The organism is Burkholderia sp. MS389 (genome assembly GCF_016899425.1).
GTDB classification, from domain to species: domain Bacteria; phylum Pseudomonadota; class Gammaproteobacteria; order Burkholderiales; family Burkholderiaceae; genus Burkholderia; species Burkholderia sola.
In genome coordinates this window covers 1,605,258-1,661,972 of record NZ_CP045995.1, presented here as the reverse complement: position 1 = coordinate 1,661,972, position 56,715 = coordinate 1,605,258, and the positions used below count along the sequence as shown (strand labels likewise).

47 protein-coding genes, 2 tRNA genes, 3 rRNA genes and 1 riboswitch (2 of these 53 running past the window's edge) are annotated in these 56,715 nt (G+C 66.4%); of the genes, 33 read left to right on the top strand and 19 right to left on the bottom strand.

Annotated features, from left to right (window positions below; all coding sequences use genetic code 11):
* The 3 genes from GJG85_RS23765 to GJG85_RS23755 form a co-directional block, all read right to left on the bottom strand.
* Positions 1-613 carry the 5' portion of a sigma-54 dependent transcriptional regulator gene (locus GJG85_RS23765; RefSeq protein WP_050017327.1) on the bottom strand. Its footprint begins 749 nt before the window's first position, so only the first 613 of its 1,362 coding nucleotides appear in the window; the start codon lies at positions 611-613; the stop codon falls past the left edge of the window.
* The gene (locus tag GJG85_RS23760; protein ID WP_050017326.1) at positions 603-2,489 is read right to left on the bottom strand and encodes an ATP-binding protein; all 1,887 of its coding nucleotides are present in this window, start codon (positions 2,487-2,489) and stop codon (positions 603-605) included. The genes GJG85_RS23765 and GJG85_RS23760 overlap by 11 nt, the downstream gene beginning before the upstream one ends.
* A gap of 215 nt (positions 2,490-2,704) precedes the next feature.
* The gene (locus GJG85_RS23755; RefSeq protein ID WP_204383904.1) at positions 2,705-4,069 is read right to left on the bottom strand and encodes a 2-hydroxycarboxylate transporter family protein; all 1,365 of its coding nucleotides are present in this window, start codon (positions 4,067-4,069) and stop codon (positions 2,705-2,707) included.
* Between the two features lie 434 nt (positions 4,070-4,503).
* On the opposite strand from GJG85_RS23755, the gene GJG85_RS23750 reads away from it, so the two are divergent.
* The 6 genes from GJG85_RS23750 to GJG85_RS23725 are packed head-to-tail and all read left to right on the top strand — an operon-like array spanning position 4,504 to position 10,726.
* Complete coding sequence (locus tag GJG85_RS23750; protein WP_204383903.1) at positions 4,504-5,343, top strand: MetQ/NlpA family ABC transporter substrate-binding protein; 840 nt, start codon at positions 4,504-4,506, stop codon at positions 5,341-5,343.
* Positions 5,344-5,353: 10 nt separating this feature from the next.
* The gene (locus tag GJG85_RS23745; RefSeq protein WP_050017323.1) at positions 5,354-6,772 is read left to right on the top strand and encodes an LLM class flavin-dependent oxidoreductase; all 1,419 of its coding nucleotides are present in this window, start codon (positions 5,354-5,356) and stop codon (positions 6,770-6,772) included.
* An 18-nt stretch (positions 6,773-6,790) separates the two neighbouring features.
* Positions 6,791-7,975 (top strand): ATP-binding cassette domain-containing protein, encoded by a 1,185-nt coding sequence (locus tag GJG85_RS23740; RefSeq protein ID WP_050017322.1) that lies wholly within the window; start codon positions 6,791-6,793, stop codon positions 7,973-7,975.
* Positions 7,968-8,624 (top strand): methionine ABC transporter permease, encoded by a 657-nt coding sequence (locus GJG85_RS23735; RefSeq protein WP_124654716.1) that lies wholly within the window; start codon positions 7,968-7,970, stop codon positions 8,622-8,624. Before GJG85_RS23740 ends, GJG85_RS23735 begins: the two co-directional genes overlap by 8 nt.
* 51 nt (positions 8,625-8,675) lie before the next feature.
* Entirely contained in the window at positions 8,676-9,518 is an 843-nt protein-coding gene (locus tag GJG85_RS23730) for a hypothetical protein (protein ID WP_124631293.1), read from the top strand.
* A complete protein-coding gene (locus tag GJG85_RS23725) occupies positions 9,515-10,726 on the top strand; it encodes an acyl-CoA dehydrogenase family protein (protein ID WP_204383901.1) in 1,212 nt (403 codons plus the stop codon). Before GJG85_RS23730 ends, GJG85_RS23725 begins: the two co-directional genes overlap by 4 nt.
* Positions 10,727-10,813: 87 nt before the next feature.
* Here GJG85_RS23725 and GJG85_RS23720 read toward each other — a convergent pair whose 3' ends face one another.
* Together GJG85_RS23720 and GJG85_RS23715 are read right to left on the bottom strand one after the other, a co-directional pair.
* Positions 10,814-12,541, bottom strand: a complete 1,728-nt coding sequence (locus GJG85_RS23720) for a YadA family autotransporter adhesin (protein WP_050017318.1) — start codon at positions 12,539-12,541, stop codon at positions 10,814-10,816.
* 534 nt (positions 12,542-13,075) lie between these two features.
* Positions 13,076-13,921, bottom strand: a complete 846-nt coding sequence (locus GJG85_RS23715) for a helix-turn-helix transcriptional regulator (protein ID WP_050017317.1) — start codon at positions 13,919-13,921, stop codon at positions 13,076-13,078.
* A gap of 256 nt (positions 13,922-14,177) precedes the next feature.
* On the opposite strand from GJG85_RS23715, the gene GJG85_RS23710 reads away from it, so the two are divergent.
* Positions 14,178-15,131 carry a DUF2167 domain-containing protein gene (locus GJG85_RS23710; RefSeq protein ID WP_050017316.1) on the top strand — a complete coding sequence of 318 codons (954 nt, stop codon included), beginning with the start codon at positions 14,178-14,180 and terminating at the stop codon, positions 15,129-15,131.
* Positions 15,128-15,853, top strand: a complete 726-nt coding sequence (locus tag GJG85_RS23705; RefSeq protein WP_050017315.1) for a site-2 protease family protein — start codon at positions 15,128-15,130, stop codon at positions 15,851-15,853. The genes GJG85_RS23710 and GJG85_RS23705 overlap by 4 nt, the downstream gene beginning before the upstream one ends.
* 66 nt (positions 15,854-15,919) lie before the next feature.
* Here GJG85_RS23705 and GJG85_RS23700 read toward each other — a convergent pair whose 3' ends face one another.
* Entirely contained in the window at positions 15,920-17,305 is a 1,386-nt protein-coding gene (locus tag GJG85_RS23700; RefSeq protein WP_050017314.1) for an MFS transporter, read from the bottom strand.
* A gap of 246 nt (positions 17,306-17,551) precedes the next feature.
* Between GJG85_RS23700 and GJG85_RS23695 the strand changes: the two genes are divergently transcribed.
* Positions 17,552-19,129: an aldehyde dehydrogenase (NADP(+)) gene (locus GJG85_RS23695; RefSeq protein WP_089489802.1), complete on the top strand. Its 1,578-nt coding sequence runs from the start codon at positions 17,552-17,554 to the stop codon at positions 19,127-19,129.
* Positions 19,130-19,256: 127 nt separating this feature from the next.
* Here the strand turns inward: GJG85_RS23695 and GJG85_RS23690 are convergent, their stop codons facing one another.
* Together GJG85_RS23690 and GJG85_RS23685 are read right to left on the bottom strand one after the other, a co-directional pair.
* Entirely contained in the window at positions 19,257-19,628 is a 372-nt protein-coding gene (locus GJG85_RS23690; protein WP_050017312.1) for a PIN domain-containing protein, read from the bottom strand.
* Positions 19,625-19,822, bottom strand: coding sequence for a type II toxin-antitoxin system VapB family antitoxin (locus GJG85_RS23685; protein ID WP_006752328.1), 198 nt, complete (start codon positions 19,820-19,822; stop codon positions 19,625-19,627). The genes GJG85_RS23690 and GJG85_RS23685 overlap by 4 nt, the downstream gene beginning before the upstream one ends.
* A 185-nt stretch (positions 19,823-20,007) precedes the next feature.
* Here GJG85_RS23685 and GJG85_RS23680 point away from each other — a divergent pair, with 185 nt between their 5' ends.
* A complete protein-coding gene (locus GJG85_RS23680; protein ID WP_050017310.1) occupies positions 20,008-20,562 on the top strand; it encodes a hypothetical protein in 555 nt (184 codons plus the stop codon).
* Positions 20,563-20,678: 116 nt separating this feature from the next.
* On the opposite strand, the gene kdgD is transcribed toward GJG85_RS23680, so the two are convergent.
* Entirely contained in the window at positions 20,679-21,593 is a 915-nt protein-coding gene (kdgD, locus tag GJG85_RS23675) for a 5-dehydro-4-deoxyglucarate dehydratase (protein ID WP_089489801.1), read from the bottom strand.
* A 229-nt stretch (positions 21,594-21,822) separates the two neighbouring features.
* Here kdgD and garD point away from each other — a divergent pair, with 229 nt between their 5' ends.
* The 4 genes from garD (at position 21,823) to GJG85_RS23655 (ending at position 25,159) form a co-directional block, all read left to right on the top strand.
* A complete protein-coding gene (gene garD, locus GJG85_RS23670; RefSeq protein WP_050017308.1) occupies positions 21,823-23,376 on the top strand; it encodes a galactarate dehydratase in 1,554 nt (517 codons plus the stop codon).
* A 225-nt stretch (positions 23,377-23,601) separates the two neighbouring features.
* Positions 23,602-23,994: a nuclear transport factor 2 family protein gene (locus GJG85_RS23665; RefSeq protein WP_089489800.1), complete on the top strand. Its 393-nt coding sequence runs from the start codon at positions 23,602-23,604 to the stop codon at positions 23,992-23,994.
* 79 nt (positions 23,995-24,073) lie between these two features.
* A complete protein-coding gene (locus tag GJG85_RS23660; protein WP_050017306.1) occupies positions 24,074-24,529 on the top strand; it encodes an RbsD/FucU family protein in 456 nt (151 codons plus the stop codon).
* A 192-nt stretch (positions 24,530-24,721) separates the two neighbouring features.
* Positions 24,722-25,159, top strand: coding sequence for a DoxX family protein (locus GJG85_RS23655; protein ID WP_050017305.1), 438 nt, complete (start codon positions 24,722-24,724; stop codon positions 25,157-25,159).
* Between the two features lie 113 nt (positions 25,160-25,272).
* Here GJG85_RS23655 and GJG85_RS23650 read toward each other — a convergent pair whose 3' ends face one another.
* From GJG85_RS23650 to GJG85_RS23640, 3 genes are all read right to left on the bottom strand, one after another.
* Positions 25,273-26,583 (bottom strand): MFS transporter, encoded by a 1,311-nt coding sequence (locus GJG85_RS23650; protein ID WP_050017304.1) that lies wholly within the window; start codon positions 26,581-26,583, stop codon positions 25,273-25,275.
* Positions 26,584-26,904: 321 nt separating this feature from the next.
* A complete protein-coding gene (locus GJG85_RS23645; RefSeq protein WP_050017345.1) occupies positions 26,905-28,041 on the bottom strand; it encodes a branched-chain amino acid ABC transporter substrate-binding protein in 1,137 nt (378 codons plus the stop codon).
* A 2-nt stretch (positions 28,042-28,043) separates the two neighbouring features.
* Positions 28,044-28,364 (bottom strand): hypothetical protein, encoded by a 321-nt coding sequence (locus tag GJG85_RS23640; protein WP_160300529.1) that lies wholly within the window; start codon positions 28,362-28,364, stop codon positions 28,044-28,046.
* Between the two features lie 300 nt (positions 28,365-28,664).
* On the opposite strand from GJG85_RS23640, the gene GJG85_RS23635 reads away from it, so the two are divergent.
* Positions 28,665-29,459 (top strand): AraC family transcriptional regulator, encoded by a 795-nt coding sequence (locus tag GJG85_RS23635; protein ID WP_050017303.1) that lies wholly within the window; start codon positions 28,665-28,667, stop codon positions 29,457-29,459.
* Between the two features lie 86 nt (positions 29,460-29,545).
* On the opposite strand, the gene GJG85_RS23630 is transcribed toward GJG85_RS23635, so the two are convergent.
* Both GJG85_RS23630 and GJG85_RS23625 read right to left on the bottom strand, forming a co-directional pair.
* Positions 29,546-29,809 (bottom strand): hypothetical protein, encoded by a 264-nt coding sequence (locus tag GJG85_RS23630; protein ID WP_050017302.1) that lies wholly within the window; start codon positions 29,807-29,809, stop codon positions 29,546-29,548.
* A gap of 280 nt (positions 29,810-30,089) precedes the next feature.
* Positions 30,090-31,988 (bottom strand): sugar phosphate isomerase/epimerase and 4-hydroxyphenylpyruvate domain-containing protein, encoded by a 1,899-nt coding sequence (locus GJG85_RS23625; protein ID WP_050017301.1) that lies wholly within the window; start codon positions 31,986-31,988, stop codon positions 30,090-30,092.
* 286 nt (positions 31,989-32,274) lie between these two features.
* On the opposite strand from GJG85_RS23625, the gene aroQ reads away from it, so the two are divergent.
* From aroQ to GJG85_RS23610, 3 genes are read left to right on the top strand one after another with little or no spacing between them, the layout of a single operon-like run.
* Complete coding sequence (aroQ, locus tag GJG85_RS23620) at positions 32,275-32,730, top strand: type II 3-dehydroquinate dehydratase (protein WP_050017300.1); 456 nt, start codon at positions 32,275-32,277, stop codon at positions 32,728-32,730.
* Positions 32,727-33,581 carry a shikimate dehydrogenase gene (locus GJG85_RS23615; RefSeq protein ID WP_050017299.1) on the top strand — a complete coding sequence of 285 codons (855 nt, stop codon included), beginning with the start codon at positions 32,727-32,729 and terminating at the stop codon, positions 33,579-33,581. The genes aroQ and GJG85_RS23615 overlap by 4 nt, the downstream gene beginning before the upstream one ends.
* A 37-nt stretch (positions 33,582-33,618) precedes the next feature.
* Entirely contained in the window at positions 33,619-34,962 is a 1,344-nt protein-coding gene (locus GJG85_RS23610) for an MFS transporter (protein ID WP_050017298.1), read from the top strand.
* 102 nt (positions 34,963-35,064) lie between these two features.
* On the opposite strand, the gene GJG85_RS23605 is transcribed toward GJG85_RS23610, so the two are convergent.
* On the bottom strand, positions 35,065-36,174 hold the full coding sequence (locus GJG85_RS23605; RefSeq protein WP_050017297.1) for a 2-aminoethylphosphonate--pyruvate transaminase: 1,110 nt from the start codon (positions 36,172-36,174) through the stop codon (positions 35,065-35,067).
* A gap of 260 nt (positions 36,175-36,434) precedes the next feature.
* Here GJG85_RS23605 and phnS point away from each other — a divergent pair, with 260 nt between their 5' ends.
* The 13 genes from phnS (at position 36,435) to GJG85_RS23540 (ending at position 51,570) form a co-directional block, all read left to right on the top strand.
* Positions 36,435-37,526, top strand: a complete 1,092-nt coding sequence (gene phnS, locus GJG85_RS23600) for a 2-aminoethylphosphonate ABC transporter substrate-binding protein (protein WP_050017296.1) — start codon at positions 36,435-36,437, stop codon at positions 37,524-37,526.
* A 34-nt stretch (positions 37,527-37,560) separates the two neighbouring features.
* Positions 37,561-38,664 carry a 2-aminoethylphosphonate ABC transport system ATP-binding subunit PhnT gene (gene phnT / locus GJG85_RS23595; RefSeq protein WP_050017295.1) on the top strand — a complete coding sequence of 368 codons (1,104 nt, stop codon included), beginning with the start codon at positions 37,561-37,563 and terminating at the stop codon, positions 38,662-38,664.
* Positions 38,642-39,562, top strand: coding sequence for a 2-aminoethylphosphonate ABC transporter permease subunit (gene phnU, locus GJG85_RS23590; RefSeq protein WP_027806028.1), 921 nt, complete (start codon positions 38,642-38,644; stop codon positions 39,560-39,562). The genes phnT and phnU overlap by 23 nt, the downstream gene beginning before the upstream one ends.
* Positions 39,552-40,412, top strand: coding sequence for a 2-aminoethylphosphonate ABC transport system, membrane component PhnV (gene phnV, locus GJG85_RS23585; protein WP_050017294.1), 861 nt, complete (start codon positions 39,552-39,554; stop codon positions 40,410-40,412). The genes phnU and phnV overlap by 11 nt, the downstream gene beginning before the upstream one ends.
* The gene (gene phnA / locus GJG85_RS23580; RefSeq protein WP_050017293.1) at positions 40,409-41,719 is read left to right on the top strand and encodes a phosphonoacetate hydrolase; all 1,311 of its coding nucleotides are present in this window, start codon (positions 40,409-40,411) and stop codon (positions 41,717-41,719) included. The genes phnV and phnA overlap by 4 nt, the downstream gene beginning before the upstream one ends.
* Positions 41,716-43,170 (top strand): phosphonoacetaldehyde dehydrogenase, encoded by a 1,455-nt coding sequence (gene phnY / locus GJG85_RS23575; protein WP_089489798.1) that lies wholly within the window; start codon positions 41,716-41,718, stop codon positions 43,168-43,170. Before phnA ends, phnY begins: the two co-directional genes overlap by 4 nt.
* 4 nt (positions 43,171-43,174) lie before the next feature.
* Entirely contained in the window at positions 43,175-43,729 is a 555-nt protein-coding gene (locus GJG85_RS23570; RefSeq protein ID WP_089489797.1) for a phosphonate degradation HD-domain oxygenase, read from the top strand.
* Between the two features lie 508 nt (positions 43,730-44,237).
* Positions 44,238-45,770, top strand: a 16S ribosomal RNA gene (locus tag GJG85_RS23565).
* Positions 45,771-45,833: 63 nt separating this feature from the next.
* Positions 45,834-45,910, top strand: a tRNA-Ile gene (locus tag GJG85_RS23560).
* Between the two features lie 91 nt (positions 45,911-46,001).
* Positions 46,002-46,077 (top strand) — tRNA-Ala (locus GJG85_RS23555).
* Between the two features lie 277 nt (positions 46,078-46,354).
* Positions 46,355-49,235, top strand: a 23S ribosomal RNA gene (locus GJG85_RS23550).
* Between the two features lie 226 nt (positions 49,236-49,461).
* A 5S ribosomal RNA gene (gene rrf / locus GJG85_RS23545) occupies positions 49,462-49,574 on the top strand.
* The 16S, 23S and 5S rRNA genes sit together here with 2 tRNA genes alongside, the layout of an rRNA operon.
* Positions 49,575-50,145: 571 nt before the next feature.
* Positions 50,146-51,570, top strand: coding sequence for a DHA2 family efflux MFS transporter permease subunit (locus GJG85_RS23540; protein ID WP_204383899.1), 1,425 nt, complete (start codon positions 50,146-50,148; stop codon positions 51,568-51,570).
* A 257-nt stretch (positions 51,571-51,827) separates the two neighbouring features.
* Here the strand turns inward: GJG85_RS23540 and GJG85_RS23535 are convergent, their stop codons facing one another.
* The 3 genes from GJG85_RS23535 to GJG85_RS23525 form a co-directional block, all read right to left on the bottom strand.
* Positions 51,828-52,589 carry a 2OG-Fe(II) oxygenase gene (locus tag GJG85_RS23535; protein WP_060733620.1) on the bottom strand — a complete coding sequence of 254 codons (762 nt, stop codon included), beginning with the start codon at positions 52,587-52,589 and terminating at the stop codon, positions 51,828-51,830.
* Positions 52,590-52,856: 267 nt separating this feature from the next.
* A complete protein-coding gene (locus GJG85_RS23530; protein ID WP_050016329.1) occupies positions 52,857-54,449 on the bottom strand; it encodes an inorganic phosphate transporter in 1,593 nt (530 codons plus the stop codon).
* 165 nt (positions 54,450-54,614) lie between these two features.
* Complete coding sequence (locus GJG85_RS23525) at positions 54,615-55,205, bottom strand: histidine phosphatase family protein (RefSeq protein WP_050016327.1); 591 nt, start codon at positions 55,203-55,205, stop codon at positions 54,615-54,617.
* 46 nt (positions 55,206-55,251) lie between these two features.
* A riboswitch (cobalamin riboswitch) is annotated at positions 55,252-55,395 on the top strand.
* Positions 55,396-55,427: 32 nt separating this feature from the next.
* Here GJG85_RS23525 and GJG85_RS23520 point away from each other — a divergent pair.
* Together GJG85_RS23520 and GJG85_RS23515 are read left to right on the top strand one after the other, a co-directional pair.
* Positions 55,428-55,637: a CbtB-domain containing protein gene (locus tag GJG85_RS23520; RefSeq protein WP_006488502.1), complete on the top strand. Its 210-nt coding sequence runs from the start codon at positions 55,428-55,430 to the stop codon at positions 55,635-55,637.
* Positions 55,638-55,650: 13 nt separating this feature from the next.
* Entirely contained in the window at positions 55,651-56,373 is a 723-nt protein-coding gene (locus GJG85_RS23515; RefSeq protein ID WP_050016325.1) for a CbtA family protein, read from the top strand.
* A 22-nt stretch (positions 56,374-56,395) separates the two neighbouring features.
* Here GJG85_RS23515 and GJG85_RS23510 read toward each other — a convergent pair whose 3' ends face one another.
* Positions 56,396-56,715 carry the final stretch of a LysR family transcriptional regulator gene (locus GJG85_RS23510; RefSeq protein ID WP_050016323.1) on the bottom strand. 589 nt of this gene lie beyond the right edge of the window, so only the last 320 of its 909 coding nucleotides appear in the window; its start codon lies off the right edge, out of view; it ends in the stop codon at positions 56,396-56,398.

Sequence of the window (56,715 nt, the reverse complement as noted above, 5' to 3'; positions counted from 1 at the left end):
CGCCGCAATTCAGCGCGACGAAGTGCGCGTCGCGCCGGCCGCCGAAGTCGTGCAGGCTGCGCGCGATCAGCTCCTTGCCGGTGCCCGTCTCGCCGGTGATCAGCACCGACACCGACGTATCGGCGAGGCGCAGGATCTTCTTGCGCACGTCGGCCATCGCGGGCGACTTGCCGAGCACGAACGCCTCGATGCCCTGCCAGTTGTTCAACGCGGCGCGCAAGCCTTGGACCTCGAGCGTCAGCCGGCGCTTCTCGATTGCGCGCGCGACGCGGCCGGCGATCACGTCCGACGAAAACGGTTTCTCGATGAAGTCGTACGCGCCGACCTGCATCGCGCCGACGGCCGTCGAGATGTCCGCATGGCCGCTGATCAGCACGACCGGAATCTGCGCATCGATGGCCATCACGCGGTCGAGCAGCTGCAGCCCGTCGATGCCCGGCATTCGCACGTCCGACACGATCACCACCGGCGCGCCGGGCGCGACGTGCGCGAGCGCGTCGGCGGCCGACGCGAACGCGTCGACCGGGAACCCGGCGAGCGCGACGGCCTGCTCGACGCCGATCCGGACGTTCTCGTCGTCCTCGACGACCAGCACGCGAATCTCATCTTCCATGCTCTGTCCTTTGTTGCGGCGTCGCCGCCGCGAATTCGATGGTGAACTGCGCGCCGCCTTCGTCGCGGTTCGTCGCGGCGATCTTCGCGCCGAACGCCTCGACGATGCGCGACGTGATCGCGAGGCCCAGCCCGAGGCCCTGGCCGCGCGGTTTGGTCGTGACGAATGGCTCGAACAGGTGCGGCAGCACGTCGGGCGCGATGCCGGCGCCGCTGTCGGCCACCGTGAAGCGCACGCGGCCATCCTCGTCCGGGCCGGCCGCGTCGATGACGATGCGGCGCACCGGCGCGTCGTGCACCGCGTCGAGCGCGTTGCCGAGCAGGTTCACGATCACCTGCTGCAACTGGCTCGATTCGGCCGAGACCGTCGTGCCGGGCGCGATGTTCACGTCGAGCCGCACGCCTTCGTCGCGAATCCGCGCATCGTAGATGAGCCGCGCATGCGCGACGGCCTCGTTCAGCGACACCGCGACGCGCTCGACGTCGGGCTTGCGCGCGAAGGTCTTCAGTTCGCCGGTGAGCACGGCCATGCCGTCGACCAGCTTGCCGACCCGTTCGAGATTCGCGAGCGCCGGCGCCGGCTGGCCGCGTTCGAAGAATGTGCGCGCGTTGTCGCACAGCGTGCGGATCGCGACGAGCGGCTGGTTCAGCTCGTGCGTGAGGCCGGCGGCCATCTGCCCGAGCACCGCGAGCTTGCCCGCGTGCACGACTTCCTGCTGCGAATCGCGCAGCCGCTGCTCGGTGCGCTCGCGTTCGTCGATCTCGCGCTGCATCCGCTCGTTGGCGGCCGTCAGCGCGGCCGTGCGCTGCGCGACGGTCAGTTCGAGCCGGTCGTTCGCGCGACGCAGCGCGTCCTGCGCGCTCAGCCGCGCGAGGATCGCCCGGCGGCGCTGGATCGCATAGCCGACCAGCAGCGCGACGATCAGGAACGCGCCGGTGACGAACACGAAAGCCGTCTGCTGCTGGCGCCGCGCGCCCGCGATGTCGAGCAGCACCATCAACGAATCGCCGCCCTGCGGCGCGGGGCGCGACATCACGAGATAGCGCGTGGTGCGGCCGGCGTGGCGCGGATCGGGGAAGGTGCCGAACCACGCGGCCGAGCTGCGGTCGCCGATGCGGCGATAGGGCAGCGCGTCGACGGTGCGGCCCGCGTACTGGCGCGACGCCTGGATGTCGCGCTGCTGCTGCGCGGTGATCGGGCGCAGCGCGGCGAATTTCCACGCGGGCTCGGTCGAGATCACGACCACGCCGTTGCTGTCGACGACCAGCGCGGCGACGCCCGGCGCACGCCACGCCGATTCGAGCGGGTCGACGCTGATCTTCACGGCGGCCACGCCGATCGGCGCGCCGTCGCTGCGCACCGCGCTCGCGAAGTAGACGCCCGGCACGCCGGTGTTGGTGCCGATGCCGAAGAAGCGGCCGCTGCCGCGCGCGAGCGCGTCCTTGAAGTACGGCCGGTACGACACGTTGGTGCCGACGAAGCTGATCGTCTCGTTCCAGTTGCTCGCGGCTATCACGTCGCCTTGCAGATCGATCACGTCGACCGCGCCGCTGCCCGCGTCGCGATTCACGGCTTCGAGGTAGGTGTTCACCGCATGCACGAGCGCGGGTGCGTCGTTCGGCGCGGCTTTCAGCATCGCGCGCACGCCGTCCTGCCGCGCGACCAGGCCGGGCAGGATCTCGAAGCGGCCGAGCTCGCTTTTCAGGCTCGACGCGTACAGGTCGAGCCGGTGCGCGCCGGCTTCCTCGAGCGCGTCGATCGCGCGTTCCCATGCGAAATCGACGGCCGCGCCGGCCACGCCGACGTACAGCACCGCGGCCGATGCCCAGCCCCACCACGGGATTCCCTTGAAGCTTTTCTGCACGTTCGCCCTCATCGAAGCCGCTACCGGCCGTCCGCCACCGGCCGTCCGCAACCGGCCGTCCGCCACCGGCCGTCCGCAACCGGCCGTCCGCTACCGGCCGTCCGCTACCGGCCGTCCGCTACCGGCCGTCCCAATCGCCCGCCCGGAACGACGCGCGCCGCGCGCCGGCTCAAGGCCGGCGGCGGCGCGTGCGAGGCAGCCGGCGCGACGGTGCGCGCGGCCGCGCGTTATCCGAAGTGCGCGACCAGGATCAGCGTCACCGTGACGACGATCGCGCCGCCGATGCGGGTGGCGATCTGCGCGAACGGCATCAACTGCATCCGGTTCGCGGCGGTCAGGATCGCGACGTCGCCGGTGCCGCCTTGCCCGCTGTGGCAGGCGTTCACGATTGCGGTGTCGATAGGGTACATCTTCAGCAGGCGGCCGACCACGAAACCGGTGCCCATCAGCGTCGCGACGGTCGACACGATCGTGACCACGTTGACGATCGTGAACGCGGCGGTCAGCTTGTCCCACGGCGTCATCGCGACGCCGATCGCGAACAGCAGCGGATACGTGACGGCGGTCGAGAAGAACTTGTAGACGACGAACGCGCCTTCCTGCAGCGGCGGCGACACCGCGCGCGCGAGCTTCACCAGCACCGCGAGGAACAGCATCGCGACCGGCGCGGGCAGGCCGAACAGCTTGTGCGCCATCAGGCCGACGAGGTACAGCGTGATCGCGGTGATGCCGGCGCCCGCGATGTGCGTGACGTCGACGTGGCCGCGGATCTCTTCGCTTTGCGGCGCCATGTCGCCGCTTTCGCCGACTTGCAGGCGGCCGTTGCCGGTCAGATGCGGCAGGCGCTTGCCGAGCATGTCGAGCGCACCCGACAGGATGATCGCGGTCAGGCTGCCGAGCATCACCGGCGGCAGCACCATCGCGAACATCTCGCCCTGCGGCAGGTGCATCAGTTCCGAATAGCCGATCGACAGCGGAATCGCGCCTTCGCCGACGCCGCCCGCCATGATCGGCACGACGATGTACAGCAGCGTGTGGCGCGCGCCGAGGCCGAGCGCGGTGCCGACCGCCGTGCCGACGATCGCGGCCGCGACCGAGCCGGCCGCGAGCGGAATGAAGATCTTCACGAAGCCCTGGATCAGCACGCGGCGATCCATGCTCAGGATGCTGCCGACGATGATCGACGCGATGAACAGGTACAGGAAGTTGGTCGATTTCGTGAATTCGACCGTCAGATTCAGCACCGGCTTCGGCAGCACGTGGTAGTACGTGAGCGCCGACGGCACGAAGGTCGCGAAGATCGCGGCCGCGCCGATGTTGCGCAAGAGCGGCAGGCGCTTGCCGAGTTCCGCGCAGGTGAAGCCGAAGAACGCGAGCACGGCGATCGCCATCGAGATTTCGCCGGGCACCTTGCCCGTCACCGCGAAGCCGACGATCAGCCCGAACAGGATCACGTAGACCGGCAGCGGAATGATGCCGATGCGAATCTCCATCAGCTTCCACCAGCCTTCCGGCCAGAAGCGTTCGCGCGTGGCGGGACCGGCTGCCGCAGTCGGCTCGGGATGGGACGGGGTATGGATAGAGGTCTGCAAGACGTGTCTCCTGATGTTTGGAATGCCTGCATTGCTTCGCGGCATCGTGTGCCGTCTATTACGCAACCCCCATGCCAGAATTCCGAAGCGCCGGAATATTTTTAGTCCATTGATTCATAAGGGATTTATTTCGTCTGCGGAAAGAGTTTTCCGTAAGGGCTGGCCGAGATTTCGGAATTCCCGCGGCGGCGAGGCCGAGATTTCGGCCTGACGGCGGCCCGGGCGCCCGGCCCTGCCAGCCGCCCGCCGTACCGCCCGCCATATCGCCGCGCGCGATTTTCTTCGCACAATCGCTTCGTAGACCGCCTTCCCGCCGCTCTCTATCATCGGCTGATCTTTTTCCGACGTGACGACGACTGTCCGGAGAACGCCCGCGCGTTCGCCGCGGCTTCGCTCATCCGTCGATACCGTCTTTGGACAGGAGAGTGGTTCCCATGCTGCATCCCGTGTTTTCCGCCCGCTTTTCCGCCGGCCGTGTGGCCCGCCTGGCCCGCCTGCTGACGGCCGCGCTGCTCGGCGTCGTGCTGCTGAACGGCGCGCGCGCCGACACCGCGCCGCTGAAGGTCGGCATCTCGACCAGCCCGCAGATCGAGGCGCTGAAGATCGCCGCGAAGGAGGCGAAGGAGCAGGGCCTCGACGTGAAGATCGTCGAATTCACCGACTGGAATACGCCGAACGCGGCGCTCGCGAACAAGGACATCGACGTCAACTACTTCCAGCACGTCCCGTTTCTCGAGAACGCGAAGAAGCAGGGCGGCTACAACTTCATCTCGATCGCGCCCGGCACGATCATGAAGATCGGCCTCTATTCGAAGAAGGTGAAAAGCTTTGCCGAGCTGAAGGATGGCGCGCGCGTCGCGATCGCGAACGATCCGGTCAACGGCGGGCGCGGGCTGTTGCTGCTGCAGCGCGCGGGGCTCATCACGCTGAAGCCGGGCGCCGACTACCGCGCGACGACGCACGACATCGTCGCCAATCCGAAGCACCTGAAGATCATCCCGCTCGAAGCGTCGCAACTCGCGCGTTCGCTCGACGACGTCGACCTCGCGCAGGGCTACCCGAGCTTCATCAAGCTCGCCGGCACGGCCGACCCGAACAGCGCGCTGCTGTTCGACGGCACCGAGAACAAGAACTTCGCGATCCAGTGGGTCGTGCGGCCCGAGAGCGCGAACGATCCGCGCATCCGCAAGTTCATCTCGATCTACCAGCACTCGCCGGCGGTGCGCAAAGCGCTCGACAACGCGTTCGGCTCGCTGTACGCGATCGCGTGGTGACGGAGGCGGCATGACGACGGCGAACCGCAAGAAGATCCTGCTCAACGCGTTCAACATGAACTGCGTCGGGCACATCAACCACGGGCTGTGGACGCATCCGCGCGACCGCTCCGCGCATTACACCGATCTCGACTACTGGGCCGATCTCGCGAAGACGCTCGAACGCGGCAAGTTCGACGGGATCTTTCTCGCGGACATCGTCGGCGTGTACGACGTGTTCGGCGGCGGCCCCGACGCCGCGCTGCGCGAATCGGTGCAGGTGCCCGTCAACGATCCGCTGCTGCTCGTGCCCGCGATGGCGCAGGTCACGCGGCATCTCGGCTTCGGCGTGACCGCGAACCTGACCTACGAGCCGCCGTACCTGTTCGCGCGCCGCATGTCGACGCTCGATCATCTGACGAAAGGGCGCGTGGGCTGGAACATCGTCACCGGCTACCTCGACAGCGCCGCGCGCGGGATGGGCCTCGCGCAGCAGATCGGCCACGACGATCGCTACGAGCGCGCCGACGACTACATGGACGTCGTCTACAAGCTGTGGGAACAGAGCTGGGACGACGACGCGGTGATCCGCGACGCACAGGCGCGCGTGTTCGCGCAGCCGGGCAAGGTGCGGCGCGTGAAGCACGACGGGCCGTTCTATTCGATCGATGCGATCCATCTGAGCGAACCGTCGCTGCAACGCACGCCGGTGCTGTACCAGGCCGGCTCGTCCGCGCGCGGCGTCGAGTTCGCGGGCCGTCACGCGGAATGCGTGTTCGTGAACGGGCAGAGCAAGGCCGCGGCGCGCGCGGCGGCCCTCGACATCCGCGCGGCGGCCGCGCGGCAGGGGCGCGACCCGGCGTCGATCAAGATCTTCGCCGGCGTGAGCGTCGTGACGGCCGAGACCGAATTGCTCGCCCGCGAGAAGTTCGACGAGTACCGGCGCTACGCAAGCCCTGAAGCCGGCCTCGCGCATTTCGCGAGCTCGACCGGCATCGATTTCGCGAAGTACGGCCTCGACGAGCCGATCTCGTACGTGAAGACCGATTCGATCCAGTCGGCCGTCGATGCGATCTCGCGCAAGAGCACGACCGGCACGTGGACCGTGCGCCGGATGCTCGAACAGATGTCGCTCGGCGGCCGCTATGCGCCGATCGTCGGTTCGCCGTCGCAGGTCGCGGACGAACTGCAGGCGTGGATCGACGAGACCGGTATCGACGGCTTCAACCTGACGCGCACCGTGATGCCCGAGTCGTTCGAGGATTTCGTCGACTGGGTCGTGCCCGAGCTGCAGAACCGCGGCGTCTACAAGGAAGACTACGATCCCGCGTCGACGCTGCGCGAGAAGCTGTTCGGCGCCGGCCCGCGCCTGCCCGCCTGGCACACCGGCGCGCAGCACCGGCCGGCGGCCGCAGCCGAACCCGAACCCGCGCATCCCGCGCATGCCTGAACGTGACGGAGCGAAGCGATGACGCAATTGTTCGATACGCTGGGTTTCATCGAGGCATCGGCCGTGCGCGCCGGCGCGGGCGTCGGTGCGACCGCGCATGACGAAACGGCCGTGCCGGCCGACGGCGCGGCCGTGTCGCTGGAGCAGGTCGGCAAGGTGTTCGCGACGCCGCGCGGCCAGGCCGCCGCGCTGCGCGACGTGACGCTCGACGTGCGGCGCGGCGAGGTGTTCGGCATCATCGGCCGCAGCGGCGCCGGCAAGTCGACGCTGCTGCGCCTCCTGAACGGCCTCGAACGGCCGAGCTCGGGCCGCGTGCGCGTGCAGGGCGTCGACGTCGGCGCGCTCGACGAGGATGGCCTCGTCGCGTTGCGGCGCCGCACCGGCATGGTGTTCCAGCATTTCAACCTGCTGTCCGCGAAGACGGTGTTCGAGAACGTCGCGCTGCCGCTGAAGATCGCCGGCGTGCCGAAGGCCGAGCGCGTGCGCAAGGTCGACGCGCTGCTCGACCTCGTCGGGCTCGCCGCGAAGCGCGACGCGTACCCGGCGAGCCTGTCGGGCGGGCAGAAGCAGCGCGTCGGCATCGCGCGGGCGCTCGTGCACGATCCGGAGGTGCTGCTGTGCGACGAAGCGACGTCGGCGCTCGATCCGGAAACCACGCAATCGATCCTCGCGCTGCTCGCGGACATCAACCGTCGTCTCGGGCTGACGATCGTGCTGATCACGCACGAGATGGAGGTGATCCGCGCGGTATGCGACACGGTCGCGGTGATCGAACAGGGCGAAGTCGTCGAAACGGGCCCGGTGTGGCGCGTGTTCGGCGATCCGCGCCATGGCGCGACGCGCGCGCTGCTGAGCACGCTGCAGCACGACCTGCCGGCCGAACTGGCCGCGCGCGTGCGGCCGCTGCCCGAGCAGGCCGCGCTGCCCGACGGCGCGCAGATCGTGCTCGACGTCCGCTATACGGGCGAAAGCGGCGGCGAGCCGGACGTCGGCGCGCTCGCGGCGGCGCTCGGCGGCTCCGTGCGGTTCCTGCACGGCGGCATCGAAAGCATCCAGGGACACGCGCAGGGGCGGCTCGTGATCGCCGCGACACCGCGTGCGGATGACGCCGGCCCGTCGGCCGCGCGCGGCGGCGCGGTCGCCGCGCTGCTCGAACGTGCGCGCCGTCATGCGAATCATGCGGAGGTGCTCGGCTATGTTTGAGCTCTGGTGGCCCGAACTGCTCGACGCGATCCGCGACACGCTGTCGATGGTCGCCGCGTCGGCCGCGATCGCCGCGCTGATCGGCATCCCGCTCGCGGTGATCCTCGTGACCACCGCGCCCGGCGGCATCTACGCGCGGCGCGGCGCGAACGCGGTGCTCGGCGCGCTCGTCAACGTGTTCCGCTCGACGCCGTTCATCATCCTGCTGGTCGCGCTGCTGCCGTTCACGCGCATCCTGATCGGCACGACGATCGGCGTGTGGGCGGCCGTCGTGCCGCTGTCGATCGCCGCGATCCCGTTCTTCGCGCGGATCGCCGAAGTGAGCCTGCGCGAAGTCGATCGCGGGCTGATCGAGGCCGCGCTCGCGATGGGCGCGAAGCGCCGCCACATCGTGTGGTACGTGCTGCTGCCCGAAGCGCTGCCCGGCATGCTCGGTGGCTTCACGATCACCGTCGTCGCGCTGATCGGTTCGACCGCGATGGCGGGCGCCGTCGGTGCGGGCGGCCTTGGCGATCTCGCGATCCGCTACGGCTATCAACGTTTCGACACCACCGTCATGGCGACCGTGATCGTGATCCTGATCGCGCTCGTCTCGGCCGTGCAAATCACGGGCGACCGCCTGGTCCGACGCGTGACCCGGCGAACCTGAGCGACGCCACAAGCGTCCGCTCGCTTTATTCCTGATCCTGAGAGAAAAACCATGACCTTGCCCATCGGCGCGCCGCGCGAATGGAACGGACAATTCGAGGAAGCGCTGTTTCTGCAGGTGGCGCGACGCCATCGCCCGGACTTCCCCGACAAGGTGGCGACGCCGCCGCGCGAGCCGCGCAACGGCGACGAGCTGGCTGCCGTCGCGGACTACTACACGAAGATGGCGTCGCACGACCTGTTCATCGTGCAGGTCGTCGCGAAGGCGATCGACACGCTGTTCCGCGACGATCCGCATTTCCAGTTGATCTTGTCGCGCCAATTGGGCGACGACGGCGCGCACGCGGTGATTGGCCGTGAGCGCGTGACCGAACTCACGGGGCGCGACCCGCTGCCGGAAGTCGACCGCCTCGTCGCCGCGCACTGGGCGCGCATCGGCGATATCGCGGTGCGCGACGCCGCGGGCTTTCTCGCGTTCGAATGGCATTACGAGCTGCACATCCTCGCGAAGCTGTGGATCCAGCGCAAGACCGGCCGCATCGGCGACAGCGCGATGCGCGAGCACGGCGAGAACCGGATTCGCCCGGACGAGGAATGGCATCGCGTGCAGATCGTCCAGTGGTGGTTCGACACGCTGCAGGCGCTGCCGGTGGCCGAGCGCGACGCGCTGATCGATCGCGTGATCGCGGCCGACGAGGAAACCCAGGCGCGGCTCGACGGCTATCTGCACGACGAATACGCGCATACCGCACTGGTGTTCGGCGCGGATATCGCCGACTATCGTGCGATCTACGACGACTGGCGGCGCGAGATCCTGTCGCGGCTGACCGGCCGCCGGCTTGGCGCCCTCGTCCCGCTGTCGGGCGAAACCGTTGAACAGGAAGCTGTCGCATGAACGATCCACGCGGCCCGGCGACGCTGGCGCCGGATACCGATACACCGGCCGTCGACCGCGCCGCGCTGGCACGCGCGATCGATGCGCTGCGCGTGAGCGCCGCCGAGCGCGACCGCGCCGGCGGTCATGCGGCGCAGGAGAAGCAGTGGCTCGCCGACGCGGGCCTGCTGACGCTCGCGGTGCCGCGTGCGTTCGGCGGGCAGGAAGCGGCGTGGCCCGCGATCTACGACGTGATCCGGCAGGTCGCGCGGGTCGACAGCGCGATCGCGCATCTGGTCGGCTTCCAGTGCCTGCAGGTAGTGAGCGTCGACGTGTGGGGCAGCGCCGCGCAGCGCGAGCGCTACCTGCGCGGCACGGTCGACGGGCGCTGGTGGTGGGGCAACGCGGTCAATCCGCTCGATACGCGGCTCGTCGCCACGGCGACGCCCGACGGCGGCTACCGGCTCGACGGCGTGAAGGGCTTCTGTTCCGGCACGCGCGGCTCGCAGCGGATGACGGTGTCCGCGCACGATCCGGCGATCGGCCGCACCGTGTTCGGCGTGGTGCCGACCGATCGGGCCGGCATCACGGTCAACGAAGACTGGGATCCGGTCGGCCAGCGTCAGACCGATAGCGGCAGCGTGCGCTTCGACGGCGTGACGCTCGCGCCGGACGACGTGCTGCACCGCTCCGAGACTGCGCCGACGCCGCGCGCGACGCTGCGCACGCTCGTGTCGCAGCTCGTGCTGACGAACCTGTTCGTCGGCCTCGCGGAAGGCGCGCTGGCCGAGGCGCGCGACTACGTGCGGCAGCATGGCCGCCCCTGGATTCACTCGGGCGTCGAGCGGGCCGAGGACGATCCGTACACGCTGCAGCGCTTCGGCGACATGCGCGTGCGCGCGGTTGCGGCGGCGGCGCTGGCCGATCGCGCGGCCCACGCGTTGCAGCACGCGTGGGCGCGGCAGGATGCGCTGACGGCGGACGAACGCGCCGAAGTCGCGCTCGCGGTATCGGAAGCGAAGATCGTCGCGCAGCGCGCGGCGCTCGACAACGGCGAGGCGCTGTTCGACGCATGCGGCGCGCGCGCGACGGCTGCGTCGCTCGGCCTCGACCGCTTCTGGCGGAATGCGCGCACGCATACGCTGCACGATCCGCTCGACTATCGGCTGCGGGACGTGGGCCGGTTCGCGCTGACCGCGGCGTTGCCGCAGGCGTCGCTCTATACGTGAAGGCGGCCCGCCCCCTGCGCCGTGGCGCCGATGGCGGGCCGCCCGACGTCAGGAGCAGCGCCCTGACGCGTCGCTGTCGCAAGCCGATTACCAGCGGTAGCCGACGCCCGCCCCCGCGCCGAACGAGCCGTGCCCCGACACCGCTGTCGTGACCGAGCCCTTGACGAGCCATTTCGCCGTCGCGACGGACAAGCCGACCGCCATCGCGCTTTGACCGCCGTACGTGCCGCCGCCGAGCGCGACGACCTTCTCGCCCGGCAGCACGGCTTGCGGCAGGTTCGCCATGGCGATCGCGCTCGCCGTGCCCGCATTCGCGTCCTTGCGGTACTTCGACATTTCCTCGCGCACGGAGTTGATCGCACCGTTCAACTGGCGCACGTTCACGCCGTCCGTCGGTGCGGTGCCGTCCGCCACGTTGGTCAACTGGCGCTCGGCCCCGGGCGAGCCGATCGACACCGTGTTGTCCCGATCGGCAACCGAATTCGCGCCCAGCGCCACAGCATTGTTCGCGGTGGCCCGGCTGTTCGTGCCGATCGCGGTCGAATCCGTGCCGGACACGTTCGAGCCCGTGCCGATCGCCGTTCCGTTCGCCGTCGTGACTTTCGAATTCGTGCCAATGGCCGTTCCGTTCGTTGCGGTGACCGTGGAGTTGACGCCGACAGCCGTACCGTTGTCGCCCGAGACGTTCGAGCCGTTGCCGACCGCGGTGCCGTTCGTCGCGGTGACCGACGTATTCGTGCCGATCGCGGTGTCGGTCGGGTTCGTCACCGTGCCGCCCGGGACGCTCGACGAGATCTTGCCGACGGTCGTCGTGAGATTGGCCAGGTCCGCCGTCAGCGTCGACACCTGATTGGCGATCGAGAAGAGCTGCGAGCCGTTCACCGCATCGGTGCTGGTCGCGCTGATGGCGCCAGCCGCGACGTTGACGATCTGACGCTCGGCACCCGCGCTGCCGACGCTGACCACACCGACCGGCGTGCCCGCGAAGCCGCTGTAGGTCACGCCGTTGAGCGCCACGCTGTTGACGGTCGTATAGGCGCGCGTGGTCGCGTTCGAGCCCAGCGCGACGGCGTTCGCGTCGGCGGCGTTCGCCCCCTCGCCGATGGCGACCGCGTTCACGGCGGAGGCCGTCGCACGGGCAATGGCGACGCTGCCGGTCGCGGATGCCGAGCTGTCGACACCGAGCGCGACCGCATCGGCCGCACCGGCATTGGCCTGGAAGCCGAGAGCCGTACCGCCTGCTGCAATGCTGCCCTTGCCGACGGCCGTCGAGAACGTCGCGGTGGCGCTCGCGTTTTGCCCGACGGCTATCGACTGATCGACTGCGAATGCACCCTGGCCGAAGGCGGACGCCGTGCCGCCGGTCGCGATCGCGCCGTTACCGACCGCCGTTGCCTGGCCGCCGACTGCGCTCGAAGCCGTTCCGATCGCCGTCGCCTGGTCGCCGGTCGCCACGGCGTTTCCACCGACGGCCGTCGCGAACGTACCGGTCGCGGCCGCCATGCGGCCGATCGCGACGGTCTCGCTATAGGCGCCGGTCGACGAGCCCGAATTCGCGACGGCCGCCGTGCCGATCGCGATGTTGTCGCAGCCGGTTGCCGCGGCCGGATACGTGCTGCTGCCCGAAATGGCGATGTTGCCGACGCAGCCCGCGGCCGTTTCGGTCGACGTGCCGTTCTGCACATAGTCGGCTCGCGCGGGCGCGGAAGCGGCGAAGGCTGCCACGGCTGCGCTGACCGTGACGGCAAGCGCGACCTTCGATTTGCGCGGTGCGCGTTGTACGGAATTTCCCAACCCTTGATGATGCGTGTTCATTTGTTTTCCTGAGCTCGATGTAAAAATCGTGTTGTGGCTTGCATGGCCCCCGCTCGCCGTCCCGGTTGCATCGATTCGTTCGTGTCTCTTTCGTGACAGGTATCGGTTTTTCGATCTGTAAAAATGAAAGGTCTACTAACGAAATTTAACGTTCGCCGGTCTCGACGCGACGGGAGCAGGGCGCGGATTACGGCGACTTGCTTGTTTCCGTTACGGCTGTGTCAAAACTTCGCGAATCCGAAGTCCGGATCGCGACGACGCATTTTGATGGGTTCGGGTCGTGCGCATGTTTGCCGCGGCGGCTGAACGCTATGCTTCGGCAGACATTCGTTGAGTGGGGGCGTGATGAGGCAGTGAGCGATCACCGGCGCCGGGCAGCCGGGTTGCCGACGATCACGCGCTCGCTGGCGAGGAAGAGGAGACGGCGACGCTGCCTGATTGCATGTGCTCACGCGAAGGCGGCACCGGCCTTCGCTTGCCGGTCGTCCACCTGAAGACGGGATTCGTGCGCCGCGCTGCGTTGTCGGCGTGTCACTACGCCGGCAACGCGTCCGCCAGCGCCCGCATCGCCTCCACCGTTTCCGGGTTCGCCGGAAAGAACGCCTCGATCGCGAGTTCCGACAGCGTCACGTCGACCGGCGTGCCGAACACCGTCGTCGTACTGAAGAACGTCAGCTCGCCGCTCGTTGTGCGTAGCCGCAGCGGCACGGCGATATCCGCGAAATCGGTGCGCGCGTGCGAATCGTCGGGCTGCCCGGCCGGCGCCGGATACGCGGAGAGCTCGTCGCGCAGCGCATGCAGCGTGCGGTCGCCGCTCGCATCGATTTGCCGTTGCAGCCGATGCAGGATATGCGCGCGCCATTCGTGCCAGTTGACGATCTGCGACGCGAGACCGTCCGGATGCAGGCTCAGCCGCAGCACGTTGACGGGCGGCTGCAGCAGCGCCGGATCGGCCTGCGCGACCAGCGCGCCGAGCATCCGGTTCGCCGCGAGCAGCGTCCAGTGGCGGTCCACCGCGAGCGCCGGATAAGGCTCGTGTCCGCGCAGCACGGCTTCGACCGCATGACGCGCGGCATCCAGTTGCGGGTCCGAAAACGGCCGTTCGCGAAACAGCGGCGCGAAGCCGGCCGCGACGAGCAGCGCATTGCGTTCGCGCAGCGGCACGTCGAGGCGTTCGGCGAGATGCAGCACCATCTCGCGGCTCGGCTGCGCGCGGCCCGATTCGACGAAGCTCAGGTGGCGCGCGGAGACTTCCGCATCGAGCGCGAGCGCCATCTGGCTCAGGCGCCGGCGTTGCCGCCACGTGCGCAGCAGCGGGCCGATGCCGGACGCGCGGCCGGCGGACGGAGGGGGCGATGGGAGGGCGGCGGTCGAGTTCATGGGGAGGATGATAGGCAATCCCGCGCACGCCGGGCATTACCTGCGAGGTAAGCATTCCGGATCGGCGCGCGTCGCCGGGTCCGCCAGCCGGCACGCGCGGCGCCGTCTCACAGCCGCATTCCGTTGCCGGAAGCCGCTGGAAGCTGCGTTACCATAGCGCCCGTGCCACCTGAGAGGCGGTGCCGGACCCGCGACCACAACGCATGGGCCGGTCGCCGCGCACATCGACAACAAGGCATTCCAGGGGAATCCAACAATGAAAAAACGTGCCGTCCGGCTCGCCTGCGTGGCGATGCTCGCACTCGCCGCGACCAGCGGCCACGCGCAGACCGAAGCTGCGCAGGTCGAAATGAGGGCCGCCGCCGCGGCCGCCAATGAAGCGGTCGTGAAGGGGCCGACCGACATCGACGTCAAACACGAAGCCGTGCTGAAGCTGAAGGCCGGCGAATCGTTCGTGCCGGCCGCCGAAGCCGGCCGCTATCTGCGCTCGATGGGCAACGCGATCGACGAATCGAAACTGGTCGGCCTCGTGCTGCCCGACGATCCGGACGCCGACTGGATCTCGGTCGTGTCGTTCGAGCCGAGCGGCTACATCCGCGACGACGACGCGAAGGACTGGAAACCCGACGAGCTGCTGAAAAGCCTGCAGGCCGGCACCGAGGAAAGCAACCCGGCGCGCAAGGAGCGCGGCCTGCCCGAAACCGAGGTGGTCGGCTGGGCGAAGGCGCCCGCCTACGACGCGGCCACGCACCGGCTCGTGTGGTCGGCGATCATTCGCGACAAGGGCGCGGCGCCGAATGCCGCGAACGACGGCGTGAACTACCGGACGCTCGTGCTCGGCCGCGACGGCTACCTGTCGCTGACGATGGCGTCGACGCTCGCCGACCTGCCGAAGTACAAGGCGTCGGCCGACGAGTTGCTGTCGAACATTCGTTTCAACGATGGCAAGCGCTATGCCGACTTCAACCAATCGACCGACCACGTCGCCGAGTACGGGCTCGCGGCGCTGATCGTCGGCGTCGGCGCGAAAAAGCTCGGCCTGCTCGCGCTGATCGGCGCGTTCGCGGTGAAGTTCTTCAAGATCGGCGCGGTTGCGCTGCTGGCCGGCGGCGCGGCGCTCAAGCGCTTCTTCGGGCGCAAGCCGAAGGCGGCCGCGGTGCCGGCCGTCGCCGACGCATCCGCCACAGCCGCCACGGAGCGCAAGGAATGACGAAGCTGCTGCTGCTGATCTTCGGCGGCCTGAAGCTCGGCAAGGTGCTCGTATCGGCGGGCACGATGCTCGCGTCGATCGCGGTCTATGCGCTGTTCTACGGCTGGCGTTTCGCGGCCGGCTTCGTCGCGTTGCTGCTGGTGCACGAAGCCGGCCACTACGTCGCCGCGCAGCGGCGCGGGCTCGACGTCGGGCTGCCGACCTTCATCCCGTTCGTCGGCGCATGGATCCAGTTGAAGGAAATGCCGCACGACGCGGAAACGGAAGCGTACGTCGGGCTCGCCGGGCCGTTCGTCGGCACGCTCGGCGCGCTGGCCTGCTACGCGGCCGCGCGCCACACCGACAGCAACCTGCTGCTTGCGCTGTCGTACACGGGGTTCTTTCTCAACCTGTTCAACATGATTCCGCTGTCGCCGTTCGACGGCGGGCGGATCACCGCGGTGCTGTCGCCGCGCATCTGGTTCGCGGGCGTGCCGGTGCTGATCGCGCTGTTCGCGTATCGGCCGAGCCCGCTGCTGATCGTGATGGCGATCCTCGCGCTGCCGCAGTTGAAGCGCGCGTGGCGCTACGATCCCGACGCGCCGGAGAACCGCATGTATTACGCGACGTCGATCGAGACGAAAACGACCTACGCGCTCTGCTACGTCGGCCTGCTCGCGTTCCTCGCGCTGATGACGTCCGGCGTGCACGACATGCTGAGCGTCGTGCATGGGTCGACCTGACGCCGATCCGATGCAAAAAAGCGGCGGCCGCGTAAAAGGCGGCCGCCGTTTTTCAAAGGCCGAACCTCACGCGTCGCGATGACGCAGTTCGACGCGCTTGATGTCCTTCACGATCACGAGATAGCTGAACACGGTGACGAGCGCATTCAGCCCGACGAACACCAGTGCGCCGTTGAACGAGCCGCTCGCGCCGACGAGATAGCCGATCGCGATCGGCGCGACGATGCCCGCCGTGTTGCCGAACATGTTGAACAGGCTGCCCGACAGGCCGATCGCTTCCTTCGGCGCGGTATCCGCGACGACGGCCCAGCCGAGCGAGCCGATCCCCTTGCCGAAGAACGACACGGCCATCAGCATGATGACCAGCGCTTCGCTGTCGACGTAGTTGCAGCCGATGATCGTCATCGACAGCAGCATCCCGCCGACGATCGGAATCTTGCGCGCGAGCGTCAGCGATACGCCGCGGCGGATCAGCGCGTCCGACAGCATCCCGCCGAGCACGCCGCCGAGGAACCCGCAGATCGCCGGCAGCGACGTCATGAAGCCGGCCTTCAGCAGCGACATCCCGCGCGCCTGGACGAGGTAGATCGGGAACCACGTGAGGAAGAAGTACGTGAGCACGTTCACGCAGTACTGGCCGAGGTACACGCCAATCAGCATCCGGTTCGACAGCAACTGGCGCACGTAGTACCAGCCGGCCACGCGGCTGCCCTCGGAAGCGCCGCCGCCGCTGCCGCGCGCGCCGCCCGTCGACCGCACGAGGCCGCCACCCTGCTCGATATGATCGAGTTCCGCGCGGTTCACGGCCGGATGGTCGGCCGGGTCCTTCACGACGCGCAGCCACAGGAACGCGAGCGCGATGCCGGCCAGGCCCAGCCACAGGTACACATGGTGCCAGCCGTACGCATGCGTGAGCCAGGCCATCAGCGGCGAGAACACCACGGCCGCGAAGTACTGCGCGGCGTTGAAGATCGCCGACGCGGTGCCGCGCTCGGCGGTCGGAAACCAGCTCGCGACGACCTTCGCGTTCGCCGGGAACGCGGGCGCCTCCGCGATGCCGACCGCGAAGCGCATCGCGAACAGCGCGGCGACCGCGAACGCGGCGCTGCCGCCGAGGCCGATCGTGCTCTGCAGCAGCGTGAACGCCGACCACAGGAAGATGCTCGCCGCATACACGCGCCGCGCGCCGAAGCGGTCGAGCAGCCAGCCGCTTGGCAGTTGCGCGAGCACGTACGCCCAGCTGAACGCCGAGAAGATGTAGCCCATCGTCACCGGGTCGATGCCGAACGCCTTGCGGATCGGCGTGCCGGTGATCGACAGCGTCGCGCGGTCCGCATAGTTGAGCGTCGTGACGACGAACAGCATCGCCAGGATCCAGTAACGCACCGCGGTGCGGCGCGCGGTGCGCGCGAGGTCGAGTGGAAGATCGCGAGGGGAGGACGGATTGCGCATTTTAAACGTACGTCGTCGTATGACATAGCCGAAAGTGTATTGGCAATACACGAATTCAGAAACCTCGGGTTTTCCCTTTGAAGTCCGCGTCACAATATGGGAATTTCGCGATTTACTGGCCGGACAACGCGCACCGGTGTATCGTCCGCGCCCTCGCAGGCGGCGAGAATGACGCAATGCCGTCGGCAGACATCGTATCTGTTGCGTTACAATGAGCCATCCATTCCCGAACCACGGAGCACACCCATGCAACTGACAGGAGAGATGCTGATCGGCGCCGAAGCGGTGGCCGGCTCGGCAGGCACCTTGCACGCGTTCGACCCGACGAAGGGCGCGCCGATCGAGGCCCCGGCGTTCGGCGTCGCGACGCAGGCCGACGTCGACCGCGCGTGCGAACTCGCACGCGACGCGTTCGATGCGTACCGTACGCAGCCGCTCGCGGCCCGCGCGGCGTTTCTCGAAGCGATCGCCGATGAGATCGTCGCGCTCGGCGACGCGCTGATCGAGCGCGCGCACGCCGAAACGGGCCTGCCCGTCGCGCGGCTGCAGGGCGAGCGCGGCCGCACCGTCGGCCAGCTCCGGTTGTTCGCGCGCGTCGTGCGCGACGGGCGCTTCCTCGCCGCGTCGATCGATCCCGCGCAGCCGGCACGCACGCCGCTGCCGCGCTCGGACCTGCGGCTGCAGAAAGTCGCGCTCGGGCCCGTCGTCGTATTTGGCGCGAGCAATTTCCCGCTCGCGTTCTCGGTGGCCGGCGGCGATACCGCGTCGGCGCTCGCGGCCGGCTGCCCGGTGATCGTGAAGGCGCACGAAGCGCACCTCGGCACGTCCGAACTGGTTGGCCGCGCGATCCGCGCCGCGGTCGAGAAAACCGGCATGCCGGCCGGCGTGTTCTCGCTGCTGGTCGGCCCCGGCCGCGTGATCGGCGCGGCGCTGGTCAGCCATCCGGCGGTCCAGGCGGTCGGTTTCACCGGGTCGCGGCAGGGCGGGATGGCGCTCGTGCAGCACGCGAACGCGCGCCCGCAGCCGATTCCCGTCTATGCGGAAATGAGCAGCATCAACCCGGTCGTGCTGTTCCCGGCCGCGCTGGCCGCGCGCGGCGACGCGATCGCGACGGGCTTCGTCGATTCGCTGACGCTCGGCGTCGGTCAGTTCTGTACGAATCCGGGCCTCGTGCTCGCGATCGACGGCCCCGATCTCGACCGTTTCGAATCCGTCGCCGCGCAGGCGCTCGCGAAGAAGCCCGCCGGCGTAATGCTGACGCACGGCATCGCGGATGCGTACCGCAATGGCCGCGGCAAGCTGGCCGAATTGCCGGGCGTGCGCGAAATCGGCGCGGGCGAGGCCGCGCAGACCGACTGCCAGGCGGGCGGCGCGCTGTATGAAGTGGGCGCGCAGGCGTTCCTGGCCGAGCCGGCGTTCAGCCACGAGGTGTTCGGGCCGGCGTCGCTGATCGTGCGCTGCCGCGATCTCGACGAAGTCGCGCGTGTGCTCGACGCGCTCGAAGGCCAGTTGACGGCCACGCTGCAAATCGACGCCGACGACAAGCCGCTCGCGCGCCGGCTGCTGCCGATCCTCGAGCGCAAGGCCGGCCGCCTGCTCGTCAACGGTTACCCGACCGGCGTCGAGGTGTGCGATGCGATGGTGCACGGCGGGCCGTTCCCCGCGACGTCGAACCCGGCCGTCACGTCGGTCGGCGCGACCGCGATCGAGCGCTTCCTGCGGCCGGTGTGTTATCAGGACTTCCCGGACGACCTGCTGCCCGAAGGGCTGCGGGAAGGCAATCCGCTCGCGATTCCGCGGCTGCGGGACGGCAAGGCGGAGTGACGTGGCATAACCGGTGAACGCACTGTCCCGGGAGGGATGCGTCCCGGCACGTTGGAACACGGCGGCGGGGCCCACGGGCCCCGCCGCTTTTTTATTCCGCGCGGGCTTTGGTGCCGGTTTCGCTCGGTCAGTGAGCGGGGCGGGCGACGAGTTGCAAGCGTTCCGCTGCAGCCAGCAGGCGCCGGTCGCGCGTCCATAGCTTGCTGTCGCTGGTCAGTCTGGCCGACGCAAGCAGGTGGGCATCGACGTAACCGATGCCGAGCCCGTGAAGCGGGACGGCATCGATCATGCGCTGCACCTCGTCGTCGGTTGCAACGGTTGCGGCCGGAAGGTCGCGCAGCGCATCCAGCACGGTCTCGCGATTGCGCATGCTACGGAGGGCAAGCTCGCCGACGATGAACGGATGGATCAACACGCGCTCCGCTTCCAGCAATGCGGTGAGCGTCGCGTCGCCGGCCCGCAAGTGATCGATCCAGACCGAAGTGTCGACAAGGATCATGCGGGCTCCGACGGGCGGCGTGGAACCGATTCAAGGTCGGGCTCGGTGCCGCCGAGGCGGGCGAGTCGTCGCGCGCTTTCGCGGGCGATCAATGCGCGCAGCGCTTCTCTCACGAGCGCCGACTTTTCGGTGACGCCGGTCAATTGCTGCGCTTTTGCGAGCAGTGCGTCGTCGAGGGACAAGGTGGTGCGCATGGGCGGCTCCCGGGAAAAGTCGATGCATCAATTATGACATCAAGTGGTGATCATATTGATGCGCGGACGGGGCGGCGAGAGGTCGGCTTTCCTGTTGCCCGCGTTTCTCCTACAGTAGCGAAGCCTCGGGCCGTCCGGCCCGCAGGCGAGCCTGAGAGATCACAAGACCAACAAGGAACCATCCGATGACTATCAGCAAGCGTGGCGACCACCTGTTCGCGGCAGGGTTGTGGAAAACGATCGGCGACGTCGCGAAATCGGTCCGTACCCAGATCGGCGAAACCAGCGAAGGGCGCGTGCTGGCCGACGCGCTGTTCGCGCTGCAGCGCGAACTGGGCGGCAGCGAATTCGACGTGACGATCAACCAGGGGCGGCCCGTCGCGGGCTCCGATCCGCATTCGTTGATCTTCGGCAGGGCCGTCGAGCGCTTCAAGTACGACATGGAGGCCGTGGTGTTCGCGCTGAAGCATCGCCGCAGCATCGACGGGCCGAACGGCGCGGAGCGCGCCGACGCGCTCACGCAGGCCAACACGCATCTCGCGACCGCGAAGCAGTACGCGATGTTTACCGTCGGGCGCTTCTTCGATGCGGTCGTCGATCGCGACGTGCTGGAACAGATCGTGGGCGCCGAGTCGCCGGCGCGCGGCCGGCCGCTCGCGGCCCGCAAGGGGATCGACGAGACGCAGCGTACGCTCGCGAGCGTGCGGCAGCGGATCATCGGCGCGATCGCGCAGATGTAATGCAATGGCCGCGCCGGCTCGTCGAGCCACGCGGCCATTGCGCGATACGGATAGGGAGGACTGCGGGAGCCGGCGCGCCGTGCCGATGAAGGCCCTGCGCCGCCGGCGAACCCGGCTTACTGCGGGCCCATCTTCTTGATCAGCACGTCGAGTTCGGCTGCTTCTTCGTCGGTCAGGTCGACGAGCGGCGCGCGCACCGGGCCCGCGTCGTGGCCGACGAGCTTCGCGCCCGCCTTCACGATGCTGACCGCGTAGCCGGCGCGGCGATTGCGGATCTTCAGGTACGGCAGGAAGAACTCGTCGATCAGGCGGCCGACCGTCGCGTGGTCGTCGTTCGCGATCGCTTCGTAGAATGCCATCGCCGTCTTCGGGATGAAGTTGAACACGGCCGACGAGTACACCGGCACGCCGAGCGCCTTGTACGCGGCCGCATAGACTTCAGCCGTCGGCAGGCCGCCGAGGTACGCGAAACGATCGCCGAGGCGGCGGCGGATCGTGACCATGCTCTCGATTTCGCCGACGCCGTCCTTGAAGCCGATCAGGTTCGGGCAACGGTCGGCGAGGCGCTCGAGCATGTCCGCATTCAGCTTCGAATTCGCGCGGTTGTACACCACGACGCCGATCTTCAGCGCGCGGCACACCTGCTCGACGTGGTCGGCGATCCCTTCCTGGCTCGCTTCGGTCAGGTAGTGCGGCATCAGCAGCACGCCGCTCGCGCCGAGGCGCTCGGCTTCCTGCGCATATTCGATCGCGACGCGCGTCGCGCCGCCCGCGCCGGCCAGGATCGGCACCTTGCCCTTGCAGGTTTCCGTCGCGACGCGGATCACGTCCGAATACTCGCGCTGCGTGAGCGAGAAGAATTCGCCGGTGCCGCCGGCCGCGAACAATGCGCTCGCGCCATACGGCGCCAGCCATTCGAGGCGCTCGGCGTAGGTGGTCGGACGGAAGCTGCCGTCGGCGTCGAAATCCGTCAGCGGAAACGACAGCAGGCCGTGGGAGATGATTTGTTTGAGTTCTTGCGGTGAAGTCATGGTTGGGTCGTCCGTCTAGCGCGAGTGCTGGTTCGTCGGAAACGGCATACGAGCCGAATTGGCGATGTCGTTGTATGTCATCGTACAACGCATGAATGAGCGACGCAAGCGGTTTGCTGGCGGGTCAGGGGTAGGGTCTTTCCGGATAAGGGTTTACGCAGCATCATCAAGTGAGGTTGAATGTCGTATGATGACTAACGATATCGCAGATAGGCTTCCAGGAATTCCGATGACTGCTTCTCCTCTCTACATCCGCGTGCATCCGGACGACAACGTCGCGATCGTCGTCAACGACGGCGGTTTGTCCGAAGGCGCGACCTTCGCCGACGGGCTCACGCTGTGCGAAGGCGTGCCGCAGGGGCACAAGGTCGCGCTCGTCGACCTCGCGACCGGCGATCCGGTCATTCGCTACAACGTGGTGATCGGCTATGCGCTGACCGACCTGCGGCGCGGCAGCTGGGTCAACGAGCGCACGATGCGCATGCCCGAGCCGCCGGGGCTCGACGACCTGCCGCTCGCGACGCGTGCCGCGCCGCCGCTCGAGCCGCTCGAAGGCTATACGTTCGAGGGCTTTCGCAATGCGGACGGCTCGGTCGGCACGCGCAACATCCTCGCGATCACGACGACCGTGCAGTGCGTGTCGGGCGTCGTCGAGCACGCGGTGAAGCGGATCAAGGACGAGCTGCTGCCGCGCTACCCGAACGTCGACGACGTGGTCGGGCTCGAACATACGTACGGCTGCGGCGTCGCGATCGATGCGCCCGACGCCGACATCCCGATCCGCACGCTGCGCAACATCAGCCTGAACCCGAACTTCGGCGGCGAAGTGATGACCGTGAGCCTCGGCTGCGAGAAGCTGCAGCCCGAGCGCCTGCTGCCGCCGGGCGCGATTCCGGTGGCCGCCGACGGCGCGACCGACAACGGCGGCGTCGTGTGCCTGCAGGACGCCGCGCACGTCGGCTTCCATTCGATGATCGATTCGATCATGAAGATGGCCGAATCGCATCTCGAGCGGTTGAACCGTCGGCGCCGCGAAACTTGCCCGGCATCGGACCTCGTCGTCGGCGTGCAGTGCGGCGGCAGCGACGCGTTCTCGGGGCTCACCGCGAACCCGGCCGTCGGCTTCGCGGCCGACCTGCTCGTGCGCGCGGGCGCGACGATCATGTTCTCGGAAGTGACCGAAGTGCGCGACGGCGTCGCGCAGCTCACGTCGCGTGCGGCGAACGAAGCGGTGGCCCGCGAGATCATCCGCGAGATGGACTGGTACGACCGCTATCTGGAGCGTGGCCGCGTCGACCGCAGCGCGAACACGACGCCGGGCAACAAGAAGGGCGGCCTGTCGAACATCGTCGAGAAGGCGATGGGGTCGATCGTGAAGTCGGGCAGCGCGCCGATCGCCGGCGTCGTGCGCCCCGGCGATCGCGCGCGGCAGAAGGGGCTGCTGTACGCGGCGACGCCCGCGAGCGATTTCATCTGCGGCACGCTGCAGCTCGCGGCGGGGATGAACCTGCATATTTTCACGACCGGCCGCGGCACGCCGTACGGGCTCGCGCAGGTGCCGGTGATCAAGGTCGCGACGCGCAGCGATCTCGCGCGCCGCTGGCACGACCTGATGGATCTCGACGCGGGGCAGATCGCGACCGGCGCGGCAACGATCGAGGACATGGGCTGGGAACTGTTCCGGCTGATGCTCGACGTCGCCAGCGGCAAGCGCCGCACGTGGGCCGAGCAATGGAAGCTCGCGAATGCGCTGACGCTGTTCAATCCGGCGCCGGTGACCTGACGCCTGACGCGCGCGGTGGTGGCGGCAAGACGATGCGGGCGCCTTCGGGCGCCCGTTTTCTTTGCGGCGGCGTATTCCCGATTCGGCGGCGCAGGCGTGCCGCGCATGGTCGGCGCGATTTCCTTACCTCGCGCGTAATCGACCGCTTGCGCGGCCCCGGCGACGATAGCGGCACGCGGACCCGAAACGTCCGCGACATCGTCTACCGACACAAGGAGCCTCGCCATGAACACCGCTCAATCCGCTTCGTCCGTTCACGCCGACCTGATCGACCGCTACTTCGACGCGTGGAACGAATCCGACGCCGCGCGCCGCCGCGAACTGATCGACGCGACGTACGCAAGCGACGCGGCCTATCGCGATCCGCTGATGGCCGGCGACGGCCACGCGGGCATCGACACGATGATCGCCGCCGTGCAGCAACGCTTCCCCGCGTACCGCTTTCGCCGCACGACCGACGTGGACGCGTTCGGCCAGCATCTGCGGTTCTCCTGGGCGCTCGTGTCGCCCGACGGCGCGGCGATCGTGAAGGGCTCGGACTTCGGCATCGTCGACGCGTCGGGCCGCCTCGCGTCGGTCACGGGTTTCATCGACGAAATGCCGGCCGGGGCGTCGTGACGTGAACGATGCATGCACCACGGCCGCCGGGATCGGGTAACGTTATGCGATTCGTTCCCCACCCCGGAGACCCACCGACATGCTGAAGAATCTCGACCCGCTGCTGCACGCCGACATCCTGCACACGCTGCGCGCGATGGGCCACGGTGACGAAATCGCGATCTGTGACGCGAACTTCCCGGCGGAATCCGTCGCCGAGCACACGGTGGTCGGCCGCGCGCTGCGCGTCGACGGCGCCGATTCGGCGCGCGTCGTGCGCGCGGTGCTGTCGGTGCTGCCGCTCGACACGTTCGTCGACACGCCCGCGTGGCGGATGGAAGTCGTCGGCGACGCGGCCGCGGTGCCGCCCGTGCAGCGCGAAGTCCAGGCCGAAATCGACCGCGCGGAAGGGCGCTCGGTGCCGCTGACCGGCGTCGAGCGTTTCGCGTTCTACGAGCGCGCGCAGCAGACGTATGCGGTGATCGTCACCGGCGAAACGCGCGGCTACGGCTGCTTCATCTTCAAGAAAGGCGTGCTGTTGAGCGACGCGGGCTAAACGCGTTTTTCAGCGCGCCGGGCCGCCGGCGCGGCCGCCGCAGTGTAAAGATTTGCTACAACCTTTTTCTTGGACACCGCGGAAAGACCCTCTATGCTGGCCCATTTGCCGCGCGCCCTCCCGGGCCGCGCGGCGCCGAACCGCCCGGGCGCGCCCGGCGCGGGCGGCCGAATTGCATACGAGGAGAGAGGCATGACGCGTACCGTCGATTCCGGCGTCATTTTTTTCGCACGCCTGGCGCTGGCGGCGTTGTTCTTGTGGGGCGGCATCATGAAGCTGCTCGGCTACAGCGATTTCGTCGCGTATCTGCACGGGATGAACGTGCCCTATCAACAGGTCGTTGCGCCGATCGTCGTCGCGATCGAGGGGCTCGGCGGCCTGCTGCTGATCGTCGGCTACAAGGTCCGGCCGCTCGCGTTGCTGATGGCGGTCTACACGATCGCGACCGCGATGGTCGGGCACAATTTCTGGGACGCGACGAACGCCGCCGTCCAGCACGACATGGTGATTCACTTCTGGAAGAACGTCGCGATCGCCGGCGGGTTCCTGCTGCTGTTCGTCACCGGCGCCGGCGGCGCGAGCATCGACGCGCTGCGCCGGCCGAATTCGTCGTACGGCGTGCTGCGTTGAACTGAGCACACTTGGGTAGTCGTCGCGACGCCGACGCAACACAAAAGGGCCGAATCCCGCACGCCGCGGGATTCGGCCCTTCGTTCATCCGGCCGGCGCGTGCGCGCCGACGTTCAGCGTGCGTCCTTCACGTCCTTCGCATCCTTCGAGAACTGCACGGCGATCGCGCCGAGCACGCAGATCGCCGCGACGTACACGACCGGCGCGAGCGGATTCGACTTCATCATCAGCGACACGATCACCGGCGTGAGCCCGCCGAAGATCGCGTACGCGACGTTGTACGAGAACGAGATGCCCGAGAAGCGCACGACGGCCGGGAAGCTCCTGACCATCACGAACGGCACCGCGCCGATCGTGCCGACCATGAAGCCCGCGATCCCGTAGTAGAGCGGCAGCGTCGACGCATCGGCCGCGACCTGCACGAACAGCAGGTAGTAGCACGCGGCCAGCCCGATGCCGCCGATGCCCAGCACGCGCTTCGCACCGATCCGGCCCGCGAGCGAACCGGCGGTGATGCAGCCGGCCGTCAGGCACAGCGTCGCGATGCTGTTCGCGAACAGCGTGGTCGCGGGCGCCAGGTGGAACTGCTTCTGCAGCAGCGCGGGCGTCATCAGGATCACGACGACGATCGCGGCCGACAGCATCCACGTGAGCAGCATCGACACGATCACCGCGCGGCCGTGGTCGCGCAGCACCGCCTTCAGCGGAATCTCGGCCGCGAGCGCCTTTTTCGCCTTCATTTCGGCGAACACCGGCGTTTCATGCAGCCAGCGGCGCAGGTACACGGAGAACAGCCCGAACACGCCGCCGAGCAGGAACGGGATGCGCCATGCGAACGCGCCGACTTCGGCCGCGGAGTAACGGCTGTTGATGCCGGCCGCGACGAGCGAGCCGAGCAGGATGCCGGCCGTGAGGCCCGCGGTCAGCGTGCCGCACGCATAGCCGATGTGGCGCGACGGCACGTGCTCGGACACGAACACCCACGCGCCCGGCACTTCGCCGCCGACCGCCGCGCCTTGCAGCACGCGGAACAGCAGCAGCAACACCGGCGCGAGGATGCCGATCGTGTCGTAGGTCGGCAGCAGGCCCATCAGCAGCGTCGGCACCGACATCATCAGCACGCTCAGCGTGAACATCCGCTTGCGGCCGAACAGGTCGCCGAAGTGCGCCATGATCACGCCGCCGAGCGGGCGCGCGAGATAGCCGGCCGCGAAGATGCCGAACGTCTGCAGCTGGCGCAGCCAGTCCGGAATGTCGTGCGGGAAGAAGAGCTGCCCTATCGCCGGCGCGAAGAACACGAAGATGATGAAGTCGTAGAACTCGAGGGCGCCGCCGAGTGCGGCGAGGCCAAGGGTCTTGTAGTCGCTGCGCGTGAGCGCGCGTTCGGCGGCGCGAGGCACGCCGCTCAATTCGGAAGCTTGCATGGTCAGGACGATCGTTTTTCGAATGGTGTTGTCGGTGCTGCGTCTCCAGGGCCCGCTTTTCGGCATGGACTGACAAGGCGCGGCTTGCGTCGTCGAAGCGCGCCGCGTGCCGGGTGAGGCACGCAACACGCGCCGCCGCACCGGGATGGGGCACGGCGGAGACGAAGCGTCAAAGCGGGTGGGGGGATTCTACAGGAGCGCGAAATGCCCGCGCGCGGGCGCGCGCCGTGAGCGGCTTCGGACCATGCAGCCGAAGCGCGCGGCGCGGGCGGCCGGTGAGCCGCGGGCGCGCCGCGCGGGGCAGGGGCCGCGTATCGGTTATCAGTTGCCGGCGATCGTGTCGACCGGCTTGAACGCGCCGCGCTCGACCTTGTAGATCGTCACCGGCGCATCCTTCAGGTCGCCCTTCGCGTCGTACGCGATGCTGGGCGCCGACACGCCCTTGATCGACACCTTGCCGAGATACGGCGTGTACACCTTCGGATCGGTCGAGTTCGCGTCCTTCATCGCGCTGAGCAGCGCGATCGTGCCGTCGTACGAATACGGCGAGTACGTGATCACGTCTTCGTTGAAGCGCGCCTTGTAGCGTGCGGCGTAGCCGGAGAAGCCCGGCATCTTTTCCTTCGGCAGCCCGCCCATGTAGACGATCGCGCCTTCGGCCGCGTCGCCGCCGACCTTCAGGAACGTCGGCGAGCGCGACATCTCGCCCGTCACGAACGCCGACTTCATCCCGAGTTGGCGCATCTTGCGGATCATCGGCGACGATTGCGCGTCGCCGCCGCCGTAGAAGACCGCGTCCGGATTCACGCCCTTCAGGTTGGTCAGGATCGCGGAGAAATCGAGCGCCTTGTCGTTCGTGAAGTCGCGCTTGACGATCGTGCCGCCGGCCGCTTCGACGGCCTTCGCGAATTCGTCGGCGATGCCCTGGCCGTAGGCCGTGCGGTCGTCGATGATCGCGATGCGCTTGAAGCGCAGCGTCTTCACCGCGTACGTGCCGACGATGCGGCCCGCCTGCGCGTCGCTCGTCAGCAACCGGTAGGTCGTCTTGTAGCCGCGCGCCGTGTATTGCGGCGACGTCGCCATCGAGATCTGCGGCAGCCCCGCGCGATCGTACAGGTCGGACGCGGGAATGCTGGTGCCCGAGTTGAAGTGGCCGATGATCCCGCGCACGTTGTCGTCGATCAGCCGCTGCGCGACGGTCGTGCCGGTGCGCGGGTCGGCCTGGTCGTCCTGCGCGTCGAGCTGGAACGTGACGGGCTTGCCGCCGATCGTCGGATGCGTCGCGTTGAAATCGGCGATCGCGAGCTGCACGCCCTTCTGCATGTCCGTGCCGTAATTCGACTGCGGGCCGGTCAGCGGTGCGGCGAAACCGATCTTGACGACGTCGGCGGCGACGGCGTGCGCGCCCGACAGTGCGCAGGCGGCGGCCAGCGCGACGTGCGATACCTTCAGCTTCACTTTCACTTCCCCTTGATGGCGTGGTTGGGGGCGCCGCGCGCATGCGGGCGGCGCCGGTAAACCGGGCGAGACGGTTCGGTCGGCAGGCCGATGCGCAGGCCATGCGTGCTCGCCGCGTGCCACGCGCGTTGTGCCGGAATCGTCGTACGCGACAGCGGATGCGGTGACCCGTGCGTGCCGATTGCGGCAGCACCGGGAGGTCGTCTCGTGACCGTGAAGCGAAGTCTAGTTAGCGAAAATGCGTGCGTCTTGCGCATTCGATGCGCGGCCGGCGACGATATCGGCATATCGTCGATTACCCTGATATATGCCGAAATCGTCATGACGAGTGCGCAAACCCGCCAAGACGCGGGTCGTCGGCATTTTTACGATGACGGGATTGGGGTGCGTGGTGCCGGCGTGTCGGTGCGCTGCGCCGGCTACGGAGAGGGCGGAACGGTCGCTAGCCCGCACACCATATGCGCATTAGTTGCGTGCACAACCAGCGGCGCCCACCGATGGAGCCGATCGGCGGCGTGCGATGCCGCCGGCCACAGTCTTGTCCGCCCCGCATTCGATGCGACGCGATCGAAGGGGCGCTCCTATAATCGACGCCATCTGCCACTCGCTTCGCGGTTGCCGGGATGACGACCTTGCTTGCCGTACCGCCCATGAGCCTGTCCGATACGTTGTGCTACCAGCCCGACAACGCCGATTTCGGCGCGATGCTCGCGCATTTTCGCCTGCTTGAACCGGTGTTCGATGCGCTGCCGGACGTCGCGTTTTTCGTGAAGGATGCGAGCGGCCGCTATGCGATCGTCAATCGCACGCTGGCGATGCGCTGCGGCTACAAGGACAAGCGCGACCTGCTCGGCAAGACGGCCGACGAGGTGTTTCCGCGCCGCTTCGGCCGCAGCTATTTCGAGCAGGACATGGCGACGATCAACGCCGGCCAGCAGTTGATGGATCAGCTCGAGCTGCACCTGTATCCGGGCCGCCAGCCGGGCTGGTGCCTGACCTGCAAGGAGCCGCTGCGCGACGCCGCGGGCCGGGTGGTCGGCCTCGCCGGCATCTCGCGCGACCTGAAGGCGCACGAGGGATCGCACCCGGCGTACAGCCGGCTCGCCGACGTGGTCCAGCACATCCAGGATCATTACGTGCAGCCGCTGAACCTGAAGCAGCTCGCGCAGATGGCCGGGATGTCGGTCGCGCAGCTCGAACGCTACTTCCACAAGGTGTTCCACCTGACGCCGCGCCAGGTGCTGCTGAAGACGAGGCTCGACGCGGCCACCGCGCTGCTCGTCACGCACGACAAGGTGACCGACGTCGCCGCGCTATGCGGCTATACGGATCACAGCGCGTTCACGCGCCAGTTCAAGGCGACGGTCGGCGTGACGCCGACGGAATACCGGTTGATGCTGCAGGAGCGGGCAGGGTGACGCGACTCGCCGGGGCGGCCGGCGCGTCACAGGGATCGGGGTAAGGCGGGGTAAGGCGGGGAAACGGGAAAGGGTGAAGCGCTGGCTCAGCGGTAGCCGAGCCCTTTCAGGACGGCCGTGCCGTCTTCGGTCAGCCGGAAGCTCGGGCTCGTATCGGGGTCGAGCTTGACCATTTCGACGAGGCCGGCTTCCTGCAGCGCGGGCAATTCGGGTTTGGCGTTCGCGCCGATCGGTGCATGCAGCAGCACGAGCAACGTCGCGATTTCATGATGACTGAGCAGGCGGCGCAGCATCGTCTTCTTTGCAGGGGGCGCGGCCGGGCGGCCCGCGGGTGCTTCTACGGCGCTCATCGCTTTCCTCCTTTTCGAGATAACCATCGGGTACTGGTTGCGGATGGTGCCGTCGAAGACTTAAGCGATTCTTAAAACCGGGGCGAGCGGCGCAATGCTGCACCGCGGTACGGGTTACGGGATGTAACGGCGGCCGGCGCGCGGGTTCCGGCATGGCCGCGGCCGACCGCGCAGGCCGGTACCTGGCTGCCCGATGTGCGACGATGGCGCGCGGCGAGATCGCGCGGTCCAATCGATCGCCGAATCGCGAGCGCGCTCCGGCCCCGAACTTCTCTCATCCTTATTTCCGCCGCTGCGCCTGCGCCTGCGCCGCAAGCCGCACGGCCGCGTTCGCCGCGCCGTAGCCGTCATACCCGCCGCGCCGCTCGACGATCTCGAGCGAGAAGCGGTTGTCGACCAGTTCCGTATACGCATGCAGGAATTCGCCGCCATCCTCGTCGCGGTCGTAGAGCAGGTGATGCGCGCTCAGCGTGTCGATCAGTTCGTCCGGTAGCGCATAGCGCGCGGCGAGATCGTCGTAGTAGTTGGCCGGAATGCGCAGGAACGGGACGCCGTCGGCCGCGAACGCGGCGACCGTCTTCACGATGTCGTCCGTGCGGAACGCGACGTGGTTCAGCCCGGTGCCGTGGTAGCGGTCGAGCGATTCGGCGACGGCCGTATGACGGTCGACCGACGCGTTCAGCGCGATCCGCACCGAGCCGTCGGCGCTGCGTACCGCGCGGCTGCGCATCAGCCCGTACGGGTCGGGCACGAGCCAGCTGCGCTCGGCGTCGAAGCCGAACGCAGTCTTGAAGAACAGGATCCACGTGTCGAGCGCGTCGGCCGGCAGCGCGAGGCACACATGGTCGATACCCGTCAGCGGGCCGACTTCGGTGGGGCCGTCGATGTCGGTCAGCACGAAGTCCGATTCATACAGCGTCGGCGCATCCGGCGCTTCGTCGACGAAATATTCGAGGCTGCCGTCCGGCGCCTTCACGCTCGGCAGCACGCGCTCGTTCGGCCCGACCCGGCCGGAAAACGGCGCGTAGCCGAAGCCGGCCGCGCGTTCGAACGCCACTTTCGCGTCGTCGACGCGGAACGCCGACGCGCACAGCGACAGCCCGTGCTGCTGGAAGAACGCATCGGCGAACGAGTCGCGCTCGGCGTTCAGCACGATCGATGCAGCGCCGTGCTGGAACAGCGTCACGTCCTTCGAGCGATGCCGGCCGGCGAGCCGGAAGCGCATCCGGCCGAGCCATTGGCCGACGGTCGCCGCCGCCTGCGCGTCGACCGCGAATTCGATGAACTGGAACCCGACGTGCGCGGGCGGCGCGGGCGGTGCGAACAGCGGCTGGCTGGCGGCCGGCGCGCGGCCCTCCTGGGCGAGCCGCGCACGCGTCAGGTCTTCCAGATAGAGCAGCGAGCGATGGCCGTCGGCGGCCGTGAGCGCGGTCGGCGCCGCGCGGAAGCCATCGTTGAAGATCTCCAGCGATAGCGGCCCCGTATAGCCCGACTCGATCACGCGTGCGGTGAAGCGCGCCAGGTCGAAGTCGCCCTGGCCGGGGAACGAGCGGTAGTGGCGACTCCATTCGATCACGTCCATCACGAGCTTCGGCGCGTCGGCGATCTGCACGAAGGCGATCCGGTCGCCGGGGATGTCGGCGATCCCGTCCGGCGAATCGTCGAGCGACAGCGTGTGGAAGCTGTCGAGCGCGAGGCCGAGGTGCGGGCTGTTCACCGCGTTCACGAGCTTCCACGCGTGGCCGTACCGCTTCACGACGCGGCCCCACGCGAGCGCTTCGTACGCGGCCACCACGCCGGCCTGCCGCGCGGCTTCGGCGAGCACGCCGAGCTGGTCGACGAGCAACCCGTCGTCGGCGATCGTATCGGCCGCCACGCTGCTGCAGACGAGGATGCGATCGGTGCCGAGCGCATGCATCACGTCGAACTTGCGCTTGATCCGGTCGAGATTGCGCGCGAGCTGGGCCGCGCTCACGCCCTCGAAGTCGCGAAACGGCTGGAACAGCACGATGTCGAGGCCGAGATCGGCGGCCATGCGCCGGACGTCGGCCGGCGATCCGTCGAAGTAGACGAGGTCGTTTTCGAAGATTTCGACGCCGTCGAAGCCCGCGGCCTGGACGGCGGCGAGCTTCTCGGCGAGCGTGCCGGACAGTGACACGGTGGCGATCGAGCGCTGCATGGGGCGATTCCTGCGGATGAGCGGGGCATGACGCCGGTCTAACCGACCGTGTCTAACCGACCGTGCCGAACCGACCCTGAATGAACCAGTCGTTGAGTTCGGCGCGGGCGCCATATCCCGAATTTACTGGGCTAGTCATCCGTATTGTACAAACTAACTAGATGGTACAAATTAGCGAAAACCCGGAAAGACAGCCCGCTTGCACGGGCGCACACTAGCGCCAAATTCCGATGTCTTCGGGGCGGCGCCGATCGTGGTCCGCCCCTGTTTCAGGAGCAGAAACACGATGAGCAAGCACAAGGTACTGGTGCTGAACGGCCCGAACCTGAATTTGTTGGGCACGCGCGAGCCCCATATCTACGGCGCGGAAACGCTCGCCGATCTCGAGCAGCGCTGCCGCACGGCGGGGGAAGGGCTCGGGCTGGAAATCGACTTTCGCCAGTCGAATGCCGAGCACCAGCTGATCGACTGGCTGCACGCCGCGCGTCACGACACGCACGGCATCGTGATCAACCCGGCCGCGTATACGCATACGTCGGTGGCGCTGGCCGACGCGCTTTCCGCGATCGCGAAGCCGGTGATCGAAGTGCATATCTCGAACGTCCATCGCCGCGAGGCGTTCCGTCACCATTCGTATGTGTCGGCGCTCGCCGAAGCCGTGATCTGCGGCTGCGGTACCGAAGGCTACGTGTTCGCGCTGCAGCGCCTGGCGACGGTGTTCGCGAAGGGAGCCGCACGATGAGCCGCCCGTCGTTCCTGATCGGCCTGATCGGCCAGGGCATCGGCGGTTCGCTGTCGCCCGCGATGCACGAGGAAGAGGGGTTCCGCCAGGGCTTCGGCTACGTGTACCGGCGCCTCGATCTCGACGTGCTCGGCGTGACCGCCGACGCGCTGCCGCAACTGCTCGATGCCGCGCAGCGGATGGGCTACAACGGGCTGAACATCACGCACCCGTGCAAGCAGCGCGTGATCGAGCACCTCGACGCGCTGTCGGACGACGCGCGTGCGCTCGGCGCGGTGAATACCGTGCTGTTCAAGGACGGCAAGCGGATCGGCCACAACACCGACTGGTCGGGCTTCGCGAAATCGTTTAGCCGTGGGCTGCCCGGCGCGTCGCTCGAACGCGTCGTCCAGCTCGGCGCGGGCGGCGCGGGCGCGGCCGTCGCGCACGCGGCGCTGCAGATGGGCGCGGCCGAACTGACGATTTTCGACGTCGACGGCACGCGCGCCACCGCGCTGGCGGGCGAATTGCAGCAGCGCTTCCCCGCCGCCCGCGTCACGCCGGGCAGCGATCTCGCCGCCGCGATGCGCGCGGCGACCGGCCTGATCCACTGCACGCCGACCGGCATGGCCAAGCATCCGGGCCTGCCGCTGCCGGCCGAGCTGCTGCATGCGGGCATGTGGGTGGCCGACATCGTGTATTTCCCGCTCGAAACCGAACTGATCCACGCCGCGCGCGCGGCCGGCTGCGCGACGCTGCCGGGCGGCGGGATGGCCGTGTACCAGGCCGTCGACGCGTTCGAGCTCTTCACCGGGCGCACGCCCGACGCCGAGCGGATGTTCGATCACTTTCAGTCGCTCGTCGCGCGCTGACCCCCTTACAGACACAGAAAGAGACCAGGAGACGACCATGCAGCACACTACCCACACGAGCGCCGCGCCGGCGCAGGCGGCCGGCACGGTCCGGCGCACGTCGGCGCGCTACAAGATCCTCGCGCTGCTCGCGATCGGCACGATGATCAATTATCTCGACCGCACCGTGCTGGGCGTGGCTGCGCCGCAGCTTACCAAGGAGCTCGGCATCAACGCGGCCGTGATGGGCATCATGTTCTCCGCGTTTTCGTGGACGTACGTGGCGATGCAGGTGCCCGGCGGCCTGTTCCTCGACCGCTTCGGCAGCAAGGTCACCTATTACTGGTCGATGACGCTGTGGTCGCTGTGCACGTTCCTGCAAGGTTTCGTGCCGGGCGTCGCGACGTTGCTCGCGTGCCGGCTGGGCCTCGGCGTGACGGAAGCGCCATGCTTCCCGACCAACAGCCGCGTCGTCGCGACGTGGTTCCCGCAGAACGAACGCGCGATGGCGACCGGCACCTATACCGTCGGCGAATACATCGGCCTCGCGTTCTTCAGCCCCGTGCTGTTCGCGCTGATGGGCGCGTTCGGCTGGCGCTCGCTGTTCTGGGTCGTGGGCGCGGTCGGCATCGCGTTCGGCCTCGTCTGGTGGAAGTTCTATCACGAGCCGCGCAACCATCCGGGCGCGAACTCGGAGGAACTCGCGTACATCGAAGCGGGCGGCGGCCTCGTGCACGGCGTGCGCAAGACCGACGCCAAGAGCGGCAAGGCCGAGCAGCCGAAGTTCAGCTGGTCGATGGTCGGCCAACTGGTGAAGAAGCGCCAGCTCGCGGGCATCTGCCTCGGCCAGTTCGCCGGCAACTCGACGCTCGTGTTCTTCCTGACCTGGTTCCCGACCTATCTGGCAACCGAGCGCCACATGGGCTGGCTGAAGATCGGCTTCTTCGCGGTGATGCCGTTCATCGCCGCGTCGGTCGGCGTGATGTTCGGCGGGATCTTCTCCGACTGGCTGCTGCGCCGCGGCAAGTCTGCGAACCTCGCACGCAAGCTGCCGATCATCGCGGGCCTGCTGCTCGCGTCGACGATCATTCTCGCGAACTACGTGCAGAGCAACGAAGCGGTGATCGCGATCATGTCGGTCGCATTCTTCGCGCAGGGCATGGCCGCGCTCGGCTGGACGCTCGTGTCGGATATCGCACCGGACGGCCTGCTCGGCGTGACGGGCGGCATCTTCAACTTCGCGGCGAACCTCGCGGGCATCATCACGCCGCTCGTCGTCGGCTTCATCGTCGCATCGACCGGCTCGTTCGTCGGCGCGCTCGTGTTCATCGGCGTGATCGCGCTGGTTGGTGCGCTGTCGTACATCTTCGTCGTCGGCGACATCAAGCGGATCGAGCTGTAAGCACCCGTTCCCCGCACACACGGTGCGTTCGCCCGGCGGCCAATCGGCCGCCGGGCTTTTTTGTTTGCGGGCGCCGGCGGGCGGGCCGGCATGTACGTCACTTCATGCGTGCTGCATCGCGATGGCGAGCGATTCGACCGCAGCGGCGATCGCCGCGACCGCACGCCGGATATCGCCCGCATCGATCGCGCCGATGCAGCCGACGCGGAACGTCTCGAGCCGCGTGAGCTTGCCCGGATACAGGATGAAGCCCGCATCCCTCACCGCGTCGTAGAAGCGGCGGAAATCGTAGGCCGGATGGTCGGGCGCGTGAAACGTGACGATCACCGGCGCCTGCACGCTCGCGTCGAGGAACGGCACGAAGCCGAGCGCGCGCATCGATTCGACGAGCGTCCGGCAGTTCTCCGCATAGCGCGCACCGCGCGCCGGCTGGCCGCCTTCGGCGAGGTACTGGTCGAGCGCGGCACGTAGCGCGGCAATCACGTGCGTCGGCGGCGTGAAGCGCCATTGCCCCGTCTTGCGCAGATACGCGTACTGATCGTGGAGATCGAGCGCGAGCGACCGCGCGTTGCCTTCGCTCGCGTCGAGCGCGTCGCGCCGCACGATCGCGAATCCCATCCCCGGCACGCCTTCCAGGCATTTGCCGCTGGCCGAGATCAGCGCGTCGATGTCGCTGCCCGCCAGCGCGATCGGCAGCGCGCCGAACGAACTCATCGCATCGACGATCAGCCGCTTGCCGTGCCGCCGGCATGCGGCCGCGATCGCATCGAGCGGATTCAGGATCCCGGCGCTCGTTTCCAGGTGCACGAGCGCGACGTGCGTGATGCGCGGCTCGCGCGCGAACGCGGCCTCGACGGCCGCCGTGTCGACGGCCGCGTCCTCGCCGAACGGCAACGCGATCGCTTCGATGCCGAGCCGGCCGAGGATCTTCAGGATGCGCGCGCAATACGCGCCGTTGTCGGGCACCAGCACGACGCCGTCGCGCGGCACCAGCGTGCCGAGCGCGGCTTCGACCGAGAACGTGCCGCTGCCCTGCATCGGCACGCACACGTACGCGTCGCCGCCCTGCGCGATGGCGACGAGATCCGCGCAGACGCTGGCCGTCAGTTGATTGAAAGCGGCGTCCCACGACCCCCAGTCATGTTGCATTGCGTGGCGTGTTGTGGCGGACGTGGTGAGCGGGCCGGGCGTAAGCAGAATCGGGTCGGGCATGGCTTTTGTCTCCAGCAAAGGGCGAACGGAACGCCGGGCGGCATTTCTCGATGACTTGCATGATAGTGGCAAAATGTGTCATTTTTTGGAAATTGTGGCATTCGTCACGGCTTTGTCATCGAACGCTGTGATCCTTCGGTTGCCGCGCGACACCCAGCCCGAGCGCGGTAGCGCGGCGGCCGTTCAGCGGCCTGCCCGAAGACAACAGGAGAGCCGGATCGTGCCCCGGCCGTTTGGTGTTCCGCCTACGGAGAAGTGAGATGACACTGCAGAAACCCTCGCGCGCCGCCGCCGGCGCATTCCGCAAGCTCGCGCTGGCCGCCTGCGCCGCCGGTCTGCTGCAAGGCGCCGCGATGCCGGCGCAGGCGGCGAATGCGGTCGTGCTGTACACGGCGGACGGTCTCGAGAACCTCTATCGCGATGTGCTGCCGGCTTTCGAGAAGAAGGAAGGCGTGAAGGTCAACATCGTGACGGCGGGCAGCGGCGAGGTGGTGAACCGCGCGAACATCGAGAAGAATTCTCCGAAGGCCGACGTGATCGTCACGCTGCCGCCGTTCATCCAGCAAGCCGGCCAGATGGGCCTGCTGCAGCCGTACCAGAGCGTGAACTACAAGAACGTGCCGGCCATCGCGAAGGCCGAGGACGGCACGTGGGCGACCTTCGTCAACAACTACTTCTCGTTCGCGATCAATCCGGACGTCGTGAAGAACCAGCCGAAGACGTTCGCCGACCTGCTCGCGCCGGCCTACGCCGGCAAGGTCGCGTACTCGAACCCGGCCACGGCCGGTGACGGGATGGCCGTGCTGATCCTGACGACGTCGCTGATGGGCGAGGACAAGGCATTCGACTACCTCGCGAAGCTGTCGCAGAGCGTGAAGTTCCACACGAAGGGCACGGGCTACCTGAACGTGCTGCTGTCGCGCAACGAGATCAGCGTCGCGAACGGCGATCTGCAGATGGATCTCGACGACGCCGAACACGGCGCGCTGTCCGTCAAGCCGATCTTCCTGGCCGCGAAGGACGGCGACCGGCCGACCACGTTCCAGCTGCCGTACGGCATCGGCCTGATCAAGAGCGGCCCGAACCAGGACGCCGGCAGGAAGCTGATCGACTACCTGATGTCGACGGACGTGCAGTCGAAGGTACCGGACATGTACGGCATCCCGGGCCGCACCGACGTGCCGCTGGCCGGCAAGAACGGCGAAGCGGTCAAGAAGGCGATCGCGGGCGTGAATCTGATCCCGGTCGACTGGACTCACGTGATGGCGAAGAAGCCGGAATGGATCGAGCGCTGGAAGAAGGACGTGATCGGCAGCTCGGGCAAGCAGCTCGACGTCGTCAAGCCGAAGTGACCGGCGCACGCCGCCTGTATCAGCGAGCAAGAGGATGAACCCGGTGGATACCGCCCTGACCCATCCCGGCGCATTCGGCGCCGCCGAACCGCACGCGACGCTGCGGTCCGGCGTGCCGGGCGGCGTGCAGATCCAACACCTGAGCGTGCGCTACGGCGCACGCACGGTGCTCGAAGATCTGTCGCTGTCGATCGGCGCCGGCGAATTTCTGACCGTACTCGGCAAGAGCGGCTGCGGCAAGACCACGCTGCTGCGCTTCATCGCCGGATTCGTGAAGGCCGACGGCCTGACCGGCACGCTGACCGTGGCCGGCCGCGACCTGACCTATGCGCCGCCGCACAAGCGCAACCTCGGTCTGCTGTTCCAGAATTACGCGTTGTTCCCGCACCTGTCGGTGTTCGAGAACGTCGCATTCGGGCTGCGCGCACGCGGGATGGCGTCGTCGGAAGTGACGCGCCGCGTCGCCGATGCGCTGAAGCTCGTGCAACTCGGCGATGCGGGCCACCATCTGCCCGCGCAGTTGTCCGGCGGGATGCAGCAGCGCGTCGCGCTGGCGCGCGCGCTCGTGATCGAGCCCGACGTGCTGCTGCTCGACGAGCCGCTGTCGGCGCTCGACGCGAACCTGCGCGCGTCGGTGCGCAGCGAACTGAAGGCGCTGCACGAGCGCCTCCCGAACCTGACCGTCGTCTGCGTGACGCACGACCGCGACGACGCGCTCGTGCTGTCCGACCGCGCGCTGCTGATGCGCGACGGCCGCATCGCGCAGCTCGGCACGCCGCAGCAGCTGTACGACGCACCGCGCGACGGCTACGTCGCGCGCTATCTCGGCCCGGCGAACCTGCTGCCGCCGCACGTGATCTTCCCGCTCGGCGATCCGCGTCACGAGATACGCGGCAAGGTCGCGTGCGTGCGCCCCGAGCGCCTGACCGTGATGCCGCCCGCGGCCGGCGGCCTGCACGGCACGGTGTCGTCGGTCGAATGGCAGGGCGCGGACTTCTCGATCGCGGTCGTGATCGACGCGGCGCCCGACGAGCCCGTGCGCGTGACGATGCAACGCGGCCGCGGCGCGGCGCCCGAGCGCGGTGCGCGCGTGTCCCTGCATTGCGAGGCAGACGATGTCGTCCTTATCGAGCCCTGAAGCCGGCCTGCCGCCGCACGTGCTCGCGTCGGCTGCGGCACACGCCGCCGCCGCGCGGCGCCGCAGGCGAATGGGCGACCTGCACCTGGCCGCGCTCGCGATCGTCGTGCTCGGCCCGCTCGTCGTCTATCCGCTGGTGCGGCTCGTGCTGCTGAGCGTGTCGGGCGATCACGGGCTGAGTTTCGCCGCGTACCGGACCTTCTTCGGCAATCCCGACACGCGCAACGTGCTGCTGACGACGCTCGGCGTGCTGTTCGCGAGCGCCGGCACCGCGTCGGTGCTCGGCGTGCTGCTGGCCGCACTGCTGTTCTTCAGGCCGTTCCCGGGCGCGTCGCTCGTCACGCGCTTCCTGGAACTGTACGTCGCGTTTCCGTCGTTCCTCGTCGCGTTCACGCTGATCTTCCTGTACGGCTCGCAAGGCTCGATCAGCATCGCGCTGCAGCACCTGTTCCATCTCGAGAATCCGCCGCTCGACTTCCTGTTCGGCATCGGCGGCGTGATCCTCGCGCAGACCGTGTTCTACACGCCGTTCGTCGTGCGGCCGACGCTCGCGTCGTTCGCGACGCTCGACCTGCGGCTGATCGAAGCCGCGCGCAGCCTCGGCGCGCCCGGCTGGATGCTCGCTCGCCGCGTCGTGCTGCCGATCGCATGGCCGGGCATCGCCGCCGGCACCGTGCTGTGCTTCCTGCTGACGCTGAACGAGTTTGGCATCCTGCTCGTGCTCGGCAGTGCGCGGCTCGTCACGCTGCCGGTCGCGATTTACAGCAGCGCGACCGTCGATCTCGACCTGCCGACCGCGTCGGCCGGCGCGGTCGTGATGTTGTCGCTGTCGCTGGCGCTGTATGCGGTTTATCGCCGGGTGAACCGGCGCGCGACGGGAGGGAACGATGTCCGCTGAATTCCGTATCGGGCACGCCGTGCCGCGTCACCCGATCGGCTGGACCGACACGCTGCTCAAGCATGCGTCGCGCACCGCGCTCGCGCTGGCCGCGTTCGCGTGCTTCTGGCTGTTCGTGCTGCCGGTGATCGTCGTCGCGCTGTCGAGCGTGTCGACGCAGTGGTCGGGCACGATTTTGCCGGCCGGCTACAGCCTGCGCTGGTTCGAGCGGCTCGGGTCGCCGGAATACGACGCGCTGCTGACGAGCCTCGAAATCGGCTTCGGCGTGTCGGTTCTCGGCACGATCCTCGGGCTGTGGCTGGCGCTCGCGCTCGAAGGGCGCGACCGGCGCGGCCTCGGCGCGCTCGTCGACGCGCTCGTGATGGTGCCGAACGGCGTGCCGAGCGTCGTGCTCGGGCTCGCGGTGCTGATCGCGTATCACCAGAAGCCGCTCGACCTGTCGAGCTCGGCGGCGATCGTCGTGCTGGTGCAGCTCGCGCTGATTCTGCCATTCTGCTATCGCTGCGCGGCCGCCGCGCTGCGCCCCGAATTGACCGTGCTGCGCGAAGCCGCCGCGAGCCTCGGTGCGCCACCCGCGATGGTGCTGCGCCGCGTGCTGCTGCCGCAGCTCGTGCCGGCGTTGCGCGCGAGCCTCGCGCTCGGCTTCGCGCTGTCGCTCGGCGAGCTTGGCGCGACGCTGACGGTGTATCCGCCCGGCTTCGCGACCGTGCCGATCGTCGTGATCGGCCAGGTGGAGCGCGGCTATTACCTGCCGGCGTCGGCGCTGTCGCTGCTGATGCTCGGCGCGTCGCTCGCGGCGCTGCTGCTGATCGCCGCGCGTGTGCCGCGCGGCAAGCAGGCCGCATCATGAACGCCGCGTTCGCGTTGCGGCGCCCCGGCGAGCAAGCAGCCGCCGGCAACGGGTCGACGAACCTCGCGGGACGCTCGATCGACGTCAACGGCCGACGCTACCGGTTGCCGGTCGAGCCGACCGTCGTCGCCTGTGTCGATGGCTGCGAGTACGACTATCTCGAACGCGCGGTGGAAGCGGGCGTCGCGCCGTTCATCGGCCGGATGATCGAGCAAGGCACCGCGTGGCGTGCCGATTGCGTCGTGCCGACCTTCACCAACCCGAACAACCTGTCGATCGTTTGCGGCGTGCCGCCGTCGGTCCACGGGATCTGCGGCAACTATTTCTGGGATCCTGCTGCTGACGGCGGGCGCGGCGCCGAAGTCATGATGAACGACCCGGCCTACCTGCGCGCCGGCACGCTGCTCGCGGCGGCGTCCGATGCCGGTGCGCGAGTGGCCGTCGTCACCGCGAAGGACAAGCTGCGCCGGCTGCTCGGCTGGCAGTTGAAGGGCATCTGCTTTTCGGCCGAGAAGGCCGCGCAGGCCAATCTCGCGGAAAACGGGATCGTCGACGTGCTCGACTGGGTCGGCCTGCCGTCGCCGGACGTATACAGCGCGGCGTTGTCGGAATTCGTGTTCGCGGCCGGCGTACGGCTCGCGCAGACGCGGCAGGTCGACCTGATGTACCTGTCGACCACCGACTACGTGCAGCACAAATGCGAGCCGGGCAGTGCCGGCGCGAACGCGTTCTACGCGATGATGGACGGCTACCTCGCGCTGCTCGACGCGCTCGGCTGGGCGATCGGCCTCACGGCGGACCACGGGATGAACGCGAAGCACGATCCGGCGACGGGCCGGCCGAACGTGATCTATCTGCAGGATGCGTTCGATGGCTGGTACGGCGCGCAGGCTGCGCGCGTGATCCTGCCGATTACCGATCCGTACGTCGTGCATCACGGTGCGCTCGGTTCGTTCGCGACGATCTACCTGGCGCCGGGCGTCGACCGGGCCGACGCGATGTGGCGCGTCGGCGGCCTCGACGGCGTCGAGCTCGTGCTCGACAACGCGGAAGCCGCCGCACGTTTCGAACTGCCGCCCGACCGGATCGGCGATCTCGTCGTGATCGGCCGCCGCGACATGACGCTCGGCACCCGCGAGCGCGAACACGACCTGTCGGGCCTCACGGTGCCGTTGCGTTCGCATGGCGGCGTGTCCGAGCAGGAAGTGCCGCTGCTGTTCAATCGCCGTATCGAGCGGGACGATCCCGCCCGTCGCCCGCGCAACTTCGACGTGTTCGATTTCGTGCTGAACCGGATCGCGATATGATGGCGCATCCGCGGCAGGATCATCCGTCGTTTCGTGCCGAAGCGTTGCGCTGGTGCGGCACGCGCGCGATGCGCGAGCGCACGCTCGACGTCACGGATCCGTACACGGGCACACGCGTCGGCACCGCGCCGCTCGCCAGCGTCGACGACGTGCGCGCGGCGTTCGATTACGCGATGGCCTACCAGCCGACGCTCACGCGCTACGCGCGTTCGCAGATTCTCGAACGGGCGGCTGCGTTGCTGCGCGAGCGCACCGAGGAAGCCTCCGACCTGATCACGCTCGAGTCGGGGTTGTCGAAACAGGATTCGCGCTACGAGATCGGCCGGGTGGCCGACGTGCTGAAGTTCGCGGCGGCCGAGGCGTTGCGCGACGACGCGCAGAGTTTCTCGTGCGACCTGACGCCCCACGGCAAGACACGGCGCGTGTTCTCGCAGCGCCAGCCGCTCGGCGGCGTGATCGTCGCGATCACGCCGTTCAATCATCCGATGAACCAGGTCGCGCACAAGATCGCGCCGGCGATCGCGACCAACAACCGCGTGATCGTGAAGCCGTCGGAGAAGGTGCCGCTGTCGGCGTTCTATCTGGCCGACCTGCTCTACGAGGCCGGTCTGCCCGAGCCGATGCTGCAGGTGCTGACCGGCGCGCCGGCCGAGATCGCGGACGAACTCGTCACGCATCCGCATGCGTCGCTGATCACGTTCACGGGCGGCGTCGCGATCGGCAAGGCGATTGCCGCGCGGGCCGGTTACCGGCGCATTGTGCTGGAGCTGGGCGGCAACGATCCGCTGATCGTCCTCGCCGATGCCGATCTCGACCGCGCGGCATCGCTGGCGGTGCTCGGCTCGTACCGGAATTCGGGCCAGCGCTGCACGGCCGTCAAGCGGATGCTGGTGCAGCGCTCGATCGCGCCCGCATTCACCGAATTGCTCGTCGAGAAGACGCGCGCATGGAGATACGGCGATCCGTTCGATTCCGCGAACGAAATGGGCACGGTGATCGACGAGGCGGCGGCGCGACTGTTCGAGACGCGCGTGAACGAGGCGGTTGCGCGGGGCGCGCGTCTGCTGACCGGCAATGTGCGGCGCGGCGCGCTGTATGCGCCGACCGTAATCGACAACGTCGATCCGTCGATGACGATCGTGCGCGAGGAGACCTTCGGGCCGGTGTCGCCCGTCATCGCGTTCGACACGATCGACGATGCGATCCGGATCAGCAACGGCACGGCATTCGGGTTGTCGTCGGGCGTCTGTACGGACAGCACGGCGGCGGTCGTGCGGTTCGTGAACGAACTGAACGTTGGCACGGTGAACGTGTGGGAAGTGCCCGGTTACCGGATCGAGCTGTCGCCGTTCGGCGGAGTCAAGGATTCGGGGCTCGGTTACAAGGAAGGTGTCCAGGAGGCGATGAAGAGCTTCACGAACCTGAAGACGTTTTCGCTGCCTTGGGAGTAAACGGATGGCGTTGACGGTGGAAGAGATTCACGGGCTGTATCGCGAGCATGGCCATGTGGCCTATAGCGGCGAACCGGTCACGCAGCTCGAACATGCACTGCAGAGTGGATTGCTGGCGGAGCAATCCGGGGCGGACGAAGCGCTGGTCGCGGCTGCGTTCCTGCACGACCTCGGCCATCTGCTGAATCGTCAGGGCGACACGCCGAGCGTGCGCGGGATCGACGATCTGCATCAGTATTACGTGCTGCCGTTCCTGCGGCCGCTGTTTGCCGACGCAGTACTGGAGCCGATTCGGCTGCACGTCGACGCGAAGCGCTGCCTGTGCCGCACGGACGCCGGCTACTTCGAGAGCCTGTCGCCGGACTCGGTGCGCAGTCTGGCGTTGCAGGGCGGCATTTTCAGTGAAGAGGAGACGGCAGCGTTCCTGCAGCGCCCGTTCGCGGAGGACGCGCTGCGACTGCGTCGCTGGGACGACATGGCGAAGGAGGAAGGCAAGGTGACACCGGATCTCGCTCACTATATGGAGATCGTCGCGCGCCAAGTGCGCGCGGCCCCCTGACGACGGTTCGGCTGCTTCTATATAAGGCGCCGCACGCGGCAGCGTGCGGCGCCTTATATTTTTCGCGAAACCCCTTGCGCGATTGCCGGGCGATGCATAGAATCACGCCTCTTTCGCGCTAACGGAAACGCGGCGCGGGAGGAAGGGAAGCGGTGCTGTTGGGGTTCGGTCGTAGCGAGCCTTGGCGGTACAGGAAGTTGAGCCCCGCAGTCGCAACGATGTAGTGTAAAAAGTTGTTGACGAGCTGCGAAACGCGGTTCATAATCTCGCTTCTCTGCTGCTGAAAACGCAGCGCTGCCGGGAAACACGGAGTTCCTCGCAGAATGCTCTTTAAAAATTAACAGCCGATAAGTGTGGGCGCTTGATGAAAGCGAGCTGATCCTCGGATCAGATAGCGAAAGTATCAAGAGTCTCACACTAAAGTAAGTCAGGTTTATGAAGTGATTCATATTCCTGTCAGCTTTGAGTGAGCGACCGGTTCTACGGAACCGAAAACAGTAACAGGTTTGAACTGAAGAGTTTGATCCTGGCTCAGATTGAACGCTGGCGGCATGCCTTACACATGCAAGTCGAACGGCAGCACGGGTGCTTGCACCTGGTGGCGAGTGGCGAACGGGTGAGTAATACATCGGAACATGTCCTGTAGTGGGGGATAGCCCGGCGAAAGCCGGATTAATACCGCATACGATCTACGGATGAAAGCGGGGGACCTTCGGGCCTCGCGCTATAGGGTTGGCCGATGGCTGATTAGCTAGTTGGTGGGGTAAAGGCCTACCAAGGCGACGATCAGTAGCTGGTCTGAGAGGACGACCAGCCACACTGGGACTGAGACACGGCCCAGACTCCTACGGGAGGCAGCAGTGGGGAATTTTGGACAATGGGCGAAAGCCTGATCCAGCAATGCCGCGTGTGTGAAGAAGGCCTTCGGGTTGTAAAGCACTTTTGTCCGGAAAGAAATCCTTGGCTCTAATACAGTCGGGGGATGACGGTACCGGAAGAATAAGCACCGGCTAACTACGTGCCAGCAGCCGCGGTAATACGTAGGGTGCGAGCGTTAATCGGAATTACTGGGCGTAAAGCGTGCGCAGGCGGTTTGCTAAGACCGATGTGAAATCCCCGGGCTCAACCTGGGAACTGCATTGGTGACTGGCAGGCTAGAGTATGGCAGAGGGGGGTAGAATTCCACGTGTAGCAGTGAAATGCGTAGAGATGTGGAGGAATACCGATGGCGAAGGCAGCCCCCTGGGCCAATACTGACGCTCATGCACGAAAGCGTGGGGAGCAAACAGGATTAGATACCCTGGTAGTCCACGCCCTAAACGATGTCAACTAGTTGTTGGGGATTCATTTCCTTAGTAACGTAGCTAACGCGTGAAGTTGACCGCCTGGGGAGTACGGTCGCAAGATTAAAACTCAAAGGAATTGACGGGGACCCGCACAAGCGGTGGATGATGTGGATTAATTCGATGCAACGCGAAAAACCTTACCTACCCTTGACATGGTCGGAATCCTGCCGAGAGGCGGGAGTGCTCGAAAGAGAACCGGCGCACAGGTGCTGCATGGCTGTCGTCAGCTCGTGTCGTGAGATGTTGGGTTAAGTCCCGCAACGAGCGCAACCCTTGTCCTTAGTTGCTACGCAAGAGCACTCTAAGGAGACTGCCGGTGACAAACCGGAGGAAGGTGGGGATGACGTCAAGTCCTCATGGCCCTTATGGGTAGGGCTTCACACGTCATACAATGGTCGGAACAGAGGGTTGCCAACCCGCGAGGGGGAGCTAATCCCAGAAAACCGATCGTAGTCCGGATTGCACTCTGCAACTCGAGTGCATGAAGCTGGAATCGCTAGTAATCGCGGATCAGCATGCCGCGGTGAATACGTTCCCGGGTCTTGTACACACCGCCCGTCACACCATGGGAGTGGGTTTTACCAGAAGTGGCTAGTCTAACCGCAAGGAGGACGGTCACCACGGTAGGATTCATGACTGGGGTGAAGTCGTAACAAGGTAGCCGTATCGGAAGGTGCGGCTGGATCACCTCCTTTCCAGAGCTTCTCGCACAAGTTGAGCGCTCACGCTTATCGGCTGTAAATTAAAGACAGACTCAGGGGTCTGTAGCTCAGTCGGTTAGAGCACCGTCTTGATAAGGCGGGGGTCGTTAGTTCGAATCCAACCAGACCCACCATTGTCTGACGTGTCGGTGATCGTTAGCGCTTTAGCGCTTACGAGCAGCCCATGCCGATAGGCTGTAGTACCTGAGGTCATCTGTACTCAATGGGGGCATAGCTCAGCTGGGAGAGCACCTGCTTTGCAAGCAGGGGGTCGTCGGTTCGATCCCGTCTGCCTCCACCAATCACCAACGCTAAGGTCTTGGTTCAGACACTGAACCGAGAATTTTGCATTGGCGATTGAGCCAGTCAGAGCGGTACGAAAGTATCGGCTGTCGTTCTTTAACAATCTGGAAGAAGTAAGTAATTTGGATAGCGGAAGCGTCTCGAGATGGACGTGGAAGTTATCCGGGTTGTGATTGTATCGATGTATCTCAAGATGATTCGAACTCTATGTTCGACTCAATTGGAATACGGCACAACGCGAGAACTCAACCTGTAACGAGACAGACTCGTTATAGGGTCAAGCGAACAAGTGCATGTGGTGGATGCCTTGGCGATCACAGGCGATGAAGGACGCGGTAGCCTGCGAAAAGCTACGGGGAGCTGGCAAACGAGCTTTGATCCGTAGATGTCCGAATGGGGAAACCCGGCCCTTTTGGGTCATCCTGGACTGAATACATAGGTCCAGTGAAGCGAACGCGGTGAACTGAAACATCTAAGTAACCGCAGGAAAAGAAATCAACCGAGATTCCCAAAGTAGTGGCGAGCGAAATGGGATGAGCCTTGCACTCTTTATTTGTATTGTTAGCCGAACGCTCTGGAAAGTGCGGCCATAGCAGGTGATAGCCCTGTAGGCGAAAACAGTATGAAAGAACTAGGTGTGCGACAAGTAGGGCGGGACACGTGAAATCCTGTCTGAAGATGGGGGGACCATCCTCCAAGGCTAAATACTCGTGATCGACCGATAGTGAACCAGTACCGTGAGGGAAAGGCGAAAAGAACCCCGGGAGGGGAGTGAAATAGATCCTGAAACCGCATGCATACAAACAGTCGGAGCCTCGCAAGGGGTGACGGCGTACCTTTTGTATAATGGGTCAGCGACTTACGTTCAGTAGCAAGCTTAACCGTATAGGGCAGGCGTAGCGAAAGCGAGTCCGAATAGGGCGTTCAGTTGCTGGGCGTAGACCCGAAACCAGGTGATCTATCCATGGCCAGGATGAAGGTGCGGTAACACGTACTGGAGGTCCGAACCCACTAACGTTGAAAAGTTAGGGGATGAGCTGTGGATAGGGGTGAAAGGCTAAACAAACCTGGAAATAGCTGGTTCTCTCCGAAAACTATTTAGGTAGTGCCTCGTGTCTCACCTTCGGGGGTAGAGCACTGTCATGGTTGGGGGGTCTATTGCAGATTACCCCGCCATAGCAAACTCCGAATACCGAAGAGTGCAATCACGGGAGACAGACATCGGGTGCTAACGTCCGGTGTCAAGAGGGAAACAACCCAGACCGCCAGCTAAGGTCCCCAAATATAGCTAAGTGGGAAACGAAGTGGGAAGGCTAAAACAGTCAGGAGGTTGGCTTAGAAGCAGCCACCCTTTAAAGAAAGCGTAATAGCTCACTGATCGAGTCGTCCTGCGCGGAAGATGTAACGGGGCTAAGCTATATACCGAAGCTGCGGATGCGAGCTTGCTCGCATGGTAGGAGAGCGTTCCGTAAGCCTGCGAAGGTGCCTTGTAAAGGGTGCTGGAGGTATCGGAAGTGCGAATGCTGACATGAGTAGCGATAAAGGGGGTGAAAGGCCCCCTCGCCGTAAGCCCAAGGTTTCCTACGCAACGTTCATCGGCGTAGGGTGAGTCGGCCCCTAAGGCGAGGCAGAAATGCGTAGCTGATGGGAAGCAGGTCAATATTCCTGCACCATTGTTAGATGCGATGGGGGGACGGATCGCGGAAGGTTGTCCGGGTGTTGGAAGTCCCGGTCGCTGCATTGGAGAAGGCGCTTAGGCAAATCCGGGCGCGCAATTCAAGGGTGTGGCGCGAGCTCCTTAGGGAGCGAAGCAATTGGAAGTGGTTCCAAGAAAAGCCTCTAAGCTTCAGTCTAACGATGACCGTACCGCAAACCGACACAGGTGGGCGAGATGAGTATTCTAAGGCGCTTGAGAGAACTCGGGAGAAGGAACTCGGCAAATTGGTACCGTAACTTCGGGATAAGGTACGCCCTTGTAGCTTGACTGGCCTGCGCCAGGAGGGTGAAGGGGTTGCAATAAACTGGTGGCTGCGACTGTTTAATAAAAACACAGCACTCTGCAAACACGAAAGTGGACGTATAGGGTGTGACGCCTGCCCGGTGCCGGAAGATTAAATGATGGGGTGCAAGCTCTTGATTGAAGTCCCGGTAAACGGCGGCCGTAACTATAACGGTCCTAAGGTAGCGAAATTCCTTGTCGGGTAAGTTCCGACCTGCACGAATGGCGTAACGATGGCCACACTGTCTCCTCCCGAGACTCAGCGAAGTTGAAGTGTTTGTGATGATGCAATCTACCCGCGGCTAGACGGAAAGACCCCATGAACCTTTACTGTAGCTTTGCATTGGACTTTGAACCGATCTGTGTAGGATAGGTGGGAGGCTATGAAACCGGAACGCTAGTTTCGGTGGAGCCGTCCTTGAAATACCACCCTGGTTTGTTTGAGGTTCTAACCTTGGCCCGTGATCCGGGTCGGGGACAGTGCATGGTAGGCAGTTTGACTGGGGCGGTCTCCTCCCAAAGCGTAACGGAGGAGTACGAAGGTACGCTAGGTACGGTCGGAAATCGTGCTGATAGTGCAATGGCATAAGCGTGCTTAACTGCGAGACCGACAAGTCGAGCAGGTGCGAAAGCAGGTCATAGTGATCCGGTGGTTCTGTATGGAAGGGCCATCGCTCAACGGATAAAAGGTACTCTGGGGATAACAGGCTGATACCGCCCAAGAGTTCATATCGACGGCGGTGTTTGGCACCTCGATGTCGGCTCATCTCATCCTGGGGCTGTAGCCGGTCCCAAGGGTATGGCTGTTCGCCATTTAAAGAGGTACGTGAGCTGGGTTTAAAACGTCGTGAGACAGTTTGGTCCCTATCTGCCGTGGGCGTTGGATATTTGAAGGGGGCTGCTCCTAGTACGAGAGGACCGGAGTGGACGAACCTCTGGTGTACCGGTTGTCACGCCAGTGGCATCGCCGGGTAGCTATGTTCGGAAGAGATAACCGCTGAAAGCATCTAAGCGGGAAACTCGCCTTAAGATGAGATATCCCTGGGGACTAGATCCCCTTGAAGGGTCGTTCGAGACCAGGACGTTGATAGGTCAGGTGTGTAAGCGCAGTAATGCGTTCAGCTAACTGATACTAATTGCCCGTAAGGCTTGATCCTATAACAAGTCTGCCTTGTCGATGATCGTTAGTGCTTCAGCACTTACGAGCATCCCACGCAGAGCGTCGAGCAGCGAAGCTGATCGATGCGGCGCGCCGGTTGAAGTACCGGCGACCTGCGTAGCAAGATGAGACATGTTGGATTCTCGTGTGTGATACACACAACTCAAAATTACTGCTTCTTCCAGGATTGGTCGCGCTGCGAAGTAACGCGACAACCCCCTTTGCCTGATGACCATAGCGAGTCGGTCCCACCCCTTCCCATCCCGAACAGGACCGTGAAACGACTCTACGCCGATGATAGTGCGGATTCCCGTGTGAAAGTAGGTAATCGTCAGGCTCCCTTAGCCAGAAACCCCCGCCCGACAAGGCGGGGGTTTTTGCATTTCGGCGTCCCCAAAAGCATGTGGCGAAGCGTGACCGAGGCGACTCCGCTTTCCGCTTACGCAATCCATCGCAGCGAGCGAGCCCCTCATTCAGCGCTCTGCCGTTCTCGAGCACTCCGCGGTTGTGCCGTCTGAATCTCTCACCCCTCCCGCCAACCGGACCCATCCATCTTCAGATCGATTCCGTCCCACGCCATACTTCGGGTGACGATGTTGTGATGGCCGGTGATGCGCGATATTGAGCGACAATGATTGATAAATACCGCTTTCTGGCGAAAATCTCCGCATCTGCGCGTTCCTCGAGGCACCGCGTCATGCGCATCACTCGGCGAACGCAGCGCGAAATCCTCACAAAAATCTATGCGCATAAAGTTCATTCGCGCGACGTGCGCGACGTGCGCGACATGCGCGGCAGAGCGGGGAGCCAACCCTTCGGGGTAATATCACCGTTCGTCCCGATTCCCGGGTGCTTGCCTGCATCCGCCCGCGATCGGCGCTTTTTGCATTCCGTCTCACGCATCGTTCATGACTGACAGCCCTGCCCAAGGTGGTCGGACGACCGACTTCTTGCCGTATCTCGTCGCCGCGACGTTCTTCATGGAGTATCTCGACACGACCGTGATCGCGACCGCGCTACCGCAAATGGCGCGCTCGTTCGGTGTGGGGCCGAACGCACTGAGCCTCGGGATGACGGCCTACATGCTGGCGCTGGCGGTGTTCATTCCGATCAGCGGCTGGATCGCGGATTGCTATGGTTCGCGCACCGTCTTCGCGAGCGCGATCGTCGTCTTTACCGGTGCGTCGGTGCTGTGCGGGCTGTCCGAAGGCGTGATGTCGTTCACGGCTGCCCGGCTGCTGCAAGGTGTCGGCGGGGCGATGATGGTGCCGGTCGGGCGGATGATCGTCGTGCGCAGTACCGAGAAGGCGAAGCTGATGCGTGCGATCGCGACGATCACGTGGCCGGGCATCGTCGCGCCCGTCGTCGGGCCGCCGATCGGCGGCTTCATCACAACCTATGCATCGTGGCGATGGATCTTCCTGTTGAACGTCCCGTTCGGCCTGGCCGCGCTCGTTTGTACCTGGCTGATCGTCCGGAATACGCGGACCGACGAGCAACGGCCGCTCGACTGGGTCGGCTTCGTGCTGGCCGGCGGCGCCTTGACCTGCCTGCTGATCGGCACCGAAGCGGCCGGTCAGCAGGATGTCGACTTCGCGCGCGCGGTTGTCCTGGTGGGTGCGAGCGTGCTGTTCGGTATCGCCGCATGGTTGCATGCGCGACGCTGCGCGCATCCGCTGCTCGATTTCACGACGCTGAAGGTGCCGACGTTCTCGGTGACGGTCATCACCGGCTCGATCACGCGGATGGCGATCAACGCCGTCCCGTATCTGCTGCCGCTGCTGTTCCAGATCGGTTTCGGGCTGTCGCCGTTCCAGTCAGGGCTGCTGCTGCTCGCGAGCGCGCTCGGCAATCTCGGGATGAAGGCGGGCACGTCGTGGATCCTCGACCGTTACGGCTTTCGGCGCGTTGCGCTCGTCGACGTGACGATCGTCGGCATCTTCACGATCGCATGCGGCTGGCTGACCGCGTCGACGCCGCTGGCGATCACGCTGCTCGTCGTATTCGTCTACGGGCTCACGCGGTCGATGCAGTTCACGACGCTCGCGACGCTGGCTTATGCGGACATCCCGGCTCAGCAGACGAGTGCGGCCAGCACGCTGTGGAGCGCCGCGCAGCAGATGACGATCGGGATGGGGATCGCGTTCGGTGCGTTGTCGCTGCGGCTCGCGGCATGGGGGCGCGGCGACGCGGCCGGCATGCATTACGTGCTCGACGATTTCCGCTGGGCGTTCGTCGCGGCGGGCGTGCTCGCGCTGCTGACGTTGCCGGGCTACGCACGGCTGGCGCTCGATGCCGGCGACCGGCTGCGAGCCAGCGTGGCGCGAGGATAGGCTGGACTGCAAATCATGTTGGCGGGGCGACAGGTGAGTAAGCGTGTTTCGTCGTGCTCACTGGAAGCGCTGATTCATTGCGACCGCGATTGCTTGACGGTCAGCGCAATCGGTCTTCGGCTGCCGCGGGCGAGCGGTGTTCTGGCCGGCCATGCTCGGTTGGACCGCTTTCCTCACGGTGGCATGCGGTGCCGAGACGAGCATGAATGCAATGCGCAATAAGTGGCGCGGCAGCAGCGCAGCTGTCCCCGCTCCCGCTACTGCGCGTCATGGAAGATGATGCCGACCGTGTGGCGATGGCCGCTTCGGATCCGGCTCACGCCGTGGCGCAGGTTGACGCGATAGACGCCGCGGGTTCCCTGCACGGGCCGGCCGTGTACCGCGAAGATCACTGCGTCGCCTTGCGTCAGCGGCACCACTTCCGCACGCGACTGCATGCGTGGCCGCTGTTCCGTCAACACGAACTCCCCGCCACTGAAATCGCGGCCCGGCGCCGACAGCAGGATCGCGACCTGCAGCGGAAACACGTGCTCGCCATACAGGTCCTGATGGAGGCAGTTGTAGTCGTCGGCGCCGTATTGCAGGATCAGCGGCGTCGATCGCGTCTGTCCTGCCGCGTGGCAGCGATCGAGGAACGTCGCATGGTTTTTCGGATAACGGACGTCGATCCCGAGTGCCTGGTTCCAGCGATTCGCGATCGGTGCGAGATGCGGGTAGATCGTCGTGCGCAGCTCGGCGATGATCGCAGGCAGCGGATACGCGAAATATTTGTACTCACCGCGGCCGAAGCCGTGTCGCGCCATCACGACACGTGAACGATAGAGCGCATCGCGGGGATAGAGCGACGCGAGCGCATCGCACTCGCTTGCCGACATCAGGCCCGGCACGCGCGCGCATCCGTAGCGATCGAGCTCGGCATCGACGCTCGGCCAGTCGAGGGAGTCGACGCGTTGCGCGATGTCCGGCGGTTCGACGGCAGGGGGCAGATCGAGAATGTTCACGGGCGTACCTCGGGGCATCGGCGGTGTCGCGCCGGGCGGTCGCGCACGGTCGAATCCACGACGAAAGTTGACGAACCCAGTCTAGCGGCGTCCGGGCGCCGGCACGCTCCAGATCTTGCGCTTTAATTCCGGCCAGGAAACGGGGAAACGTTGAAGGCGCGGTATCGGCACACTGAATGTGGCGACGGGCCGGAGCGGCGAGGGAAGCGGAAAGGCGGAGAAGCGCCACATCCAACCTACCGCAGCAGGTAGCCGGCTATCGCCCGCCCCCCGCCGCGTACACGATCACGCCAGCGACCGGAACAACCAGTAAAGCCCAGCCGCCAGCGCAATCGACGCCGGCAGCGTCAGCACCCATGCGAGGACGAGGCTGCGCACCGTGCTCCATTGCAGCCCGGAGCCGTTCGCCGCCATCGTGCCCGCGACACCCGACGACAGCACGTGAGTCGTCGACACGGGCAGCCCGTACATGTCGGCGGCGCCGATCGTCAGCATCGCGACCAGTTCGGCCGATGCGCCCTGTCCGTACGTCAGATGCTGCTTGCCGATTTTTTCGCCGACGGTCACGACGATCCGCTTCCATCCGACCATCGTGCCGAGACCCAGCGCGATCGCGACGGCGACCTTCACCCACGTCGGAATGAACTTCGTCGCGTGGTCGAGCTGCTTGCGATAGTTGTCGATCGCGAGCTTGTCGTCGGCGGCGAACGCGGGCTGGCCCGACTTCTCCATCAGACGAATGGCTTCGGACACCAGATACATCGTGTTGCGCACGTTGTCGACGTCGCGCTGCGGCACGGCCGCCATCGAGCCCGACGCGCCGACGGCGGTCGCAAGCGACGTGGACAACTGCGCGACGGCCGGCAGCACGGCGGGCGTCAGTTCGCGATGCTGCACGTAGTGTTCGACATCGGCGCGCGGGTTCGCGGACGGCGCGACGCCGTTCGTGTATTTCCCGAACGTCGCGGCCGCCTGGTTCGCGACCGCCACGAAGGTCTGCGATTCGGCGGGCGTGACGGCCTTGTTCAGCGCATACGCGGTGGGCACCGTGCCGATCAGGATCAGCATGATGAGGCCCATCCCTTTCTGTCCGTCGTTCGACCCGTGCGCGAACGACACGCCGGTGCAGGTGAGGATCAGCAGGCAGCGAATCCAGAACGGCGGCGGCTGATCCTTCGGCGGCTCCTTGTACAACTCAGGAATCCGCACGGCGGCCTTCAGCACGAGCAGCAGCAGCGACGCACACAGGAAGCCGACGATCGGCGACAGCAGCAGCGACTTGCCGACGCCGAGCGCCTGGCCCCAGTCGACACCGCTCGTGCCGGACGGCCCGTGCAGCAGCTGGTTCATCAGCCCGACGCCGATGATCGACCCGATCAGCGTGTGCGAGCTCGACGACGGCAACCCGAAATACCAGGTCGCGAGGTTCCAGACGATCGCGGCGATCAGCAGCGCGAACACCATCGCGAAGCCCGAGCCGCTGCCGACCTGCAGGATCAGCTCGACCGGCAGCAACTGCAGGATCCCGAACGCGACGGCGCCGCTCGAAACCATTACGCCGAGGAAGTTCCACATGCCCGACCAGATCACCGCGACGTTCGGCGTCAGCGAGTGCGTATAGATCACGGTCGCGACCGCATTCGCGGTGTCGTGGAAGCCGTTGACGAATTCGAAGCCGAGCGCGATCAGCAGCGCGGCGCCGAGCAGCAGGTACGGGAACAACGTCCCTTCGCGGACCGGCGCCAGATCGTCGATCAGGTGCGTGGCGATATAGACGGCGCCGAGCACGAGCACCAGCAGGAACGCGGCATAGCCGATCTGCCGGGTGCGTGCGACGGAGCCCGGATTGTTCGGGGCGGATGAAGCAGGTTGATTCATGACGGCATCTCGTGAGGGAACCGCGTCCGATCCTAGCTGCGGCTAGCAGTCAGTTTGATGACAGTCGGGATGACGAACGGTGTGTCTTACGGGATGTAAGGCGAGCGGCGACATGCGACGCGTCGGCGCGCATCGTTCGCTCACATAGTGAGCAGGACAGTGAGTTTACGCGCCGGTGTCGCGCACGTTGGCGGCCGTCGCGGCCAACGTCCAGCCGCTCGGCGACGCGACGAATGTCGTGCACGACAGCGGCGCGACGTCGAGACGCGCGGCGGCCTCGAGGCTCATCCGCCGCACGTGCGCGAGGGTTGCGCGGACGATCGGCGCATGCGTGATCGCGACGACATCGCGATCCGTCGGCAGCGTGCTCAACCATGTGCCGACCCGATGCGCGGCGGCGTCGAACGATTCGCCGCGATGCGGCGACGCGGACGGCGTGCCGATCCACGCGGCCAGTTCGTCGGGCAGGTCGCGCGCGAGATCGTGCAGCCGCTTGCCGCGCCAGTTGCCGTAGTCGATGTCGCGCAGCGCGTCGTCGATGTCGGCGTGCAACCCGAGCGCATCGGCGGTCTGCGTTGCGCAGCGTGCCGGGCTGCACAGCACGAGCGAGCCGGCAGCACCCGTCAACCGGCCGCGCAGCGCAGCGGCTTCGGCGAGCCCGTGCGCGTCGAGCAGGTCGTCGTCGGGAAACGTGCCGGTGCGCATCGCGCGGGTCGATGCGTGTGCGATCAGGCAGAGCGAGGCAGGTTTGGTCATGTCGGTTGTCGGATGATCCGGAGCGGGACGCGCTTACCCGTGTGTCATCGCTTCAATACGCGAACGTTCGCGCGTACAATTCGCCCGATACGAAGCGCGGAAGCCGGTGCAATTCCGGCGCGGTCGCGCCACTGTAACCGGGGAATCGACGATCCCGGAAGCCAGACCTGCCTTCGTACCCATCCATCATTTGTCGGGGCGCGATTCCCCTGAGGTGCATCCATGAGCGAAGCAGTGCTGAAGCCGGCGGTCGTGCCGGCACCCATCCCCGTCCGCGAGCTGTTGCCCTGGGCCGTGTTCGTCGGCCTGATCCTGCTGCTCGCGCTGTATTTCGTCGGTGCGGAACAGGGCGCGACGTCGCTCGTGCCGGGCATGTATGTCCACGAATTCGTCCACGACGGCCGCCATCTGCTCGGCTTTCCCTGCCACTGACGCGGAGCCTGCGATGGTCGGAAAGCTACTCATGCGCGGGATGCTCGCAGGCATCGCCGCGGGCCTCCTCACGTTCGGTTTCGCCAGGATCGTCGGCGAACCGCAAGTCGATCAGGCGATCGCCGTCGAAGAGAAAACCGCCGCCGCCCAAGGCGAGGCGCCGGAACCCGAGCTGGTCAGCCGCCACACGCAGGCCGGCCTTGGGCTGCTGACGGGCGTCGTGACGTACGGCGCGGCATTCGGCGGGCTGTTCTCGCTGGTGTTCGCGTATGCGTACGGACGCGGCAGCCGCCTGCCGGCACGGCCGCTGGCCGCGTGGCTCGCGCTGGCGGCGTTCGTCGCGCTCGTGATCGTGCCGAACCTCAAGTACCCGGCCAATCCGCCGTCGGTCGGCGACCCCGACACGATCGGCTATCGCACCGGCCTGTTCTTCCTGATGATCGCGATCTCGGTCGCGACGATGGTGTTCTCGGTCGGCGTGCGCCGCCATCTGCTGGCGAAGCTCGGCCCGTGGAACGCATCGATCGTCGCCGGGCTCGTGTTCGTCGCGATCATCGCGGCCGTGCAGATCGGGCTGCCGTCGGTCAGCGAGTTGCCGGCCGATTTTCCGGCGACCTTGCTGTGGAAGTTCCGCGTGGCGGCCATCGGCATGCAGGTGATCATGTGGACGACGATCGGCCTGCTGTTCGGCGCGTGGGTCGAGCGCGGCGAACGCGCCGGCCTGCGCGCCGCCTGACGCGCGGGGCAACCGGGCGCGCCTAGCGCAGCATGCGCGGCGCGCTCCACGTCGATTCGCGCGCCAGCGCGACGAACGCGGCCAGATAGTCGATCGCTGCGTCCGCTTCGCGGATGCCGAGGAAGATCTGCTTCGCGATGCCGTTCTTGCCGAGCTTGACCGGCACGACCGGCATCCGGTCCGCATACTCGTCGGCAAGCCACCGCGGCAGCGCGGCCACGCCGCGCGCGCTCGCGACCATCTGCAACATGATGTCGGTCGTCTCGATCGACTTGTGCCGCCTCGGCACGATGCCGGCCGGCGTCAGGAACTGGTTGTAGATGTCGAGCCGGTCGGTCTCGA

What these genes read in the sequence shown, in the direction of transcription:
- GJG85_RS23760 (WP_050017326.1), bottom strand. Translation starts at nt 2,489, where the DNA reads ATGAGGGCGAACGTGCAGAAAAGCTTCAAGGGAATCCCGTGGTGGGGC.
- GJG85_RS23750 (WP_204383903.1), top strand. Translation starts at nt 4,504, where the DNA reads ATGCTGCATCCCGTGTTTTCCGCCCGCTTTTCCGCCGGCCGTGTGGCC.
- GJG85_RS23745 (WP_050017323.1), top strand. Translation starts at nt 5,354, where the DNA reads ATGACGACGGCGAACCGCAAGAAGATCCTGCTCAACGCGTTCAACATG.
- GJG85_RS23740 (WP_050017322.1), top strand. Translation starts at nt 6,791, where the DNA reads ATGACGCAATTGTTCGATACGCTGGGTTTCATCGAGGCATCGGCCGTG.
- GJG85_RS23735 (WP_124654716.1), top strand. Translation starts at nt 7,968, where the DNA reads ATGTTTGAGCTCTGGTGGCCCGAACTGCTCGACGCGATCCGCGACACG.
- GJG85_RS23730 (WP_124631293.1), top strand. Translation starts at nt 8,676, where the DNA reads ATGACCTTGCCCATCGGCGCGCCGCGCGAATGGAACGGACAATTCGAG.
- GJG85_RS23725 (WP_204383901.1), top strand. Translation starts at nt 9,515, where the DNA reads ATGAACGATCCACGCGGCCCGGCGACGCTGGCGCCGGATACCGATACA.
- GJG85_RS23720 (WP_050017318.1), bottom strand. Translation starts at nt 12,541, where the DNA reads ATGAACACGCATCATCAAGGGTTGGGAAATTCCGTACAACGCGCACCG.
- GJG85_RS23715 (WP_050017317.1), bottom strand. Translation starts at nt 13,921, where the DNA reads ATGAACTCGACCGCCGCCCTCCCATCGCCCCCTCCGTCCGCCGGCCGC.
- GJG85_RS23710 (WP_050017316.1), top strand. Translation starts at nt 14,178, where the DNA reads ATGAAAAAACGTGCCGTCCGGCTCGCCTGCGTGGCGATGCTCGCACTC.
- GJG85_RS23705 (WP_050017315.1), top strand. Translation starts at nt 15,128, where the DNA reads ATGACGAAGCTGCTGCTGCTGATCTTCGGCGGCCTGAAGCTCGGCAAG.
- GJG85_RS23700 (WP_050017314.1), bottom strand. Translation starts at nt 17,305, where the DNA reads ATGCGCAATCCGTCCTCCCCTCGCGATCTTCCACTCGACCTCGCGCGC.
- GJG85_RS23695 (WP_089489802.1), top strand. Translation starts at nt 17,552, where the DNA reads ATGCAACTGACAGGAGAGATGCTGATCGGCGCCGAAGCGGTGGCCGGC.
- GJG85_RS23690 (WP_050017312.1), bottom strand. Translation starts at nt 19,628, where the DNA reads ATGATCCTTGTCGACACTTCGGTCTGGATCGATCACTTGCGGGCCGGC.
- GJG85_RS23685 (WP_006752328.1), bottom strand. Translation starts at nt 19,822, where the DNA reads ATGCGCACCACCTTGTCCCTCGACGACGCACTGCTCGCAAAAGCGCAG.
- GJG85_RS23680 (WP_050017310.1), top strand. Translation starts at nt 20,008, where the DNA reads ATGACTATCAGCAAGCGTGGCGACCACCTGTTCGCGGCAGGGTTGTGG.
- kdgD (WP_089489801.1), bottom strand. Translation starts at nt 21,593, where the DNA reads ATGACTTCACCGCAAGAACTCAAACAAATCATCTCCCACGGCCTGCTG.
- garD (WP_050017308.1), top strand. Translation starts at nt 21,823, where the DNA reads ATGACTGCTTCTCCTCTCTACATCCGCGTGCATCCGGACGACAACGTC.
- GJG85_RS23665 (WP_089489800.1), top strand. Translation starts at nt 23,602, where the DNA reads ATGAACACCGCTCAATCCGCTTCGTCCGTTCACGCCGACCTGATCGAC.
- GJG85_RS23660 (WP_050017306.1), top strand. Translation starts at nt 24,074, where the DNA reads ATGCTGAAGAATCTCGACCCGCTGCTGCACGCCGACATCCTGCACACG.
- GJG85_RS23655 (WP_050017305.1), top strand. Translation starts at nt 24,722, where the DNA reads ATGACGCGTACCGTCGATTCCGGCGTCATTTTTTTCGCACGCCTGGCG.
- GJG85_RS23650 (WP_050017304.1), bottom strand. Translation starts at nt 26,583, where the DNA reads ATGCAAGCTTCCGAATTGAGCGGCGTGCCTCGCGCCGCCGAACGCGCG.
- GJG85_RS23640 (WP_160300529.1), bottom strand. Translation starts at nt 28,364, where the DNA reads ATGACGATTTCGGCATATATCAGGGTAATCGACGATATGCCGATATCG.
- GJG85_RS23635 (WP_050017303.1), top strand. Translation starts at nt 28,665, where the DNA reads ATGACGACCTTGCTTGCCGTACCGCCCATGAGCCTGTCCGATACGTTG.
- GJG85_RS23630 (WP_050017302.1), bottom strand. Translation starts at nt 29,809, where the DNA reads ATGAGCGCCGTAGAAGCACCCGCGGGCCGCCCGGCCGCGCCCCCTGCA.
- GJG85_RS23625 (WP_050017301.1), bottom strand. Translation starts at nt 31,988, where the DNA reads ATGCAGCGCTCGATCGCCACCGTGTCACTGTCCGGCACGCTCGCCGAG.
- aroQ (WP_050017300.1), top strand. Translation starts at nt 32,275, where the DNA reads ATGAGCAAGCACAAGGTACTGGTGCTGAACGGCCCGAACCTGAATTTG.
- GJG85_RS23615 (WP_050017299.1), top strand. Translation starts at nt 32,727, where the DNA reads ATGAGCCGCCCGTCGTTCCTGATCGGCCTGATCGGCCAGGGCATCGGC.
- GJG85_RS23610 (WP_050017298.1), top strand. Translation starts at nt 33,619, where the DNA reads ATGCAGCACACTACCCACACGAGCGCCGCGCCGGCGCAGGCGGCCGGC.
- GJG85_RS23605 (WP_050017297.1), bottom strand. Translation starts at nt 36,174, where the DNA reads ATGCCCGACCCGATTCTGCTTACGCCCGGCCCGCTCACCACGTCCGCC.
- phnS (WP_050017296.1), top strand. Translation starts at nt 36,435, where the DNA reads ATGACACTGCAGAAACCCTCGCGCGCCGCCGCCGGCGCATTCCGCAAG.
- phnT (WP_050017295.1), top strand. Translation starts at nt 37,561, where the DNA reads ATGAACCCGGTGGATACCGCCCTGACCCATCCCGGCGCATTCGGCGCC.
- phnU (WP_027806028.1), top strand. Translation starts at nt 38,642, where the DNA reads ATGTCGTCCTTATCGAGCCCTGAAGCCGGCCTGCCGCCGCACGTGCTC.
- phnV (WP_050017294.1), top strand. Translation starts at nt 39,552, where the DNA reads ATGTCCGCTGAATTCCGTATCGGGCACGCCGTGCCGCGTCACCCGATC.
- phnA (WP_050017293.1), top strand. Translation starts at nt 40,409, where the DNA reads ATGAACGCCGCGTTCGCGTTGCGGCGCCCCGGCGAGCAAGCAGCCGCC.
- phnY (WP_089489798.1), top strand. Translation starts at nt 41,716, where the DNA reads ATGATGGCGCATCCGCGGCAGGATCATCCGTCGTTTCGTGCCGAAGCG.
- GJG85_RS23570 (WP_089489797.1), top strand. Translation starts at nt 43,175, where the DNA reads ATGGCGTTGACGGTGGAAGAGATTCACGGGCTGTATCGCGAGCATGGC.
- GJG85_RS23540 (WP_204383899.1), top strand. Translation starts at nt 50,146, where the DNA reads ATGACTGACAGCCCTGCCCAAGGTGGTCGGACGACCGACTTCTTGCCG.
- GJG85_RS23535 (WP_060733620.1), bottom strand. Translation starts at nt 52,589, where the DNA reads ATGCCCCGAGGTACGCCCGTGAACATTCTCGATCTGCCCCCTGCCGTC.
- GJG85_RS23530 (WP_050016329.1), bottom strand. Translation starts at nt 54,449, where the DNA reads ATGAATCAACCTGCTTCATCCGCCCCGAACAATCCGGGCTCCGTCGCA.
- GJG85_RS23525 (WP_050016327.1), bottom strand. Translation starts at nt 55,205, where the DNA reads ATGACCAAACCTGCCTCGCTCTGCCTGATCGCACACGCATCGACCCGC.
- GJG85_RS23520 (WP_006488502.1), top strand. Translation starts at nt 55,428, where the DNA reads ATGAGCGAAGCAGTGCTGAAGCCGGCGGTCGTGCCGGCACCCATCCCC.
- GJG85_RS23515 (WP_050016325.1), top strand. Translation starts at nt 55,651, where the DNA reads ATGGTCGGAAAGCTACTCATGCGCGGGATGCTCGCAGGCATCGCCGCG.